51 protein-coding genes (1 of these 51 running past the window's edge) are annotated in these 57,671 nt (G+C 59.9%); 32 read left to right on the top strand and 19 right to left on the bottom strand.

The window, feature by feature from the left end:
- The 6 genes in view from Q1A32_RS23030 to Q1A32_RS23005 are tightly spaced (at most 36 nt apart) and all read left to right on the top strand, a layout consistent with a single transcriptional unit that may run on beyond the window.
- Positions 1-447, top strand: partial view of an FKBP-type peptidyl-prolyl cis-trans isomerase gene (locus Q1A32_RS23030; protein ID WP_299658161.1) — the 3' portion only. 243 nt of this gene lie to the left of the window's left edge; only the last 447 of its 690 coding nucleotides appear in the window; its start codon lies beyond the left edge, outside the window; its stop codon occupies positions 445-447.
- Between the two features lie 36 nt (positions 448-483).
- Complete coding sequence (locus tag Q1A32_RS23025; protein WP_299658159.1) at positions 484-1,689, top strand: formate dehydrogenase subunit gamma; 1,206 nt, start codon at positions 484-486, stop codon at positions 1,687-1,689.
- Positions 1,670-2,968, top strand: coding sequence for a c-type cytochrome (locus Q1A32_RS23020; RefSeq protein ID WP_299658157.1), 1,299 nt, complete (start codon positions 1,670-1,672; stop codon positions 2,966-2,968). The genes Q1A32_RS23025 and Q1A32_RS23020 overlap by 20 nt, the downstream gene beginning before the upstream one ends.
- A gap of 2 nt (positions 2,969-2,970) precedes the next feature.
- On the top strand, positions 2,971-3,096 hold the full coding sequence (locus tag Q1A32_RS23015) for a hypothetical protein (protein ID WP_299616143.1): 126 nt from the start codon (positions 2,971-2,973) through the stop codon (positions 3,094-3,096).
- 4 nt (positions 3,097-3,100) lie between these two features.
- Entirely contained in the window at positions 3,101-4,447 is a 1,347-nt protein-coding gene (locus tag Q1A32_RS23010) for a sigma-54 dependent transcriptional regulator (RefSeq protein WP_299658155.1), read from the top strand.
- Between the two features lie 27 nt (positions 4,448-4,474).
- Positions 4,475-5,707 carry a Tm-1-like ATP-binding domain-containing protein gene (locus tag Q1A32_RS23005; protein WP_299658152.1) on the top strand — a complete coding sequence of 411 codons (1,233 nt, stop codon included), beginning with the start codon at positions 4,475-4,477 and terminating at the stop codon, positions 5,705-5,707.
- On the opposite strand, the gene hpaR is transcribed toward Q1A32_RS23005, so the two are convergent.
- Entirely contained in the window at positions 5,704-6,141 is a 438-nt protein-coding gene (gene hpaR, locus Q1A32_RS23000; protein ID WP_299658150.1) for a homoprotocatechuate degradation operon regulator HpaR, read from the bottom strand. The two genes, Q1A32_RS23005 and hpaR, sit on opposite strands and share 4 nt — an antisense overlap.
- Positions 6,142-6,232: 91 nt before the next feature.
- Between hpaR and hpaE the strand changes: the two genes are divergently transcribed.
- Genes hpaE through hpaH form a run of 4 tightly spaced genes read left to right on the top strand, consistent with a single transcriptional unit; the run spans position 6,233 to position 10,381 of the window.
- Positions 6,233-7,744 (top strand): 5-carboxymethyl-2-hydroxymuconate semialdehyde dehydrogenase, encoded by a 1,512-nt coding sequence (gene hpaE / locus Q1A32_RS22995; RefSeq protein WP_299658148.1) that lies wholly within the window; start codon positions 6,233-6,235, stop codon positions 7,742-7,744.
- On the top strand, positions 7,744-8,727 hold the full coding sequence (gene hpaD, locus Q1A32_RS22990; RefSeq protein WP_299658146.1) for a 3,4-dihydroxyphenylacetate 2,3-dioxygenase: 984 nt from the start codon (positions 7,744-7,746) through the stop codon (positions 8,725-8,727). Before hpaE ends, hpaD begins: the two co-directional genes overlap by 1 nt.
- Positions 8,724-9,584, top strand: a complete 861-nt coding sequence (locus Q1A32_RS22985; protein WP_299658144.1) for a fumarylacetoacetate hydrolase family protein — start codon at positions 8,724-8,726, stop codon at positions 9,582-9,584. Before hpaD ends, Q1A32_RS22985 begins: the two co-directional genes overlap by 4 nt.
- Positions 9,581-10,381 carry a 2-oxo-hept-4-ene-1,7-dioate hydratase gene (hpaH, locus tag Q1A32_RS22980; protein ID WP_299658142.1) on the top strand — a complete coding sequence of 267 codons (801 nt, stop codon included), beginning with the start codon at positions 9,581-9,583 and terminating at the stop codon, positions 10,379-10,381. The genes Q1A32_RS22985 and hpaH overlap by 4 nt, the downstream gene beginning before the upstream one ends.
- A gap of 70 nt (positions 10,382-10,451) precedes the next feature.
- On the opposite strand, the gene Q1A32_RS22975 is transcribed toward hpaH, so the two are convergent.
- The 6 genes from Q1A32_RS22975 to Q1A32_RS22950 form a co-directional block, all read right to left on the bottom strand.
- Positions 10,452-11,234, bottom strand: coding sequence for a hypothetical protein (locus tag Q1A32_RS22975; RefSeq protein WP_299658140.1), 783 nt, complete (start codon positions 11,232-11,234; stop codon positions 10,452-10,454).
- A 107-nt stretch (positions 11,235-11,341) separates the two neighbouring features.
- Positions 11,342-12,010, bottom strand: coding sequence for a helix-turn-helix transcriptional regulator (locus Q1A32_RS22970; RefSeq protein WP_299658137.1), 669 nt, complete (start codon positions 12,008-12,010; stop codon positions 11,342-11,344).
- Positions 12,011-12,058: 48 nt separating this feature from the next.
- A complete protein-coding gene (locus Q1A32_RS22965) occupies positions 12,059-13,198 on the bottom strand; it encodes an aromatic ring-hydroxylating dioxygenase subunit alpha (RefSeq protein ID WP_299658135.1) in 1,140 nt (379 codons plus the stop codon).
- A gap of 85 nt (positions 13,199-13,283) precedes the next feature.
- The gene (locus Q1A32_RS22960; protein ID WP_299658133.1) at positions 13,284-13,649 is read right to left on the bottom strand and encodes a RidA family protein; all 366 of its coding nucleotides are present in this window, start codon (positions 13,647-13,649) and stop codon (positions 13,284-13,286) included.
- A gap of 1 nt (position 13,650) precedes the next feature.
- Entirely contained in the window at positions 13,651-14,736 is a 1,086-nt protein-coding gene (locus tag Q1A32_RS22955; RefSeq protein ID WP_299658131.1) for an aromatic ring-hydroxylating dioxygenase subunit alpha, read from the bottom strand.
- 31 nt (positions 14,737-14,767) lie between these two features.
- Positions 14,768-16,735, bottom strand: coding sequence for an FAD-dependent oxidoreductase (locus Q1A32_RS22950; protein ID WP_299658129.1), 1,968 nt, complete (start codon positions 16,733-16,735; stop codon positions 14,768-14,770).
- A gap of 109 nt (positions 16,736-16,844) precedes the next feature.
- On the opposite strand from Q1A32_RS22950, the gene Q1A32_RS22945 reads away from it, so the two are divergent.
- Genes Q1A32_RS22945 through Q1A32_RS22900 form a run of 10 tightly spaced genes read left to right on the top strand, consistent with a single transcriptional unit; the run spans position 16,845 to position 28,306 of the window.
- Positions 16,845-18,926, top strand: a complete 2,082-nt coding sequence (locus Q1A32_RS22945; protein ID WP_299658127.1) for an FAD-dependent oxidoreductase — start codon at positions 16,845-16,847, stop codon at positions 18,924-18,926.
- Complete coding sequence (locus tag Q1A32_RS22940; protein WP_299658125.1) at positions 18,923-20,059, top strand: CaiB/BaiF CoA-transferase family protein; 1,137 nt, start codon at positions 18,923-18,925, stop codon at positions 20,057-20,059. Before Q1A32_RS22945 ends, Q1A32_RS22940 begins: the two co-directional genes overlap by 4 nt.
- A 5-nt stretch (positions 20,060-20,064) precedes the next feature.
- Entirely contained in the window at positions 20,065-20,859 is a 795-nt protein-coding gene (locus tag Q1A32_RS22935) for an enoyl-CoA hydratase/isomerase family protein (protein ID WP_299658123.1), read from the top strand.
- A gap of 1 nt (position 20,860) precedes the next feature.
- Entirely contained in the window at positions 20,861-21,979 is a 1,119-nt protein-coding gene (locus tag Q1A32_RS22930; protein ID WP_299658121.1) for a mandelate racemase/muconate lactonizing enzyme family protein, read from the top strand.
- A complete protein-coding gene (locus Q1A32_RS22925; protein ID WP_299658119.1) occupies positions 21,976-22,914 on the top strand; it encodes a hydroxymethylglutaryl-CoA lyase in 939 nt (312 codons plus the stop codon). Before Q1A32_RS22930 ends, Q1A32_RS22925 begins: the two co-directional genes overlap by 4 nt.
- 11 nt (positions 22,915-22,925) lie before the next feature.
- Positions 22,926-24,122 carry an acyl-CoA dehydrogenase family protein gene (locus Q1A32_RS22920; protein ID WP_299658117.1) on the top strand — a complete coding sequence of 399 codons (1,197 nt, stop codon included), beginning with the start codon at positions 22,926-22,928 and terminating at the stop codon, positions 24,120-24,122.
- Positions 24,122-25,462: an MmgE/PrpD family protein gene (locus Q1A32_RS22915; protein WP_299658115.1), complete on the top strand. Its 1,341-nt coding sequence runs from the start codon at positions 24,122-24,124 to the stop codon at positions 25,460-25,462. Before Q1A32_RS22920 ends, Q1A32_RS22915 begins: the two co-directional genes overlap by 1 nt.
- A gap of 3 nt (positions 25,463-25,465) precedes the next feature.
- A complete protein-coding gene (locus Q1A32_RS22910; RefSeq protein WP_299658113.1) occupies positions 25,466-26,947 on the top strand; it encodes an aldehyde dehydrogenase in 1,482 nt (493 codons plus the stop codon).
- A gap of 16 nt (positions 26,948-26,963) precedes the next feature.
- The gene (locus Q1A32_RS22905) at positions 26,964-27,332 is read left to right on the top strand and encodes a cupin domain-containing protein (protein ID WP_299658111.1); all 369 of its coding nucleotides are present in this window, start codon (positions 26,964-26,966) and stop codon (positions 27,330-27,332) included.
- Positions 27,329-28,306: a hypothetical protein gene (locus Q1A32_RS22900; RefSeq protein ID WP_299658109.1), complete on the top strand. Its 978-nt coding sequence runs from the start codon at positions 27,329-27,331 to the stop codon at positions 28,304-28,306. Before Q1A32_RS22905 ends, Q1A32_RS22900 begins: the two co-directional genes overlap by 4 nt.
- Before the next feature lie 2 nt (positions 28,307-28,308).
- On the opposite strand, the gene Q1A32_RS22895 is transcribed toward Q1A32_RS22900, so the two are convergent.
- On the bottom strand, positions 28,309-29,145 hold the full coding sequence (locus Q1A32_RS22895) for a hypothetical protein (RefSeq protein WP_299658107.1): 837 nt from the start codon (positions 29,143-29,145) through the stop codon (positions 28,309-28,311).
- A 506-nt stretch (positions 29,146-29,651) separates the two neighbouring features.
- Between Q1A32_RS22895 and Q1A32_RS22890 the strand changes: the two genes are divergently transcribed.
- From Q1A32_RS22890 to Q1A32_RS22860, 7 genes are all read left to right on the top strand, one after another.
- Complete coding sequence (locus tag Q1A32_RS22890) at positions 29,652-30,623, top strand: glycine betaine ABC transporter substrate-binding protein (protein WP_299658105.1); 972 nt, start codon at positions 29,652-29,654, stop codon at positions 30,621-30,623.
- Positions 30,624-30,682: 59 nt separating this feature from the next.
- Positions 30,683-31,711: a proline/glycine betaine ABC transporter permease gene (locus Q1A32_RS22885; RefSeq protein ID WP_299658103.1), complete on the top strand. Its 1,029-nt coding sequence runs from the start codon at positions 30,683-30,685 to the stop codon at positions 31,709-31,711.
- A 10-nt stretch (positions 31,712-31,721) separates the two neighbouring features.
- Positions 31,722-32,771 carry a glycine betaine/L-proline ABC transporter ATP-binding protein gene (locus Q1A32_RS22880; RefSeq protein ID WP_299658101.1) on the top strand — a complete coding sequence of 350 codons (1,050 nt, stop codon included), beginning with the start codon at positions 31,722-31,724 and terminating at the stop codon, positions 32,769-32,771.
- 22 nt (positions 32,772-32,793) lie between these two features.
- On the top strand, positions 32,794-33,006 hold the full coding sequence (locus Q1A32_RS22875) for a 4-oxalocrotonate tautomerase family protein (RefSeq protein WP_299658099.1): 213 nt from the start codon (positions 32,794-32,796) through the stop codon (positions 33,004-33,006).
- A 186-nt stretch (positions 33,007-33,192) separates the two neighbouring features.
- The gene (locus tag Q1A32_RS22870; protein WP_299658097.1) at positions 33,193-34,236 is read left to right on the top strand and encodes a glutathione S-transferase C-terminal domain-containing protein; all 1,044 of its coding nucleotides are present in this window, start codon (positions 33,193-33,195) and stop codon (positions 34,234-34,236) included.
- A 393-nt stretch (positions 34,237-34,629) separates the two neighbouring features.
- On the top strand, positions 34,630-37,836 hold the full coding sequence (locus tag Q1A32_RS22865; RefSeq protein WP_299658095.1) for a glycosyl hydrolase family 28-related protein: 3,207 nt from the start codon (positions 34,630-34,632) through the stop codon (positions 37,834-37,836).
- A gap of 262 nt (positions 37,837-38,098) precedes the next feature.
- Positions 38,099-39,703 carry a right-handed parallel beta-helix repeat-containing protein gene (locus Q1A32_RS22860; RefSeq protein ID WP_299658093.1) on the top strand — a complete coding sequence of 535 codons (1,605 nt, stop codon included), beginning with the start codon at positions 38,099-38,101 and terminating at the stop codon, positions 39,701-39,703.
- A gap of 197 nt (positions 39,704-39,900) precedes the next feature.
- On the opposite strand, the gene Q1A32_RS22855 is transcribed toward Q1A32_RS22860, so the two are convergent.
- The 11 genes from Q1A32_RS22855 to Q1A32_RS22805 form a co-directional block, all read right to left on the bottom strand.
- On the bottom strand, positions 39,901-40,254 hold the full coding sequence (locus tag Q1A32_RS22855) for a type II toxin-antitoxin system RelE/ParE family toxin (RefSeq protein WP_299658091.1): 354 nt from the start codon (positions 40,252-40,254) through the stop codon (positions 39,901-39,903).
- Positions 40,238-40,507: a type II toxin-antitoxin system ParD family antitoxin gene (locus Q1A32_RS22850; protein ID WP_299616113.1), complete on the bottom strand. Its 270-nt coding sequence runs from the start codon at positions 40,505-40,507 to the stop codon at positions 40,238-40,240. The genes Q1A32_RS22855 and Q1A32_RS22850 overlap by 17 nt, the downstream gene beginning before the upstream one ends.
- Before the next feature lie 62 nt (positions 40,508-40,569).
- Positions 40,570-41,979, bottom strand: a complete 1,410-nt coding sequence (locus Q1A32_RS22845) for a PolC-type DNA polymerase III (RefSeq protein WP_299658089.1) — start codon at positions 41,977-41,979, stop codon at positions 40,570-40,572.
- A gap of 1 nt (position 41,980) precedes the next feature.
- Positions 41,981-42,499 carry a hypothetical protein gene (locus tag Q1A32_RS22840; RefSeq protein WP_299658087.1) on the bottom strand — a complete coding sequence of 173 codons (519 nt, stop codon included), beginning with the start codon at positions 42,497-42,499 and terminating at the stop codon, positions 41,981-41,983.
- Between the two features lie 3 nt (positions 42,500-42,502).
- The gene (locus Q1A32_RS22835; RefSeq protein WP_299658085.1) at positions 42,503-43,906 is read right to left on the bottom strand and encodes a DUF294 nucleotidyltransferase-like domain-containing protein; all 1,404 of its coding nucleotides are present in this window, start codon (positions 43,904-43,906) and stop codon (positions 42,503-42,505) included.
- Positions 43,907-43,974: 68 nt separating this feature from the next.
- Positions 43,975-45,759 carry a sodium:solute symporter family protein gene (locus Q1A32_RS22830; RefSeq protein ID WP_299658083.1) on the bottom strand — a complete coding sequence of 595 codons (1,785 nt, stop codon included), beginning with the start codon at positions 45,757-45,759 and terminating at the stop codon, positions 43,975-43,977.
- Between the two features lie 5 nt (positions 45,760-45,764).
- Complete coding sequence (locus Q1A32_RS22825) at positions 45,765-46,049, bottom strand: DUF4212 domain-containing protein (RefSeq protein ID WP_299616103.1); 285 nt, start codon at positions 46,047-46,049, stop codon at positions 45,765-45,767.
- Positions 46,050-46,315: 266 nt separating this feature from the next.
- Complete coding sequence (locus tag Q1A32_RS22820) at positions 46,316-47,002, bottom strand: adenylate kinase (protein ID WP_299658081.1); 687 nt, start codon at positions 47,000-47,002, stop codon at positions 46,316-46,318.
- On the bottom strand, positions 47,002-48,975 hold the full coding sequence (acs, locus tag Q1A32_RS22815) for an acetate--CoA ligase (RefSeq protein ID WP_299658080.1): 1,974 nt from the start codon (positions 48,973-48,975) through the stop codon (positions 47,002-47,004). The genes Q1A32_RS22820 and acs overlap by 1 nt, the downstream gene beginning before the upstream one ends.
- A 369-nt stretch (positions 48,976-49,344) precedes the next feature.
- Complete coding sequence (locus Q1A32_RS22810; protein WP_299658079.1) at positions 49,345-51,285, bottom strand: cache domain-containing protein; 1,941 nt, start codon at positions 51,283-51,285, stop codon at positions 49,345-49,347.
- Positions 51,286-51,294: 9 nt separating this feature from the next.
- Positions 51,295-52,311, bottom strand: coding sequence for a replication initiation protein (locus tag Q1A32_RS22805; protein ID WP_299658077.1), 1,017 nt, complete (start codon positions 52,309-52,311; stop codon positions 51,295-51,297).
- 616 nt (positions 52,312-52,927) lie between these two features.
- Between Q1A32_RS22805 and Q1A32_RS22800 the strand changes: the two genes are divergently transcribed.
- From Q1A32_RS22800 to Q1A32_RS22780, 5 genes are all read left to right on the top strand, one after another.
- Complete coding sequence (locus Q1A32_RS22800; protein WP_299658075.1) at positions 52,928-54,133, top strand: AAA family ATPase; 1,206 nt, start codon at positions 52,928-52,930, stop codon at positions 54,131-54,133.
- Positions 54,130-55,119 carry a ParB/RepB/Spo0J family partition protein gene (locus Q1A32_RS22795; RefSeq protein ID WP_299658073.1) on the top strand — a complete coding sequence of 330 codons (990 nt, stop codon included), beginning with the start codon at positions 54,130-54,132 and terminating at the stop codon, positions 55,117-55,119. The genes Q1A32_RS22800 and Q1A32_RS22795 overlap by 4 nt, the downstream gene beginning before the upstream one ends.
- Before the next feature lie 202 nt (positions 55,120-55,321).
- Positions 55,322-56,026 carry an ABC transporter permease gene (locus Q1A32_RS22790; protein ID WP_299658183.1) on the top strand — a complete coding sequence of 235 codons (705 nt, stop codon included), beginning with the start codon at positions 55,322-55,324 and terminating at the stop codon, positions 56,024-56,026.
- Positions 56,026-56,736, top strand: a complete 711-nt coding sequence (locus Q1A32_RS22785) for an ATP-binding cassette domain-containing protein (protein WP_299658181.1) — start codon at positions 56,026-56,028, stop codon at positions 56,734-56,736. Before Q1A32_RS22790 ends, Q1A32_RS22785 begins: the two co-directional genes overlap by 1 nt.
- Complete coding sequence (locus Q1A32_RS22780) at positions 56,733-57,536, top strand: substrate-binding domain-containing protein (protein ID WP_299658071.1); 804 nt, start codon at positions 56,733-56,735, stop codon at positions 57,534-57,536. The genes Q1A32_RS22785 and Q1A32_RS22780 overlap by 4 nt, the downstream gene beginning before the upstream one ends.
- Positions 57,537-57,671: the final 135 nt, after the last annotated feature.

The raw sequence follows: 57,671 nt of genomic DNA, 5'->3' as shown, positions 1-57,671 counted from the left end.
GCCGCCTTTGCCGCGCTGAGCGCCAAGGCTGAAGAGCAGGCGCAAGCCCGCGGAGAAACAGCGCTGGCAGAGGGGAATACCTTCCTTGACGCCAACCGCGACGAGGATGGCGTGATCACCACCGAAAGCGGCCTGCAGTACAAGGTCATCGAAGAAGGGTCAGGCGAGAGCCCCGCCGCGACAGACTCCGTGACCGTGCACTATGAAGGTCGACTTTTGACGGGCACTGTCTTTGACAGTTCCATTGCCCGTGGCACGCCTGCGTCCTTTCCGGTCAATGGGGTGATCCGTGGCTGGCAGGAAGCGCTGCAACTGATGAAGCCCGGTGCCACGTGGGAGGTCTGGATCCCGTCCGAGGCCGCCTATGGGACCCAAGGGGCCGGGCAATCCATCGGTCCGAATGAAGTCCTGAATTTCACCATCGAGTTGATCAGTATCGACAGCTAACGCCGCACCCGCCCGCGGCAAACGGAGAGACATGACATGCTAAGAGCGTTTCTGGTTTTGGTTCTTTGCCTTGGGCTGCTGCCCGTCTCGGCGCCTATGGTGTCGGCACAGGAGACAGTGACAGATCGGTCTGCCACGGGCGGGGCGCAAACGCTCGAGGACATTCTGGCGCGTCAACGCGGCGAAGAGGTCGCACCCAGAACAGGCGATGCTGCAAGTGCCGCGCGCGATCTGTCGGGGCAGTTGGGCACGCTTGGTGGTGCATCCGATCCCGATCTGTGGCGTGCGTTGCGCTATGGGTCTGCCGACATCACCGTGTCATCGGGGGGCGAGGTTGCGTCGGTCCTGATGCAGGATGGCGGCATGGCGTGGCTGGAGTTCCGCGAGGGTCCGCTCGCCAAATACGGCGGCTATCTGTTGCTGGGGACCATTGCGCTGCTGCTTGTGTTCTTTGTCCTGCGCGGTCGGGTCAAGCTGGATTACGAAAAGACCGGGCGCACCGTCACCCGGTTCAAGACGATGGAGCGGGCGGCGCATTGGCTGCTGGCCGGATCCTTCATTCTGCTGGGCATCACCGGCCTTCTGACCCTGTTCGGGCGCATGTTCATCGCGCCCTACATCTCAAAGGATTTCAACGCCACGCTGCTGCTGGCGTCGAAATACATCCACAACAACGTGGCGTGGGCCTTTATCGTGGCGCTGTTTGCGGTGTTCGTGATGTGGGTCTGGCACAACATCCCGAACCGCACCGACATCACGTGGTTTGCGCAGGCCGGTGGCATTGTCGGGTCCAAGCACCCCCCCGCCAAGAAGTTCAACGGTGGCCAGAAAATCATCTTCTGGTCCGTGATCCTGCTGGGGGGCTCGATTTCCCTGTCCGGGGTGTCGCTGCTGTTCCCGTTCGAGCTGCCGATGTTCATGAAGACCTTTGATCTGATGCGCAGCGTAGGGATCGAAAGTCTGCCGATCTATGGGCCGCTGCCCACGGCCCTCGCCCCGCATGAAGAGATGCAGTACGCCCAAGCGTGGCACGCCATTGTCGCCTTCGTGCTGATGGCGATCATCATCGCGCACATCTATATCGGGTCGGTCGGCATGGAAGGGGCGTATGACGCCATGGGCACGGGCGAGGTGGACGAGGCCTGGGCCAAACAGCACCATTCGCTGTGGCTGGAAGAGTTGCAAAAGAAAGGCGAGGCGGCCCCCAAAGATGCCCCGAAAAATGCGACGCCTGCTGAGTAGCCTGCTTGTGTGCCTCGCGCTGCCCGCCGGCGCGCAGGAGTTCACCACCTACAAGGGACATGGTGGGCCGATCATGGCGCTTGATGTGTCGCCCGATGGGACGCTTGCCTCGGCCAGCTTTGACAATTCGGTTGGGGTCTGGCCCGGCCCGCAATGGTTGGAGGGGCATGACGCCGCGGTGACGGCCCTGAATTATCAGGCGGGGCCGGTGGCCTTTTCCGGCGGGGACGACTTTCGGGTGCTGATGTGGCGCGCGGGGCAGTCCGAGCCGTACGAACTCACCAAAATGAAAGGCAAGATCAGCGGCATCGCCATCTCACCGGATCAGAGCCGTGTTGCCATCGCCAGTTGGGATGGTTCCATCCGCCTTTTGAGCTTTTTCGACGCGCTGGACAGCAATGACGACCCGCCGTCGGTTAAGATTGGCGGAGACCTGCTGGGCCACCGGTCAAATGTCACAGACGTGGCTTTTTCGCCCGATGGCACGCTTTATTCCGCCTCATCCGATGGAACGGTGCGGGTTTGGGAAGGCGACGGGTCCCGTATCATCGCCAATCAGGGCTTTGGCATTAACCGGATTGTTGTTGCGGATGACTGGCTTGCCTATGGCGCTTTGGATGGGGCAACGCGGATCATCGATCTGACAAGCGAAGACGAGCTTGTCGATTTGACCCTTGATCGTCGCCCGATCCTGTCGATGGACCACCACGCGCCCTCTGGACAGCTCGCGGTTGGGGATGGGCAGGGCTTCATCATGATGATCGACACAAAAACGTGGCAGATCACGCGCGACTTTCGCGCCATGCGACAGGGGCCGGTTTGGGCGCTGGCGTTTTCAAACGATGGCACGGTGATCCATGCCGGGGGGATCGACGACGTGATCTATGCCTGGCCTGTTGCCTTGCTTGACACGTACGATCCCGCCGGAGGGGAACAGCGCAGTTTCCTGCGCGATGCCGAGACGATGAGCAATGGCGAGCGGCAGTTCATGCGCAAATGCTCGATCTGCCACAGTCTTGAGAACGGCCCGTCGCGCAAGGCAGGGCCGACGCTGCACAATGTGTTCGGGCGCAGGGCAGGGGTGGTCGATGGTTATCGCTACTCGCCAATCCTTGATGGTTCGGACATTGTGTGGGACGACACCACCATTGATGCGCTCTTTGACCAAGGGCCTGACCATTACATCCCCGGCTCTAAGATGCCGATGCAGGTGATTGCCGAACCGCAGGACCGGGCTGATCTGATTGCGTTTCTGCGCACGGCAACCAAGGAGGACTGAACATGAAAGCCATGATGATGGGCTTTGCCGCGATGATCGCAATCTCGGTCGGCTCGTATTTCGTGCTGCAGGAGATGGGGTTTTCTGCGGATGCCGTGCATTCGGGTGACGCCGTAAGGCTGGACTGAAGCCATGAACGCGCCGCGCTCGACTCCCGACATCTATGGCAAGTCCCTTGCCGGGGCGTCGATCCTTGTGATCGATGACGAGCCGGGCATGCGGCATTTTCTGACCAAGACGCTGGAACCTCGGGTCAAGCGGGTCGAGGCCGTCGGCTCGCCCGCGCAGGCGACCAAGGCGCTGGACGAGGCGCAATACGACTTGGTGATCCTTGATAATTTGATGCCGGGTGGCACGGGCCTTGATTGGCTGACCGAACAGAAGCGCAAGGGGTTCTTTGCCGACGCGATCCTGATCACCGCCTATGCAGATCTGGAAACGGCCATTGCCGCCTTGCGCGCCGGGGTCAGTGACTTTGTGCTTAAACCGTTCCGCGCAAACCAGATTTTGGGCGCTGTGGCCCGCACGCTGGATCGCAAGTACCTGCAACGGGACAACACGCTGCTGCGGCGCGAACTGTCGTCGGGCAACGGACATGGCAAGCTGCTGGGCAATTCCGAACCCATGGAAGACGTGCGTGCGATGCTGGCGCGTCTGGCCCCCTTGCCCACGCCGGTGTTGTTCACCGGGGCCAGTGGAACAGGAAAGGAGATGGCTGCGCGGCATTTGCATGATGCGTCCGACCGGGCGGACGCCCCCTTTGTTCCCGTGAACTGCGCCACAATCCAACCCGACCGTTTTGCCGAAGAGTTGTTTGGCGTGGTCGAGGCCGAAGATCGTCTGAAGCCCGGCCTTTTGCTGTTGGCGGATGGGGGGTCGCTGCTGCTTGATGAGATTGCGCAGATGCCTGAGACGGTTCAGGCCGCCCTGTTGCGCGTTCTGGAGGATAAGAAGGTGCGACCAGTGGGGGCGGAACGGGAGATCCCGCTGAACGTTCGATTCCTGTTCGCAACCAATGATGACATCGAGGCGTCGGTGGCGGCTGGTCGCTTCCGCGCGGACCTGTATCACCGTATTCACGTGGTCAAGATCGACATGCCGCCCCTCAAGGACCGGATGGAGGATATTGTCGAACTGGCCGCGCATTTCATGGCGCAGTTTTCGGCCTCGCTGGCCATGCCCTCGCTTGAGTTGGACGAGGAAACGCTGTTGAAACTGCGCCGCTACGACTGGCCCGGCAATGTGCGCGAGTTGCGCAATCTGATTGAGCGGTCGGTCATTCTTGGGGCCTTCCCCGAAGAGTTCTCGGGCGGCGGTAGTGTCACGGGCGCGCAGGCCATCGAGAACCTTGATCTTGTCGTGCAGCGTCACATCCTGCGCATGCTTGACCTATGCGATGGCAACCGGGCCGAGGCGGCGCGCCGGCTGGGTGTGTCGCGCAAAACCATCGACCGGAAGATGGCTGTGTGGTCTGAATAGGCGCGCAGCAGACGTCAGGAGCGCCCCATGACCGACAAGACCATTCTGGTGATCGGCACCTATGACACCAAGGATGACGAGCTGAGCTTTCTTGCCGGTGTGATCCGGGATCAGGGCGGGCGGGTTGTCACAATGGATGTGTCCGTGCTGGGCGACCCGTCTGCGCCCACCGATTATTCCAAGCATGATGTTGCGGGTGAGGGTGGCAGTTCCATTCAGGCTGCCATCGACAGTGGCGACGAAAACCACGCAATGCAGATCATGGCGAAGGGTGCGAGCCTGCTGGCTGCGCGCCTCTATGCGGAGGGAGCGTTTGACGGGATGATCGTACTGGGCGGCACGATGGGCACCGATCTGGCGCTTGATGTTGCGTCGGCCCTGCCGCTTGGGGTGCCCAAATACATTGTATCCACCGTTTCCTTTTCCCCGCTTATTCCTGCCGAACGGCTGCCTGCGGATGCGCAGATGATCCTGTGGGCTGGCGGGCTGTATGGCTTGAATGCGGTATGTAAGGCGTCGCTGTCTCAGGCCGCGGGGGCTGTGCTGGGGGCCGCCCGGGCGGTGCAGATGCCCGACCCTGACAAGCCACTGATCGGGATGATGTCACTGGGTACGTCGGCCCTGAAATACGTGGTCCCGTTAAAGCCTGCGCTTGAGGCGCGCGGTTTTGAAGTCGCTGTGTTCCATGCCACGGGCATGGGGGGGCGCGCGTTCGAAAGCCTTGCCGGGCAGGGGGCCTTTGCCTGCGTCTTTGACTTCTGCACGCAAGAGCTGGGCAATCATATTCACGGTTCCAACATCTCGGCCGGGGCGGATCGGCTGACGAATGCGGGCGCGCGTGGCACGCCACAGATTGTGGCCCCGGGGTGCTATGATCTGGTCGATGTGGTGGGCTGGCAGCCGATTGCGGACAAGTGGGCGGACCACATGCAGCACGCCCACAACCGCTTGTTGTCGTCCGTTGTTCTGGACATGGACGAACGCAAAAAGGTGGCTCACGCCCATGCCCGGCAATTGGCAGGGGCCACCGGGCCGGTTGCGATGATCCTGCCGGAGCATGGTCTGGGCGAATGGGACCGGGACGGGGCGGATTTGCACAATGCCGAAGGGTTGGCTGTGTTTCTGGCCGCGTTGGAGCGCGCTTTGCCCGCGCATGTGCAGCAACACCGCATCGGCTGTCACATCAATGATCCGGAATTTGCCGATAAGGCGTTGGAGATTTTCGATGCGTGGTGTGCGGACGGTACAGTCAAACGCTAGCCATCAGCCCCCGGATCAAGGCGGGCGAGCAGATCAAGCAATGTTTCATACTCCCGCGCGCCGAGCGTGGATTTGAACCCTGCCACGATCTGTGCCGCCTGACCTGCGCGGTCGTCGATGATCTTTTGCCCGGCCTGCGTGATCTGGATAAACTGGCGGCGGCGGTCCTTGTCATCGCGGGTTTGCGTCACCAACCCTTTGTCCCGCAAGGTCGCCGCTATGCGGGTCAGGCTGGGAAACAGCAGGCTGGACCGATCAGCGAGCGTCTTGGCATCCATCACGCCGAACTCCGCCAGTACTCGCAGTACGCGCCATTGCTGTTCCGTGATCCCGGTCTCGGCCAGCATTTCGCGGATTGGGGCCATCACCCCTTCGCGCGCGCGGATCAGCGCGATGGGCAGGGAGCGGGACGTGGAGGGGAGCGTTTTCGTCATGCAGCCTCGGGGTTGGTCGGTCTTGACAGTTCAACACAGATTTACTTAACTTCGCAACAATTAACATGTTAATGAAATGATCGGAGGCGCCATGTCCGTGCTGGACGACAACATCGCCAAACTGAACGGCTATCTTGAGCGGTTCCAGAACACGGGCATCCAAAACCGGATCGCAGGGGAGGATGAGGCCGGGGCGGGGGGCGTGTTCCAGACGATCTCTCCGGTCGACAAGAGCGTGATTTGCGATGTTGCGCGCGGCACGACGGCGGATATTGATGCGGCAGCGAAGGCGGCCCACGATGCCTTTGCAGACTGGCGCGACCTGCCAGCGACCGAGCGGCGCAAGATCCTGATCCGCATAGCCGAAGGGATCGAGGCGCGGGCGGAAGAGATTGCACTATGCGAGTGTTGGGACACGGGGCAGGCCTACAAGTTCATGTCCAAGGCCGCGTTGCGCGGAGCCGAGAATTTCCGCTATTTCGCAGATCAGGTCGTACAGGCAAGGGACGGTCAGCACCTGAAATCGCCCACGTTGATGAACATCACCACCCGTGTGCCGATTGGCCCGGTGGGCGTGATCACGCCGTGGAATACGCCCTTCATGCTGTCCACTTGGAAGATCGCGCCTGCGCTTGCCGCGGGTTGCACCGTCGTTCACAAACCGGCTGAGGCGTCGCCCCTGACAGCCCGTCTGCTGGTCGAGATTGCGGAGGAAGCGGGCCTGCCGCCGGGCGTTCTGAACACCGTGAACGGGTTTGGAGAGGACGCGGGCAAGGCGCTCTGCGAACACCCCAAGATCCGCGCCATCGCCTTTGTGGGCGAAAGCCGAACGGGGTCGCTGATCACCAAACAGGGTGCCGATACGCTCAAGCGGAACCATCTGGAGCTGGGTGGCAAGAACCCGGTCATTGTCTTTGACGATGCCGATCTGGACCGCGCGCTCGATGCCGTGATCTTCATGATCTATTCGATCAACGGGGAACGCTGCACGTCCTCGTCCCGGCTGTTGATACAGGACACAATCCGGGCGGAATTCGAGGCCAAGCTGGTGGCGCGGGTCAACAATATCAAGGTCGGGCATCCGCTTGACCCTGCGACCGAGATTGGCCCACTTGTGAGCGAGGAGCATTTCAACAAGGTCACCAGTTATTTCGATATTGCGAGGACGGATGGTGCCACCATCGCGGCAGGTGGGGAGGCCATGGGCGATGAGGGATATTTCATCAAACCCACGCTCTTTACCGATGCCAGCAATGACATGACCATCGCGCAGGAGGAAATCTTTGGCCCCGTTCTGACCTCAATCCCCTTCGGCTCCGAGGAGGAGGCGTTGCAGATGGCCAACGATACGCCCTACGGTCTGACAGGGTATGTCTGGACCAACGATCTGACCCGCGCCCTGCGCTTTACGGACAAGCTGGAGGCGGGGATGATCTGGGTGAATTCCGAGAATGTGCGCCACCTGCCCACCCCCTTCGGCGGGGTCAAAGCGAGCGGCATTGGACGCGACGGCGGCGACTGGTCCTTCGAGTTTTACATGGAGCAAAAGCATATCGGCTTTGCCACCGGCCAGCACAAGATCACCAAATTGGGAGCGCTCTGATGCCTGTGCCTGCACCGAACCTTTACCCGGATTTCAACACCATCCGCCTGAGCCATGTCTGCCTGAACGTCGCTGATTTGGCGGCGTCCAAGGCCTTTTACTGTGACACGCTGGGCCTGCAAATCACGGATGAAGACGACAGCCACGTCTACCTGCGCGCGATGGAGGAACGTGGCCACCACTGTATCATCCTGCAGAAATCCGATGAGCCGGGCACGGTCGAGGTGATGGGATTCAAGACCCTTGATGAAGATGATCTGGACCGGGCAGAGGCGTTTTTTCAAGGCAAGGGCCGCCCCACCGAATGGGTGGATCGTCCGTATCAGGGGCGCACGCTGCTGACCTCGGACAACCATGGTATCCCGCTGGAATTTTATCACAAGATGGATCGGCTTGCGCCCATCCACCAGAAATACGCGCTGTACCGCGGGGTGAAGCCGCTGCGCATTGATCACTTCAACTGTTTCAGCCCGGATGTGGACGCGTCTGTCGCATTCTATTCCGACATGGGCTTTCGCGTGACCGAATATACAGAGGATGACGAGAGTAAACGGCTTTGGGCCGCGTGGATGCACCGCAAGGGCGGCGTGCATGACATGGCGTTTACCAACGGAACCGGCCCCCGATTGCACCATGTCGCGTTTTGGGTGCCGACACCGTTGAACATCATCGATCTGCTCGATCTGATGGCGACCACGGGGTATGTCAGCAACATCGAACGCGGGCCGGGCCGGCATGGGATTTCCAACGCGTTCTTCCTGTATATCCTCGACCCTGACGGCCACCGGATCGAGATTTATTGTTCGGATTATCAGACTGTTGATCCGGACCTTGAGCCGATCAAATGGGACTTGAAGGACCCGCAGCGCCAGACGCTGTGGGGCGCACCCGCGCCGCGCAGCTGGTTTGAACATGGCACGATCTTTGGAGGCGTGGAAACACAGGAGTCGGACATGCAGGCCACCCCGATCATCGCGCCATGAGTGCGCGTTTGGCAAGCTACTCCGCTGGCGGCGACAGCTTCTATGGCGCGGTCACCGATGCCGGTATGATTGCCCTGAACGACGCATTTCCGCAGTGGCCGACGCTGTTCGATGCGGTTGTGGCGGGTGGTTTGGAGCAACTGGTGCAAGCCGCCGTCGGGCAATCTGTGACGCATGCGCAAGTCAGCTACGACATGGTCCTGCCGGGTGCGCGACGTATCCTGTGCGTTGGCGTGAACTTCCCGGATCGCAATGCCGAGTACAAGGACGGCAGCGAACAGCCCAAGTTCATGTCGCTGTTTCCGCGCTTTGCCAGTGGGTTCACCGGGCATGATCGCCCACTGATCCGCCCCCCGGAAAGTCACCAACTGGATTACGAAGGCGAGGTGGCAATTGTCATTGGCAAGGCGGGTCGTCGGATCGCGCAAGCCGATGCCTATGACCACATCGCGGCGCTGACCATTTGCAACGAAGGGACCATTCGCGACTGGGTGCGGCACGCGAAGTTCAACGTCACCCAAGGCAAGAACTGGGATCGCTCCGCAGCCCTTGGCCCATGGCTGGTGCCATTTACGGATGCGTCTCAGCTGGATGATGCCCGCATCATCACCCGCGTGAATGGTGAGGTGAGACAGGACGATGTGCTGTCTCGCATGATGCATCCGATCCGGCGGGAGATCGAATATATCTCGACCTTCATGGAATTGCTGCCGGGTGACATCATCGTCACCGGCACACCCACAGGGTCCGGTGCGCGGCTGGACCCACCGCAATTTCTGAAGCCCGGCGACGTGGTCGAGGTGGAGGTGAACACCATTGGAACCCTGCGCAATACGGTAGAGGACGAGGTGGTATGACCCCCGAAGATCACGCACAGGCCGCCGCCGATTTGCTGGAGGCCGAGGCGTCAGGCACGCAGATTGGCTTGCTCACGAAACGCCATCCGGAGATGGGGATGGACGACGCCTATGCCATCCAGAACGCTATTTACCAGGCCAAGCTGAAACAGGGCCGGTCCGTCGTGGGCTGGAAGATCGGACTGACGTCCAAGGCGATGCAATACGCGCTGAACATCGACATCCCCGACAGCGGGATTTTGTTTAACGACATGGTGTTCGAGCATGGCGCTGCGGTGCCCAACGGTCGGTTCATCCAACCCCGGATCGAGGCGGAGATTGCCTTTGTGATGAAAGCGCCTCTTGCAGGTGCAGAGGTGACCCGCGCGGACGTGCTGGCGGCCACGGATTACGTGGCCCCATCCATCGAAATCCTCGACACGCGGATTACGCGGGTGGATGCGGAGACGGGCAAGACGCGCACCGTCTTTGACACGATCAGCGACAACGCGGCCAATGCGGGCGTTGTGCTGGGTCCGCAAAGGCACGCAGTGGATGCGTTCGACCTGCGCTGGGTCGGGGCGATCACGTCGAAGAATGGTGAGGTCGAGGAAACCGGTCTGGGCGCGGGTGTGCTGAACGACCCGGTGGAAAGTGTTGTGTGGCTCGCCCGCCGCATGGCGGGCTACGGCCAAAGCATTGAACCGGGTCAGATCATCCTGTCAGGCAGTTTCATTCGGCCGGTCGAATGCCCTTCTGGGAGCGATATCACGGCAGATTTCGGCGCGTTTGGGTCTGTTGATATTTCTTTTGCGTAGCGCCTGTGGCGGTCGGCATTTTGCTTACGCTTCCTGAAGGTTCACCTTTTCTGGCGTGACATGATCAATGTCACGCGGACGGGCTGGGCATCGGCGCGTTGGTCACTTGTCCAAGGCAGCCGTAGGCAAGCTCAATATCCATTGCCCGGGCGAGGCCCCAAAGAATGGCCCCATCCGCGCCGATCACCGGTATTCCGAACTCCCGTTCCATGTCGTTGATCAATCCGTATGTGCTGGCACCCGCACCGGTGATCAGCATACCGTCTGCATCCGGATCGGCCCGTCGAACGGCACGGGCCGAGGCGACAATATCGTCGGCGGAGAGTGTCCAACCCTGTTCAGAAACCGCATTTATGGTTGGCACCATGTCAAGCTGATCCATCGACAGCACAACATTCGGGCCCAACCCGCAATCGCGCAAAAAGCCCGCCCAGCCATCGCGCCAGTCCGCGGGGTAGTACGTTGTGCAGCACGCAGGACGCTTGATCCCCAGCGACCGGCAGGCGTCGACAATGGCGAGGCCCGGAAACACAAAGGGAATGTGGCCTGCAGCCCGCGACAACCTTGCCTGCAAGGCGCGTGCGCCCGCTTCGGTCGGATCATGTGCCCAGGTAAAGGGCGTCCCGCTGAGAACAATGGCCTTGCAGCCCGTGCGCCCGAGGGACCGGGCAGCAACCTGCATCTCAGGTTCGCTGGCGGCGATGCTGTCGAGGCTGAAATCGAAGCTGACCGCAGGCATCAGGGTCTGTTGCACACGGACCGGTGTTGTCGCCAAGTCCCGAAACCGCTCCGGTGTCGGATCATACCAGTCGGGCGGGGTAATGATCCCTGCGATGGGCGGGCTGTTGGACATCGTCACGCCTTTCTCAAATGAGATACGGCAATCAAGGACGGAGTGTCACAGATGCCATATTAACAAATACGACATCTTATTTCCTGCAAGTCAATTACAGATAGGGGCTAGCGCAGCCCGGGGTCGTACCGAGACGACACGGCCACCGACAAAAGGGTCGACGGCAGTTCCTTCAATTCGGCCGGGCCATGGGGGGCCATGGCGTCAAAGATCAACGAGTCGCCCGCATGCAGCGGGAAATACCGAGCCCCGTGACGGTAAACGATGTGACCCGACACCATGTAGATGAACTTGTAGCCCTCTTCCTGAAATGTGGAAAACGGCTCTGAGTCCTGATCATAGGTGACGAAAAATGGCTCTATCGCGATGGATTGGCCGGTGTTGTGACCCAGCATTTCATACAGATGCCCCGCACGCGTGCCGCGCTTGTCGACCTGCATCCGTTTGTCCGCGGGCACGAAAGACACGTATCTGCTTTTCTCGATGCGATGAAAGAACATCGAGATCGGGACGTTCAAAGCATTGGAAATCGACAGCAAGGTCTGGATGGATGGCGCAACCTTGCCCTGTTCAATCTTGGTCAGCATGCCTGGCGTGATGTCCGACAGCTTGGCAAGCTTCGATCCGGTCAGGCTGCGTTCCTTGCGCCAGAACCGGACTTCGTTGCCGATCAGGCTTTTGTCATCATCACCGCGTTCTGTGGACGGCTCCAGCACGGAAAGCACTTCGCGTTCGGCCAAGGCACCGGGAACTGGATCTGTGGAACGGTCTGTCATCCGACAGAGTTTACGACAAATGGGTGACGCGCAACAACCCGCTAACGGTCAGGACACCGCGTCCAGCACAAGTTGCGCAAGGTGCAGTGTGCCCTTGTCCCAGTAGGGGGCAAACCGCCCGCCATCATATCCGTCGGCGCGTCGTCCGCGCTGCATCAGGCGGCACACTTCGTCGTCTTCGCCATTCAGGCCGGTGTAATACTCAACGCGGTCATCCAGATGTTTCTGAACAGCCGGGTTCGTGGCGGCATCGCCCGCCGCGTAAATGTGCAGCTTCACTTTGGTCCGGTCATGCGCCAGCGGCTTGTAGTCCCACAACAGGAAGGCCGCAGGATGAAAGCTGATGCACAGGGCGGGAAACAGGTGCCCCATGAACGAGGTATTGCGCGCTTGCCCTTGCAGCCCTTGCGCGATGGGCAAAACCTCGCGCGCCAACGTGTCTGCGTCATAGCCCCAGCGGCAGTAGATCAGGTTCCGGTCCGTCTCCATCCCGGTGCGGGCGTCGGCGTCCATGATCTTGTTCAATGTCGGGTGAACGGCAAAGACGTGATAAACGTCAGACCAGTTCTCGACCGTGAGTTTCCAGTTGGAGTCGAATTCCCCTTCGACGGTGCGGGTATACTGAAATTGGCTGATGTCGAACCCTTCGGCCTGGCGGAGCACCGGGTCCAGATGATCCTTCAGGGGGCCAGCATTCCCATCGAGGTTGACGAAGATGGCGTCGTACCATGTGTCGCTGACCACCGGATACAGGCTGGGACAGTTCGGGTCACTCGCATCCGCCTTGGCATGTTTGTTCGGGCCATTGAAATGCGCCCGGGCCCGCAGCGGTCCCTCCAGTTCGAAGGTCCACGCGTGGTATTTGCAGGCAATGACCCGCGCGCCCGTCCGATCCTCCGTCACGATCTGAGCACCCCTGTGCGGGCAGACGTTGTAGAAGGCGCGCACCGCATTGTCCTTGCCCCGCACCAGCAAAAGGGGCTGGTCAGCAATGTCGACCATCTTGATGTCACCGGGGTTTGGTATCTCGCTTTGTCTGCCTGCAAAAACCCAGTGTCGCCGGAACAGAGTTTCGTTCTCCAATTGCAAAAAGGCAGGGTCGATGAAGGCGTTGTTCGGCAAACCTCGGGCCTCTTCGATGGGCTTTGAAATGTTGTCGAGAACGCTATGCGGAAACGGATGCGACATGAGACCTCTCCGGCTGTATCGTTTGATTATTGATAAAAATAATTTCTTACTTGTCAATAATTGACTTTGTACACGATCTGCCCTGTCAGGCGCGCACGGCCGTAAATGACATCTCGACCAGCAGGCCGCCCTGCAACACTGCACCGACACAGCAGCGCGCCGGTGCGTGACCTGCAAAGACGCGTTGCCACACGGTGTTGAAGGTGTTTGCGTCGCGGTGCACGTCGGCAAGGTAGACCGTGACGGCGCAGACATCGCAGAGGTCGAACCACGCCTCGTGCAACACCGTCTGCATGCGTTCGAATGCGCCATATGCGTGGTCTGTGATGTCGCCGGGTCGATCCAGGTCGTCAAATCCGCGGGACGCGGCCACGCCAAAAAGCATACCATTGGCCGCCACATAGCCGCGCGATTGGCAGCGGTCCGACATGGCAAAGACCGGCCCGATCATGTCACGACGTCTGTGCCCCAAGCGCATCCAGAACCCAGCGGTTGATGTTCTGTGGCACCGGTTCGCGGCTGTTCATGTACCGATTGGCGGTAAAGGTTTGGGCGTTTACGTTGGCATGAACGGCTTCCACGGCCAGCTTGTCTTCCACAAGCGTATCTTCCCAGATCTTGCACCACGCCTTGACCCGCGCGGGATCAGCACCCTTTTCAGCAAGGATGTCCCAGTAGACATGGGTGGTGTCCGCGTCGATTACCCGCATCTGGTGCACCAGCATGATGTCGTCCTGCTGCGTGACGAAAAAGCCGGGGAACAGATGCAGGTGCTTGTTCCATGTGACTTGCAGCTGGTTGGCATTGCGCTGCGGTTTCGGCGGGAAGTGGTAGCTGACGACACGATCTTCGATCAGGCACTCGTAATCTGCGGCGTCCACGGCATAGGCATCGTTGAAGGAACTGCCGTGCACATGGGGGCAGTGAAAGCATTCGAGGCTGTTGTCATACCAGATCTTCCAATTCGCCTTGGCCGTCGCTTGGTAGCGGCGGTGGTATGTGTAGGCGTCGGGATCCAAGTTGAAATCGCGCTGCGCGGCGACATCTGGGAAGGCGGGGTAATGTTCGATCAGGGGGCGTGCGTCCGGGTCGGCAGAGACAAAGATCATCGGCCCCCACGTGTCGATGCTCAGTTTCCTAAGTCCAAACTCGGCTTTGTCGAAATCGGCCTCATCCTCGCTGCCCGGCGCGCCGCGCAGGCGGCCATCAAGCCCGTATGTCCAGCCGTGATAGGGGCAGCTTAGCACCCGATGCTGCCCCGGTTTGAGGCAGACGGGGTGGCCGCGATGCCTGCACACGTTGGCCATGGCGTGCAGCGTGCCGGATTGATCACGCGAAACGATGACGGGGATGCGTCCGGCATGTCCCAGCATCACATCGCCCGGCGCGGGGATCGTTTGCGACATACCGATGTAATACCAAGACTTGTCAAAGATGGCGGCGCGTTCGCGGCACAGCCAGTCCTGATCCGAGTAGCTTGTCACTGGCAGACCCCAGCCGCGTTCAACATCGTGGCGCAGAGCCTTCAGATCGGTCAAAGCAGCATCCAACGTCTTACCTCTTCCTGTCTCAGGGCGCGGCCCCGGCTTCCAATCCCTCCAGCACCGCCTCTTCCGCGGTGCGCGCAGCCAAGGCGTCGCCAATCACATGTACTTTGCCCGTCCAGTCCGAAAGGCTCTCTTCCAACTGCGTCACCGGGCGATGCCCTTGGGCAAGAACCACGGTATCGACATCCTCACAGATGACGGGTTCATGGCTTGCGATGTGCTGGAAATAGACGCTGTCGTCATCCACTCCGAACAGGCGGGCCATCGGGATCAGGTCCACACCCAGCTTGTGCATTTCGCCCAGCCACAGGTCGCGCATGTATTTCGGGATCATCTCGCCCGCGACATGACCGGTGGAGACAAGGCGCACCGAACATCCGTCCTTGGCCAGCTTTTCGGCTAACCCCAGACCGATCCAGTCACAGCGCCAGTCCGCGATGACGACGCGCCCGCCTATGTTGGCACGGCTCTCCAGGACCTCCCACGCATCAAGGACATGCGCCTCATCAATCCCGTCCAGCTCGGGACGGAATGTCTTCGCGCCTGTTGCAATGATGACGGCGTCCGGGTTTGCCGCTTCGATCATGGCGCGGTCGACTTTTGTGTTCAGCTTGATGTCGGCACCGGCGGCGCGCGCTTCGCGTTCCAGATTGCCGATGATGCCGCCGAACTCTGCGCGTCGGGGCAGCAGCTGTGCGATCTGCGCCTGCCCACCAAGCCGCCCTGACGCTTCGTATAATGTAACCTTGTGCCCACGCGCTGCCGCGGCCGCAGCCGCCTTGAGCCCACCGGGACCGCCCCCTGCGATCAGAACGGTCTTGGGCTGAGGGGCCGTCGTAACGGTGCCGAATTTCAATTCGCGACCCGTTTCAGGATGCTGAATGCACGACACGCCATAGCCCCGGTGCATGCGATCAATGCAGGCTTGGTTGCATCCGATACACACCCGGACGTCATTGGCCTGACCGGCCATCAGTTTGTTGGGGAACTCGGGGTCCGTGATCAGCGCCCGTGTCATCCCGCAGAAATCAGCCTGATCCGAGGACAGCACATCTTCGGCAGTGCCAGCGTGATTGATCCGACCCACTGCCATGACGGGCGCGGACACCCGTTTCTTGATCTCCGCGGCATATCCGGCGGTCAGGGCCATATCCGTGCTCATGGGCGGCACGATATGGATCGCCGAACCAGCCTGACGGGACGAGCCGGACGTGACGTTGAAATAGGCCACACCGCCCTGCGCCTCCAGCCTGTCGCACACGCCCAAAACCTCGTCCGGCGTCAGACCATCACTTGCCAGTTCATCCCCGGATATCCGCACGCCGATGGGCATGTCGGGGCCGACTTGCGCACGTATCTCGGCCAGCACCTCAAGCAGGAAGCGCAGCCGGTTTTCGTCCGAGCCGCCGTATTCGTCGGTGCGTTGATTGATCTGTGGCGACAGGAATTGCGCAATCAGATAGCCGTGGCTGGCGGCCACTTCGATCCCGTCGAACCCTGCTGTTCTCATGCGCGCCGCGGCAGTGCCGAATTTCTGGATCAGTTGCTTGATCTTAGCCTTGGGCATCACGCGCCCCGACACGTGATAGCGTTCGGACATGCCGCCAGATGGCCCAAGTGCCGCCGCGCGGCGCCCGTCCAGTTCCGACATCTGTTCAAGCCCCAGATGAAAGACCTGACCAAAAAGCTTGGCCCCATGAGCGTGCACGGCATCCGCAAGACGTGCCAGCGACGGGATCACCTTGTCGGTGTCCACGACCAGATGGCTTTCGGAATAGACCCCTTCCTCGTCGATCATCGCGGCTTCGGTGATGATCAGCCCGGCACCGCCTTTGGCCCGCGCCTCGTGATACGCAATGAGTGCCTCGCTTGCGATCCGGCCCGAGGCCAGCCGCGTGCCGTGTCCCGTCGATACGATCCGGTTGCGCAAGGTGACCGACCCGACTTGCAAGGGCGACAAAAGATGAGGGTACTGGGCGGTGTCGGTCAAGGGGGTGCCTTTCCTTGAGTCGCAGTCGGTGGAACTCCCTGTCGTTTTACGTTGACATTGACCCCAGTTCAATAAATTTTACCTAGTATCAATCGATGGGAGGCGCGCGGTGCGAGATCCCCGCTACGACATACTGTTTGAACCGGTTCAGATTGGGCCTGTCACCAGCCGCAACCGATTTTACCAGACACCGCAATGCAACGGTATGGGCCGCACCTATCCCACGTCCATGGCCGTGATGCGCGGGGTCAAGGCGGAAGGCGGCTGGGGTGTCGTCTTTGCCGAGCAGTGCGATTTCCACTACACCTCAGACAACACGCGCAATGTCCGGCTCTGGGACGAACAGGACATCCCGATCCTGGCCCGCATGACGGACATGGTTCACGAACATGGCAGTCTGGCCGGGCTGATGCTGGCTCATAATGGCTATATCACGCCAAACATCATCAGCCGCGAATTGCCCTTTTCCCCATCGGGCGGGGCCGCCTTTGGCAATTTCCCCACCCACACCCGCGCCATCGACAAGGCCGATATCAAGGCGTTGCACCGCTGGACGCGGGCGGCGGCGCTGAACGCGGTGAAGGCCGGGTTTGATATCGTGAACATTTACGCCGCGCACGATCTGGCGCTGCCATTCCACTTCATCTCGCGCAAGCACAACACGCGTGGCGACGAATATGGTGGATCGCTGGAAAACCGGGTGCGTCTGCTGCGCGAGTTGATCGAGGTGGCGAAGGAGGCCATCGGGGATCGCTGCGCGGTCGGCGTTCGGTTCTCCGTCGATGAGTTGATCGGACCTGCGGGCATATGCGCGGACGGCGAAGGGCGCGAGGTGGTCGAGATGTTGGCCGAGTTGCCCGACATCTGGGACGTGAATGTGAGCGGCTGGGCGCAGGATTCCATCACCTCGCGCTTTGGCGAGGAGGGGCGGCAGGAAGCCTATGTTGATTTCGTCAAACGGGTGACGACCAAACCCGTTGTGGGCGTGGGCCGTTTTACCTCGCCCGACACGATGGTGGGGCAGATCAGGCGGGGCGTGCTGGATATGATTGGCGCTGCCCGTCCGTCCATCGCCGATCCGTTCCTGCCCGAGAAAATCCGTACCGGCGCGCTTGAGGACATACGCGAGTGTATTGGCTGCAACATGTGTGTGACCAACAACTATCTGGGCGCGCCGATCCGCTGCACGCAAAACCCCACGATGAGCGAGGAATGGCGGCGCGGTTGGCATCCCGAATACATCGCGCACAAATCCACGGACGATACGGTTCTGATCGTGGGCGCGGGGCCAGCGGGGCTGGAGGCAGCGCGGGCCATGGGGCAGCGCGGCTATCAGGTGCTGTTGGCCGAGGCGCGCACCGAACTCGGTGGACGTGTGACATTGGAAAGCCGCCTGCCGGGGCTAAGCGCCTGGGCTCGCGTGCGCGATCACCGGGTCCAGCAGATCCAGAAGATGACCAATGTGGACGTGTTCCTCGACAGTCAGATGGGCCAGGATGAGGTGGCCGAGACCGAATGCAGCCTTGTCGCCGTGGCCACCGGATCGCGCTGGCGACGCGACGGTGTTGGCCGCCATCTGCGCACGCCTGTTGCGACGACGGCTGATGCCAATGTGTTGACACCGGACGATATCATGGCCGGTGTTCAGGTCTCGGGGCATATCGTCATCTATGATGACGATCACTTCTATATGGGCTCGGTCGTGGCAGAGGCGCTGGTCAAGCAGGGCTGTACGGTCACGATCCTGACACCTGCGGCGCAGTTCGCGGGCTTCTCGCAAATGTCACTTGAGATTGCGCATATTCAGCGCCGCATGGCGGAACTGGGGGTGCAGATTGTGCCACTGACGACGGTGACGGCTTTGGGCGCAGGCTATGTCAGCGCTGTTGGTGTCTTTGGCACCGACGCACGGGATATCGCCTGTGACGCCGTGATCATGGTCGCCGGTCAGACGCCAAACGATACGCTGTTCCGATCGCTCAGCGCAGGCCAAAGCACGCAACGCATCGTCGCAATCGGTGATTGCCAGGCCCCCGCCACCATCGCATCGGCCATTTTTGCGGGGCACAAATTTGCCCGCGATCTGGGGCTCGGGGACCCTGACGTGGTGCCGTTCCTGCGGGAAGATGTGGAGTTGTCGCCAAACCTGAGCGGCTGGGGTGCGGAACCACTGCGCGGGGCCGCCGAATGACCGACGCCACACGCCCTTTGTACGGGATCACCGTTGTCGAAATCGGCACCAGTGTCGCGGCGCCTTACGGGTCGTGGATTCTGGGTTGTCTGGGCGCGCGTGTGATCAAGGTGGAAAGTGCGCGCGGTGACGACGCGCGGCAATGGGGGCGGCTGTTTTCCGATGGTCGATCCTCGTTCTTCGAAGCGCTGAACGCCAACAAGGAAAGCGTGGTGGTAGATCTACGCAACACGGCTGAGCGCGATTGGCTCAAGGCGTTTTGCGCAGAACGGGCCGACGTGGTGATCCAGAACATGCGCCCTGGCAAGATCGCGGAACTCGGGCTGGACGGCGTGGCCTTGCAGCTGGAGAACCCGCGCCTGATCTATTTCAATCTTGGGGCCTTTGGTGCGCAGGGGCCACGGGCACAGGAACCGGGCTATGATCCACTGATGCAGGCCGCCGCAGGTATCATGTCCGTGACCGGAGAGCCTGACCGCCCGCCCGTACGCGTGGGCGTCAGCATCGTGGATATGGGGTCCGGCATGTGGGGGGCCATTGGTGTTCTTGCTGCGCTTTACCGGCGGCAGGCCACAGGGCAGGGCTGTGTTCTGGACGGCTCACTTTACGAAACGGCGGTGGCTTGGGTCGCAAATCAGGCAGCGATGGTGCAGGTCGATGGCAAGAATCCAGAAAAGGTCGGGTCAGGCGCGCGCGGCATGGCGCCCTATCAGGCCTATGAATGCAATGACGGGCATCTGGTGATTTCGGCCCCCAATGACCGGCTGTTTGAAAAATTGTGCGAGGCGTTGGAGCAGCCTGACCTGTTGGAGGATGCGCGTTTTGACACCAACCAGAATCGTTATGCCAATCTGGCCGCGTTGAACACGATCTTGGTGCCCCTGATTGCACGCCAATCCCGCGATCATTGGGGCGCACTTTTGAACACTGCCGGGGTGCCCTGCGCCAAAGTGTGCACGATCACCGAGATGTTGGACGACCCGCAAACCAAGGCGCTTGGCATAATGCAATCGGTCGAGGGCGGGGCCGCCGATCTGGTCAGTCTGCCCATCAGTTTCGACGGCGCGCGCCCGGCGCTGCGCAGCACCCCCCCGGCCATCGGCGCACAGACCGCCCGGCTGAAAGGAGCCTGACGCCCATGCGTATGGACTACGAGACCCTGCATGTTGAGCGCACCGATGATCATGTGTTGATGGTGATGTTCGACCGGCCCGAAGTGCGCAATGCGCGCAACACCCAGATGGCGCTGGACCAGATGGAAGTGATGCGGTCGCTCTATGTCGATCAGGAGGACATCCGTGTCGTGATCCTGACGGCGCGCGGCGACAAGGCGTTTAGTGCAGGGGGCGATCTGAAAGAGCGCAAGACCATGTCCGAAGCGGATTGGCACAAGCAGCACGCCGTCTTCGAGCAGAACATGATGGCCCTACGCGACTGCCCCGTGCCCGTGATCGCCGCTGTGAACGGTGTGGCCTATGCAGGCGGGTTGGAGACCGCGCTCAACTGCGATTTCATCTATGCGGCTGACCATGCCCGCTTTGCCCTGACCGAGGTCAAGCTGGGCATCATGCCGGGCTGCACCGGAACCCAGAACCTGCCCCGCGCCTTGGGCGAACGCCGCGCCAAGGAGTTGATCCTGACGGGCGAGCCGTTCTCGGCCCAGGACGCGCTGGATTGGGGGCTGGTCAATAAAGTTGTGCCCTACGCCGATCTGTTGGACGAGACTCGCGCCACAGCCCGCAAGATCGCCGCCAATGCGCCGCTGTCGACCCTGCGGGCCAAACGGGCGATGTCCGTGGCGCAGAACATGGACCCGCACACCGGCTTTCAGTTTGAACTTGAGGCCTACAACCGCCTTGTCGGCACCGAAGACCGGGTCGAGGCGATCAACGCGTTCAACGAGAAGCGCGCCCCGGTATTTAAGGGCAAGTGACATGAAGATCACGCGCATCACCTGCTGGGCGGTTCCAATCCCGCTGACCGACCCGTATTTCCTGCGGGGCGGGCGGCTCAAGGTGACATCGATCGACAGCACCCTGATCCGCATCGACACCGATGAAGGTGTCAGCGGCTGGGGCGAGGCGTGCCCTTGGGGGTCGCGCTATCTGCCTGCGCATGGACCAGGCGTGCGGGCCGGTCTGGAAACAGTGGCACCGGACCTAATCGGTGAAAACCCGTTGGGGCTGGAGCATATCAACCGGGTGATGGATGCGGCCTTGCCCGGCCATCCTTATGTGAAATCGGGGCTGGATATCGCTTGTTGGGATATCTTGGGCAAAGTTTCTGGCCTGCCGTTATGGCAATTGTTTGGCGGCGATGGGCCGGACGCGGTTGAAATGACTGGTTCCGTGTCTGCGGGTGATCCCGACGACATGGTCGCTAGAATGAAGATTTGCAGTGCTCGTGGTGTGCGCGCCCATTCCATCAAACTTGGTGATCTCAACCCGGCCCTTGATATCGAACGCATTCGTGCCGTGGACGCAGCCTTGCCCGCGGGCGAGTGTATCACGTGGGATGCAAATCGGGGATGGACGCCAGGCGTAGCGATGCAGGTGTTGAATGCGACGCAGACCACGCATTGGGTCGAACAGCCCTGCGACGGCATCTCGGAATGTGCGTTGGTGGCGGGTCGTGTGGCCAACCCCATCATGCTGGATGAATGCCTATTTACCTTCGACGATCATTTGCGGGCGTGGTCTTTGGGCGCGGCACAGGGTGTCAAAGTCAAACCGGGACGCGCAGGCGGTCTGACCCGCGCAAGACAGATCCGAGACTTTGGTGTCAGTGTCGGCTGGCAGATGCATATTGAGGGCCTTGGCGGCTGTGGATTGGAAGACATGGCGGTGTTGCATCTGGCCAGCTCCACGCCCACCGCAAATCGTTTGTCGTCGTGGTCGGTCGAAGATCTGGTCGATATCGACATCTGCAACGGCACCGCACCGCGCAACCAAAACGGGTTCCTGTCCCCGCATTCCACGCCCGGCCACGGCACCACACCTGATCTGGACGCTTTGGGCGATCCTGCTGCCATCTATGAAATGGAAGCGGCATGACACCGGACCGAGATATCACCGTGCAAGAGGTCGGGCCCCGCGACGGGTTGCAAGCCACCGACATCATCATGCCGACGCAGGCCAAGATCGCATGGATCAAGGCGCTGGCCGCAGCGGGCATGCCCCAAATTCAGGTGGGCAGCTTCGTGCCGCCCAAGCTGATGCCGCAACTGGCGGACACGGCCGAGTTGGTAGCCGAAGCCAAAAAGATCGGCGGCTTTTCGATCAGCGTGCTGGTCCCAAACCTGCGCGGCGCGCAAAACGCCATCGCCGCCGGGGCCGATCAGATCAACTTTGTGATGTCGGCGTCGGAGCCGCACAACCTCAACAATGTACGCAAGACGCGCGAGCAATCGCTGGAAGAATTCGCCGGTATTGTGGCCGCACGCAATGACACCCCTGGCGCCGAACACATCCGCGTCTCAGGCGGGCTCGCGACCTGCTTTGGCTGCACGATACAGGGCACTGTGCCCGAGGCCGATGTGTTCCACTATGCCGAACAGCTCAAGGCGCTGGGGGCGGACAAGATCGGCCTTGCCGATACGGTGGGATATGGAAATCCAGCGCAAGTCAAACGGGTCTATCGCCACGTCGTCGATATGGCGGATGACTTGCCCGTCGGCGCGCATTTCCACGACACACGCGGGCTTGGCCTTGCCAATTGCTTTGCCGCGTTCGAGGCGGGGGCCACCACGCTGGACGGCGCGCAAGGGGGCTTGGGCGGCTGTCCCTATGCCCCCGGCGCCACGGGAAATGTTGTGACCGAGGACCTTGTGTTCATGCTGGAATCCATGGGCGTGCGCACGGGCATCAACCTTGATCTGCTGCTGGAAGCGCGCGCTGTCATGGCCTCCCATCTGGGCGATGAGCCGACCCATGGCACTTTTGTCAAAGCTGGTGTGCCCAAAGGGTTCACCCCTGCAACTGCAATCTGAAAGACGATATCATGACCTCCGCACCCGCCTCAGAAATCAATGTCGATCTCGGCAATGACTACGCCGATATCCGCGATCAGGTCGCCAAGCTGTGCGAGGGGTTTCCCGGCGAATACTGGCAAAACCTCGAAGACCAGCCGGTCGACGGCAGCTATCCCACGGCCTTTATCGACGCGCTGACCGAAGCGGGATATCTGGCCGCACTGATCCCCGAAGAATATGGCGGCGCGGGCCTGCCGCTGCGCGGCGGTGCTGTGATCCTAGAGACGATCAACGCCATGGGATGCTCTGCGGCAGCAGGGCACGCGCAGATGTACACGATGGGCACGATCCTGCGCCACGGCACGCCGGAACAGAAGCAGAAATTCCTGCCCAAGATCGCCAGCGGTGAATTGCGTTTGCAAGCCTTTGGCGTCACCGAACCAACCTCCGGCTCTGACACCACGCAGATCAAGACGCGGGCGGACCGTACCAATGATGGCTATGTCATCAACGGACAAAAGGTCTGGACCAGCCGCGCGCTGCATTCCGACCTCATGCTGCTGATCGCGCGCACCACACCGCTCGATAAAGTCGAAAAGCGCCATCACGGGATCTCGACCTTCCTGATTGATCTGCAAGAGGCCAAGCAGAACGGCTGCACGATCAAGCCCATAGACGCGATGATCAACCACAACACCTGCGAGGTGTTCTTTGACAACGTGCCCATCCCCGCCGATGCACTGATCGGGGAAGAGGGCAAGGGCTTTCGATACATCCTTGACGGCATGAACGCCGAACGCTGCCTGACCGCCTCCGAAGGCATCGGCAACGGGCGCTACTTCATCGGCAAGGCAAGCGACTACGCCCGTGAACGGGTCGTCTTCAACCGCCCCATCGGCCAGAACCAGGGCATCCAGTTCCCTCTGGCCCAGGCCCATGCTGAATTGGAGGCCGCCGACCTGATGGTGCGCAAGGCCACGGCCATGTTCGAAGCCGGACTGCCGTGCGGGGCGGAGGCCAACATGGCGCGCCTGCTGTCGGCCGAGTCTGCCTGGAAAGCTGCAGAGGCGTGTTTCACCACGTTCGGAGGTTTTGCCTTTGCCCGCGAATATGACATCGAACGCAAGTGGCGCGATGCGCGGCTGAGTAGGATTGCACCCATTTCACCCAACCTGATCCTGAGTTTCGTGGCGCAGCACGTGCTTGGGCTGCCAAAGTCCTATTGATGATTGCGAATTCGGTCACAGCAGAACTGGCGCGATGGATCGCGCGGCGGGATGATCCGCCGTCACCTCGCGCACGGCGCGCCGCGCAGCAGGCACTGTTGGATTGGACCGGGGTCGCCTTGGCGGGCGCGGATGAGCCGTTGGTTGCGCATTTGATCGCAGACGCACAGTCAGACGGGTGCCGCGGGCACCACCCGATCATTGGTCACGAAATGCGTGTTACGGCACCACAGGCCGCACGGATCAACGGGGCATCCTCGCATGCTCTGGACTTTGATGACATCAACAAGCGGATGCGCGGCCATCCCAGCGTGGCGATCGTCCCTGCCATATTGGCCGGAGCGCAGGAACACGCCGACGCCGACATTGTCGACGCGTTTGTCACAGGCACCGAAGTGGCCTGCATGCTAGGCGAGATGATGGGCGAAGCGCATTACGCGCGCGGGTTTCACGCAACAGCTACAATCGGGACTGTTGCTGCTGCGGCTGGGGTCTGTCGGGTAATCAACGCCGATGCGGATACATCCGGACGGGCCCTGTCGCTGGCGGCAACGCAAGCGTCCGGTCTGCGCGCCATGTTCGGCACAATGGCCAAGCCCCTGCATGCCGGACTTGCCGCCGAACGCGGTCTGATGGCCGCGCGGTGGGCAGCACGGGGGATGTCCGCTGCTGCCGACGGCATTGGTGACGATGTCGGGTTTGGTCCGGCCTTGTCCGAGGATTTTGCCCCGCTTCCAATCAGGCCGGACATGTCCGCATCCTTTGGCATCGAAGGCAACGTCTTTAAGTATCATGCGGCCTGTTACTACACCCATTCAGCAATTGAAGCGGTTGCACAACTGCGCCGCAAATTCGAACTCCGGACAGCTGACATCGACCGGGTGCTGATCCAACTGAAACCCGGACTGGAAGGCGTATGTGACATTGTTGAGCCGACAACCGGATTAGAGGTCAAATTCTCCGTACGTCACCTGGTCGCCATGGTCTTGGCCGGGCGGGACACTACTGATCCCACGACCTTTAAAGACGCGCTGGCAGCAGATGGTGTGCTTTGTGCCTTGCGTGAGAAAGTCGATGTCGCGCCACTGCACACCGACAACAGAATGGAAGCAGCAACCCGGATTACCCTGCGTGATGGCACCACGCATGAACAGCGTTTAGATGTCAGCGCGCCCGCCAGCGATCTGGATGAACAGGAAACACGACTGCGGCAAAAGTTCGTGCGCTTGGCTCACCCTCGACTTGGAAATCGCGCAAGGGACGTCGCAGATCAAATACTTGCAATTGAGAGCGCCGGCGAGCTGACGTCGCTGCTGTCCGCACTCGCACCGGAGACCTGACCCATGGACCCCATCCAAGATGTCCCAATGCTGATCAATGCGGAGGCCCATAGTCCCAAGGGCGGCGCATGGATCGACAGCACCTTTCCTTACACTCAAAAAACGTGGTGCCGCATTCCGCGCGGCACGGCCGCCGATGCCGACACGGCGGTATCCGCCGCTGTGGCTGCGTTTGAAGATCCCCGTTGGGCCGGGTTGACGCCAACGGCCCGGGGCAAGTTGCTCTATCGGCTCGCAGATCTGTTCGAGGCCAAGGCCGAAGAATTTGCCCGTCTTGAAGTGATGGACAACGGAAAGCGGATCACTGAAATGCTGGGCCAGATGCGGCGCATCCCGGACTGGTATCGCTATTTCGCAGGTCTTGCGGACAAGGTTGAGGGTGCTGTGCTGCCCAATGAAAACCAGGCGGTGCTGAACATCACGCGGCCGGGCCCCTTGGGCGTCATCGTGTGCATCACACCATGGAATTCTCCGCTTTTGCTGGCCGCCTACAAACTCGCCCCGGCTTTGGCGGCGGGGAACACGATCATTCTGAAACCGTCAGAGTTCACCTCAGCCTCGTCTCTGGCCTTTGGGCAGCTTTTTGACGAAGCCGGTTTTCCACCCGGTGTTGTCAATGTTGTCACCGGATACGGGCAAGAAATCGGTGAGGCGCTGGTCACAGACAAACGCATTGCCAAAGTGTCCTTTACGGGCGGCGAGGCCGGTGGGCGCGCAGTCTATCGGGCGGCGACGGAGCATTTTCATGAGGTCGCGCTAGAGCTTGGCGGCAAGTCACCCAACATCGTCTTCCCGGATGCAGATTTGGAAAACGCATCCAATGGTGTGCTGGCCGGGATTTTCGCCGCAACGGGTCAGACCTGTATCGCGGGGTCGCGCCTTTTGGTGCACCGGAACATCTACGACGATCTGGTCGAACGACTGATTGAAAAGTCCAAAAATCTGAAGATGGGCGACCCGCTCGATCCGGCCACCCAAGTGGCTCCGGTTGCGACCGCGGCGCAACACGCCAAAATACTGGAGTACATGGAGATCGCTAGATCCGAAGGGGCGACCTGTGTGCTGGGCGGCGGGGCGGGGCAGGGGGCCTCTTGCGGGGACGGCCTGTTTGTCCAACCCACCATTTTCACAGGCGTGACCAATTCCATGCGCATTGCGCGTGAAGAGGTGTTCGGGCCGGTGCTGTCGGTCATCTCTTTCGAGGATGAGGACGACGCCATCGCGATCGCCAATGACACCGATTTCGGTCTGGCCGCAGGGCTTTGGACGCAGGACCTGTCGAGTGCCGTGCGCCTGTCTGACCGTCTGCGTGCGGGCACTGTCTGGGTCAACACCTACCGGGCGGTCAGCTATACGTCACCGTTTGGAGGGGTCAAGCAAAGTGGCATCGGACGCGAAAACGGCATGAAAGCGATTGAAGAATTCATGTCCACCAAAAGCATCTGGTTCAACACCGCGCCCGTCGTGCCGAACCCATTCGCGTGAACCAAGGAGTGTTCCCATGCCCGCCAGCCTTCTCGATATAGATGATGCCACCGGTGTAACCCGTCATCCTGATCCTGCAATTGTCAGATCCGGCGATGGATCATCTACGCTGTGGAACCGTGTTGATCTGGGCAGTGGTGTTCTGATGTGTGGACAATGGGTGGGCCAACCCGGTGAACTCGACGTGCGTCCGCGCGCGCATCACGAGATGTTCACGGTGATCCGGGGTCTTGTCGAGCTGATAGAAGAGGATGGGTCCGTCGTGCGCGTCGGGCCGGGACAAGCCGGTTTCATACCGATGGGTTGGACCGGGATTTGGCGAACCGTAGAGGAGACGCAAAAGTCCTACATGCTGCTGAAAGTTGTGTTGGATGCCGGACCATGATCTCGATCCTGACCGATGCTGATCTGTGCGATATTGGACTGTCGAACGACGCTATCCGCAATGCCGTAGAAGCAGGCCTGATCGCGCAGGCGGATGGCTCTGCGCTGGCAGAACCAACTTCTGTTTTCAATCCGACACCCGGCGCCGATGATCTGATCGCGGTGATCCGGGGCGCGCTTCCGGAACAACGCCTGGCGCTGGTCAAAACGGTCGGGGGCTTTTCAGGCAATGCTGCGAAAGGGCTAGCAACCAACCCGGGTCTGTTGACCTTGATCGAAACGGACACCGGGCAAACCACCGGACTGTTGCCTGCGTCCCGCATTACGTCGGAACGCACGGCCATGGTGACGGCAATCGGTGCCACGCGGCTTGCACACCCCGAAGCGCGGGTTTTGGGGTGCATCGGGACCGGTGGTATCTCGGTCCTGTCGACGCGCTACATTGCGGCGGCGCTGCCCTTGGACGAAATCCGACTGCACGGTCGTGATCCATCACGCACACAGGCCGCGGCAGAGCAGTTGCAAAAAGACATCGGCGTTCCTGTTGTCGCAACGCCGGATTGGGAAAGCTGCATGAGCCGGGCAGACATTATGATCGACGGATCAGCCCTGCCGAACAACCGCGCTCTGTTCCCGGCGGACGTGATGGCGCCGGGCTGCCTGTTAATCGTGTTCGGCGCTTACAGTTCGCTGCCCGTTGGGATCACCGCCCATATTGACCGGTTGGTAATGGATCGTTGGGTCCCGGATGGCCGCGGCGGGCTGGGGCCGCATACAACCAGCGGCGAAATCAGCGAGGCCACACTTTCTGCTTTGATCGGAGATGTGATTGCCGGCAAGGCAACGGGTCGCCATTCGCCTTCAGACCGTGTCCTGTTTTGCCATCGCGGAGTGGCAGCCTGTGATCTCATGCTGGCACAGGCATATCTTTCCGCAGCGGCCCATAAAGGGTTGGGAACCCGGCTGGCGCTGTGACGTCAGCTTTTCAAACTGGACAAAAGGGCTCCTTGTTCGGTTGCTGGCCCAATGCCCAATGTCTTGAAAATCCGCCAATATAGGGCGCTGTCATGGCTGACGATCGGTTTGCCCAGTGCCTGCTCCAGACCGACTTCAAGGTCGACAAGCCGCTCTGCAAGACCATCCGAAGCCCGACGAAAATTCGGCAGGCCATTTGCAAGGTAGGCGTCGGCATTTGGGGCCTTGTCGGCCACATATTCGAATGACTTTTTCGCCAATTCACCATCGAAACACCAGATACAGTCGTTCAGATCATCCTGCACATCGAACCAGCCCTGATCGACAAAATTTCCCGCCCAAACAACGTCGAAACCAGCCTCTTTCAAAAACCCAACCGTGCCCTGCCACCATTCAGGCCAGTGATAACTTGCGTTCAGGGCAACCTTTTCCACATTCATGTCGCGCAGCGCTTCGACCATGCAATATCCGGCCATGTGGAACGGCGTTTCGTAGCGGTCACTGATCTCGTCACAATACTGGCGCACCCCGTCCACGCCCAGCCCGCTGGCATGCACCCAGTTCGATCCGATTTGCCCGCAAACGTCAGCACCGGTGTTTGCCATACACTCCACGTACTCTTCCAGCTGGCCGAACATCGCCTTTCGCTGGCTCAGCTCATGGCCGTAATCCCGATTGAACAACATGCGCGCATGCACACCAACCGAACGCGGAGAAATGCGCAGAAAATCCGACGGCGACGGATCAAAATCATTTGGCGGACAGGTGAACGCGACCTGATATGGGAAAAGTTTGACGGACGGGTCATTCCAAGTTGTTGGTTTTAAGTAATCTTTCATGACACCTCCGGCTTGGTTCAATAGGGCGCAGTCATGCGTCCGCTGGAAGCCGCCTATATCCATTTGGCGGAATCCAAATTGAAAGCCCTTCCAAAGTCTCCAACATTTTTTGACTTTCAGTCAACTATTTTTCTTATGAAGCAAGTGCGACGAAAAGAAATTTGGCTCCACGGCTCGGCATTTGAACACCGCTGAACTGTGGCAACCCATGCGCTTCCCATTGGCCCGAAATGGACCATCACCAAGAAATAAGTTGACCAATAAGAAAAAACATTAACAATTGGGAAATATGATGTGCCGCTGCTCGAACGTGTGTCTGCCCAGCAAATCAGGGGGCAACACCCGAAAACCAAGGTGTCGATACGCCTGCAACAGCACCGTGCATGTCAACGAAAAGCCGGAACATAGCGGCCAAAGATCATCCAAAACCGGCTCCGCCTAGGCCGGAAAATATAAGCGCTTACAGCGCGCGTCTGGAAACCGACAGAACCTTCAGGGAGAAAGCCATGAACAAATTCACACTCGCCGCTGCCGGGGCAATGACGGCCACGATCCTATCGGTGAATGCAGCCCATGCAGAATGCGGCGACGTCACGATCACGGATATGGACTGGGCGTCATCTCAGGTGGTCACGGCTGTGTCCAAGTTCCTGATGGAGCAAGGTCTGGGATGCAACGTGACCGCCGTGCCATCTGCCACCAATACCGCCATGGTGTCACTGGCCGAAAACGGCACGCCCGACATCGTGACTGAAATCTGGGGCAACAGTGTGCCTGCGGTCGAAAAGCTGCAGGACGAAGGCAAGGCCCTGTTCCATAGCATCGTTCTGACGGATGGCGGACAACAGGGGTGGTGGGTGCCGCAATACATGGTGGATGAGAACCCGGAACTTGCCACGCTCGACGGTATTCTCGCCAACGCAGACCTTTTTGACGGCCGCCTGTTCACCTGCCCGGATGGCTGGGTGTGCAAGAACATCAATGCCAACATCGCCAAGGCTGCAGGTCTTGAGGAGGCCGGGATTGATGTATTTGACCCCGGATCGGGCGAGGCATTGTCGAGCTCCCTTGCCGCGGCTTACGCCGAGGAGGAACCGTGGCTTGGATATTACTGGGCCCCGACCGCCTTGTTGGGCAAAAATCCGATGGTGATGGTGGATATGGGCTCGTTCGACAAGGCCGGACATGAATGCAACATCGAGGAAGACTGCGCGAACCCGGTTGTCTCCCCCTATCCCCGCGATGAGGTCTGGACGATCATCACGCCGGCTTTCAAGGAACGCGAACCCGCCGCTGCGGAGTTGATGGGCAACGTCGCCTTTACCAACCCGCAAATGGGTCAACTGCTGGCATGGCGCGAAGAAAACAACGCCTCCGCGGATGAAACAGCAGCTTACTTCCTGCTCAACTACCAGGACGTCTGGGCAGAATGGTTATCGGACGAAGCCAAGGCAAACCTTTCTGAACTGCTGAAGTAACAACACAGCGCTTCCGCGCGGCACTTGCGCTGCGCGGACGACGATCTGGAGGGTTGGGTGTGTCCGTATACGATCGCTTGGTTGAGACTTTGGGCCTTGGTGGCTGGTGTGGTGAAGACGAAGGCGGCGGCCTGATCTCACTGAACCAATTGACGGCCAGAAACACCGGCGTGGAAACCGAAGGTGAGGCGTTTCCTTTCCCATCCATGGATGTCCTGCACGATGCCTGCGCCAAGATCCCTCAGGCCCGCGATCTGACCACCGGGCTGGAAAACGGCTTTCTGAACGTCAAAGACGAGCTCAAGATCGTTCTGGATCCGTTGACCCAACCGCTGAGCTGGATGTTGGACGGATCGTTGACCCTGTTTTCGGCCATGCCGTGGTGGCTGCTGCTGCCTCTGCTGATCGGGTGCGCGTACTGGGTGTCCCGATCCCTGCGCGTCACAATCTTTGTTGCCCTGTCCTTTTTCTTTTTGGGTTTCATCGACCATCTCGAACCGGCGATCCAAACCCTGTCCATCGTGTTTGTCTGCACGTTCATCAGTGTGCTGCTGGGTGTCCCCATAGGAATCCTGATGTCCAAAAGCGATGCCGTGCAGCGGATATCCTTGCCGATTCTGGACTTGCTGCAGACATTGCCGTCGTTCGTTTACCTGATCCCCCTGATCTTCCTGTTCAGCGTCACAGAGCCGAAACTGTACGGGATCGCCATTATTCTCTATGCGATTGTGCCGATCATCCGATTGACGGATCTCGGCATCCGCCTCGTGGACCGCAGTGTGATCGAAGCCGCAGACGCCTACGGGCTAAGCAGCAAGCAAAAGCTGTTCGGCATCCAATTGCCGCTTGCATTGCCGAACATCATGGCCGGGCTGAACCAGACCATCATGATGTCGCTGGCTATGGTGGTGATTGCATCGCTTGTCTCCGCTCCGGGCCTTGGTGTTCTGGTGCTGCGTGGCATCCGTAATCTGGAACTGGGCGTGGGTCTGGTCGCCGGTCTTGGGATCGTCCTGTTGGCCGTCATTCTGGATCGCACGAGCAAAGCCGCCCTCGACCGCATCAACACCGGTCGCGCGCAGCAATAGGGGGCTTGTCATGTCCAAGAACGCCAAGATCGAAGTCTCGGGCCTGTACAAGGTGTTCGGCGCAAAGCCTGCGGCGGCACTTGAACATGTCTATGCCGGTGCAAGCAAAACGCAGCTTTTGGCGGATCATGGGCATGTTCTGGGGCTGCAGGACATCAACATAAAGATGAACGAGGGCGACATTACCGTCGTCATGGGCTTGTCGGGGTCAGGAAAGTCTACGCTGATCCGCCACATCAATTACCTTATCGAACCAACGGCCGGGTCCATTGTCATCGACGGCAAGGACATCACCAAAATGGAAGCAGCGGGCATACGCCGGATGCGTCAGTCCAAAATGTCGATGGTGTTTCAGAACTTCGCGCTACTGCCGCACAGAACCGTTTTGCAGAATGCCGCGCTTGCGCCCATATCCCGCGGTGATGACAAGGCCGAAAGCCTTGAAAAGGCGCTCTATTGGCTCAACCGTGTGGGGTTGGCTGGGATCGAGGACCAATACCCGTATCAGCTGTCAGGCGGCATGCAGCAAAGGGTCGGCATTGCGCGCGCGCTGACATCGGATTCCGACATCATGTTGATGGACGAAGCCTTTTCCGCGCTCGATCCCCTGATCCGCACTGATATGCAGGGCCTGCTTTTGGAACTTCAGGCGGAACTGCGGAAGACCGTGGTGTTCATCACCCATGATCTGGACGAGGCACTGCGGCTCGCAGATCATCTTGTGATCCTGAAGGATGGGGCCGTCGTTCAACAGGGCGAACCCCAGCACATTCTTCTACATCCCGCCGACGCCTACATCGAAGAGTTCGTGAACGACATCAACCGCGCGCGGGTTTTGCGCGCCCGGTCGGTCATGTCGCCGCCCGATGCAGGATATGACAGGATCAAGGGGACCGTGGATCATCAGGCGACGCTCGAGTCAGTGATCGCCATGTCGCATGGCGACACGACCATCAAGTTCCGCGTTCAGAAAGAAGGCGAGGATGTCGGCGTGCTTGATATGAAGGACTTGGTGCGGGCCCTCGTTCCGAAACAAGCCAACGACGCCAACCACCCCTAGGATCACTGCAAAAGGACAAGCCATGCCCCTCGTGAAAATCGAATTGTTCGAAGGCCGGACGCAGGCACAGAAAAAGGCCATTGCCGAAGGGATTGCAGAAGTCTTCCACGACGTGCTTGGCAGTCATCCCGAACACAATTGGATCATCTTTCAAGACCGCGCACGGAGCGATTGGTTTACCGGCGGGAACAGCCAGACCGAGATAGACGAAAGCCGCAAGTCCGCAGACACATAGGCAGTATGTCCACATCACGCCCTTCCAGCCGTTCAAGCACTTGTCGCCCCCGACAGGACGGTTACTAAGTACTCCTTGATACGTCAAAATACTTGAGGGCCGCATCTGATCCACGAACGAGGGCTGACCGCGGCGGTTATCCTGCATCACGGCACACGCGATTGATCAGGACGCAAGGAGAAGTTTGTGACCGATCAGACCGATGCCTCGACACAGGAAGATCAGGCGAATGCGGCACAGCGTCGTCAAAAGGGTGAGTTTGTGCGCGGTGTCAGCCGGTTTCGTAATGTGATCGGGGACACGCCGGACTTCCCGGCAGAGCCGAGTCGGTACCACCTTCATGTCGCACTGAATTGCCCTTGGTGCCACCGTGTGACGTTGGCCCGGGGCATTCTTGGATTGCAGACCTCGATCTCGATGGACGTGGCATTCCCGAACCGGACCGATGACACCGATCCGGCAGGGGCAAATTTCTGGCATTTCACCCCCGACCGCATTTCACCGCTGACTGGTGCGCCGTTGCCGGAATGCACCGAAGAGACGGCAAGCGGCAGCGGATATCGTCTGGCCAAAGACCTCTATGCTGCCGAAGGGTCCGAGGAACGGTCGGTGCCGATCCTGTATGACAAGAAGACAAAGCGCATCGTATCAAACGAAAGCGCCGAGATTGTGCGGATGCTGGGCGCGCATGCCAACGCCCTTGGCAGCACTCTGGCCCCGGACCTTTTGCTGGACATGTACCCAGCAGACGACACCGCTGCGGACTTGCGGCGTGACATCGATGAGTTGAACGAATTTATCTACGTGAACATCAACAACGGGTCCTACAAGGCCGGGTTTTCCAGCGACCAAAGCGTCTATGACGCGGCCTTTGCCAACTACTTTTCCGCGCTTGCAACGCTGGAGCAGCGACTGGCCGATGGCCGGCCCTTTCTGACCGGCGATCGTTTCACCGAAGCCGACCTGCGTTTGTTCCCGACACTCTACCGACATGATCCCGTGTATTATGTGCGGATGAAACTGAACGGGGGGCGCATTCTCGACTATCCCCATCTGTGGCGATGGTTGTGCCGGGTCTATGGGCTGGACGGCGTGGCAGACAGCGGGTCATTGATCCATTGCCGTCAGGGGTATTTTGGGCGGAGCTGGAACAATGTCGTGCCGCTTGGACCGGTCAAGCCAATGACATACCCGGAGGCCTATCGGCATCCAGCACTGGCCCGCGATTGATCGGAATTCCATGACACGGCTAGGCCAGAAGGAAGTTCGCGGTCCTGTCAAAGCCATCTGCGCCCGATTGCAATGAACAAATTTAAGGCTGTTGGCCTCCATGTCGGCGCCTCAGGGCGTCACAGAAAACGCTGATGTCCGCCAATACGTCAGCGCATGGAACCCCGGGCATGTTCTATTTGGCAGATTTTCGCCCGCATTTCACAGCGGGCTTTTGCCCTTAATACTCTGTAATTCGCCGCCGGTTTTGTGCATCGAAACGAGCTATACGTCCCATTCCCTTCGGCGGTTTTTCGCATTCATGCGAAACGTGAAAACCACTGGCAAACGAACCTCCTAATGTCGCCGAGTCGGACGGCAAGTGTCTGACGCAGTGCACAAAAGGACAGATACATGCCGACACCGACGCCAAGCCAAACACCGCTGAACAATGACCCCTTGCCAACAGATCCCATGCCCGGAAACGATAGAATACTGGGCGATGATACGGATGAGATCTTGCGCGGCTATGGCGGCAATGACCGGATCGAAGGGCGCGGCGGTGATGACACACTGCAAGGCGACGACGGCAACGACCGGTTGTTCGGAAATGACGGGGCTGATGCCCTTCTGGGCGGGGCCGGTGACGACAGCCTTTACGTGGACAGTGAGGATACGCTGATTGATGGCGGAGACGGGTTGGATCGCGTCATCGTCAAAAGCACGGTCGGCATTGTCCTCAACCAGTTCGACACCAGCGTGGAGTGGGCGACGGGCGGTGTTGGAAACGACGCGTTCGATGCCAGTGGTCTGAGGGTCAGCACAAACCAGGACGGCAACGCAGGTGATGACATCCTGACCGGAGGGGACGGAAACGACAGGCAACGCGGCGGGGCTGACAATGACCTGCTCGTTGGGGGTGCGGGCGATGACAAACAGTACGGTGGGTCGGGTGATGACATACTTGAGGGTGGCGCGGGCAGCGACAACCTGCGCGGTGACGGAGGCAACGACAGTCTGAACGGTTGCGATGGGCGCGATCAGTTGCGCGGTGGCAGCGGCGATGACAGCCTGAGCGGTGGGGCAGGCAACGACCGCCTTGATGGCGGCGATGGCGATGACCGGCTGGATGGTGGCACCGGGCGCAACGTGTTGGACGGCGGGGCCGGTGCCGACCTGTTTGTGTTTGGCCCTGATCCGGTATCGGGCGACGTGCGCGATTTCGAACTGGGTGTCGATCTGGTGATGTTCGAGGGCACTGGCGCCGACTTCGAAGACTTGACCCTGACCGACACGCGGCGCGGCGTGCGCGTGACACTGGACGAGGCTGAGGTTCTTCTGCGCAACGTAACTGCCGATGAACTGGATGCAGGAGACTTTGTTTTTGAAGGGGATGCGACCTCGGATTATCCGTTCCCGGTGGACTTCGGCGTGATCAACGTCGCCGACTTCGGGATCATTGCAGACGATGGGATCGACGACACCGCCGCCATTCAGGAGTTGCTCGACACCTTCCAGACCCGTGTGACCTACTATTTCGAGGACGGCGTTTATGACATTTCGGACACGCTGATGCCGCCCAACGGGGTTGGCGTGCCGGTGCCCAACTTCATCACCATCCAGGGCGAAAGCGAGGATGGCACAATCTTCAAACTGGCGGACGGGCTGGATCATCAGGGCGCGATCCTTGATTTCGGCGCAGGTGTGGCGCAGGGCTTCAACAACCGTGTGCTCGACATGACCTTTGACATCGGCACGGGCAACACGGCGGCCACCGGCCTGTCCTTCAACGGCAACAACCAGTCCACCATCAGCGATGTGACCATCCGGTCGGGCGAAGGCGGAGCCATTGGGCTTGACGTGAACAACGGCGAAACCGGCCCCACCCTGATCGAGGATGTCACCATCGAAGGGTTCGAAATCGGCATCGACAATCGCAATCAGGGCAACAGCATCACGCTTGAGAACGTCACGCTGGTTGGACAGGACGTTGGCATTCACAACGGGCGGGCCGACGCGTTCTTTGGACGCGAGATTGACTATACCGGGCCCGGCATTGGTGTCGTCAACGCCGACAATTCATCTCGTGCGGTGATCGTGGACAGCACGTTCACCTCCACCGCCGAGGCGGGGGATCAGGCCGCCATCCTGAACACGCGGTTTCTGTATGCCGAGAATATCGAGACCAACGGCTTTGCACAGGCCATCGACGCGCAGACCTTGCAGAATGTGGGCAATGGCGATGTGAATGGCGATGTCGTCGACGAGTATATCGGCATCGGTATCAGCGGCCCGCGCCGTGGTGGCGCATCGAGCCTGTTTGAAAGCCCGGACACACGGATCGGGTTGGAGTTCGAGGACACGCCTGAACCACCGCTTGATCCTGATCTGTCCAACTGGGCCAGCCTTCTGGATTTCGGCGGGGTGGAGGGGCAGGATGCCTCCGCCGCGTTGCAGGCGGCCATCGATTCAGGGGCCACAACCATATACATCCCGCCCGCCGAAGGGCGCTGGCAATTCGAAGAAGAGATCCTTGTGCGGGGCAATGTCGAACGCATCATCGGATCGGATGCCGGTCGCCTTGAGGGCGGCGCGCAGTTCCGCATCGTTGATGGCACCGCCGACACCGTGATCATCGAAGGCGTCAGCGCTGTATTCACCGGATCTCAAACGCAGTTCCTGCATGACAGCGACCGTACCCTTGTGCTGCGGGATCTATCGGCAGCCAGCTATGACGCGGTGGCAGAGACAGATCAGGGCGATGTATTTTTTGCCAATTTCGTTGGGGGCCCGATCAACCTGCATGACCAGAACGCCTATGGCCGCCACATCAACATTGAAGGCGACAATGCCGAGCGTGGGATCGAGGCCAAGATCGTTAACGACGGCGCGAACTTCCTCGCCCTCGGGATCAAGACCGAAGACGAAGGCACCGTTCTGAAGACCATCAACGGCGGTGTCAGCGAGGTTTTGGGCGCTTGGCACAATGGCCCCTTCGACGGCTCAATCCCGCGCTATGTCACCGAAGATGCCAGCTTGTTCGCGGCCGGCACCACATCGGCCACTGCCGCTTCCGGGTTCAATCTGGCGCAAGAAACGCGTGACGGTGAGACGCGCATCGGTGAGATCAGCATCGACGCCTACAGCGCCTATGACGCGTCGCTGATCGCGGACCGGTTGATCATTGTGGACAATGACGCGGCGACCACCACAGGCGACTTTACCAGCACGGCGGGCATCGGCGGGTTCCTTGGCCTTGATTTCCTTTGGGCCGCGGCAGGATCGGATGCGTCGATCCGGTATGAAGCAGAGGCCGTGACCACAGGGCAATACACCGTGTCGATCCGCAATCTGAATGACGAGGGCAGCACGGCCCTGCGCAACCAAGCAACGGATGTCGATATCACCTTTGGGGCCGGGGAGGATGCGTTTGTCTTTGAAGGATTGAACATGGACGCGACCGAGGATCAGTACACCACCCTTGGCACTGTGGACGTGACCGCAGGCCAAACGCTGTTTGTCGATTTCGGCGCGCAGGAGGCTGACGGCACCATCATTGCCGACGCGGTTCGGTTCGAGCTGATCACAGAGCCGGCGGATTTACTGGACCTGTTTGTCTGACAGGCACCAGACTCAAGGTCGCTGAAACGATCCAGCGGCCATTCAAGCACGGTCCCCGGCCATCGCGCGCCGAGGACCGTTTCGTCGTGCGTAAAGCAACCTGATACAGTCCAATCATATTGGCGATTTCTTGCTATATATCAGCAGGTTATCGCCCCTGCGGCGCGCATCGAAAGATTACGCTGACACCCTTGATGCATGATGTGTCAGGCCGGTGCACGACCACCCCAAAAGCCAACACATCGATGCAAGGAACCCGAACATGGCAGTCTACTATGTGTCTCCGACTGGAACCGATACGAACAGCGGAACCTCTCTGGATCAACCGCTGTCCACCATTGCCGCCGCGCATGAGCTCGTGAACCCCGGCGACACGATCTATCTTCGAGGCGGCACCTACGACCTGCCTCTGGACACGACAACAACCCTCAGCAAAAGCGGGACGGCGGATGCGCCGATCTGGCTGATGGCCTATGAGGACGAGGTGCCCATTCTGGATGGCAGCGCGTGGACCAAGTACGACGACCGCAATTCCAACAGCATCCTGATCACACAGACCGGCGACTACTGGCATGTCGAAGGGTTGGAAATCACCGGCGGCCCTCGGAACGGATATCTGGCGTTCTCGGTTGAGGGCAGCGTGTTCAAGGACCTCAATATCCACCACAACGACAACACAGGGCTTCAGCTCTACGGCGACAACTCGAACAACCTGATCCTGGGCGGCGAATTCCACCACAATTTCGATGCAGCCAACAACGGTCAGGACGCAGACGGCATCGGGATCAAGTTTGGGTCCGGCGAAGGCAATGTGGTCGATGGTGTGCGCATGTACAACAATTCCGACGACGGGATCGACATGTGGGATTTTGACGGATCAGTCACCATTCGCAATTCCGAAGCCTTCGGCCATGGCGTGGACCGGTGGGATCACGGGCCGCTGTTTGAAGGAAATGGAAACGGGTTTAAACTGTCCGGGGGCGACGCATCCTCGGTCACAGAGACACAGCACGTGCTGCACAACAACATTGCCTGGGGCAATACCACCCGCGGGTTCGACTACAACAACAGCGCGGGCAGCTTTGAGGTCTACAACAACACCGCCTATGACAATGGCTATGCAGGTTTCAACTTTGCCAGCGGCACGCATGAGCTGCGCAACAACCTGAGCTTCGACAATGGTGTGAATCAGTTGATCGGGGACTCTGTCGTCGACACCGCCAACAGCTGGTCATCAGATGTCGATGTGACCGCCGATGATTTTGTGAGCCTCGACCCGACAAGCCCCGATTTCCTGCGCCTTGCCGAAGACAGTGATCTGGTGGATGCCGGTGTGCCTGCGGGCACATCCTTCAACGGGTCGGCCCCCGATCTGGGTGCGTTTGAGTTGGGTCCTGACCCCGACCAGACCGGCACGGTTGAGGGGCGCTTTTTCATAGATACGAATGGCAACAACAAATTCGACGAGGGTGATCGCGCCGTGTCCGATCATCGCGTGCAGCTAAGGCGCGATGGGGAAAAGGTTGCTGTGACGCGCACCGATGCCGACGGAAACTATGACTTCCAGGATGTGCTGGCACAGGACGGGTATCGCATCAGGTTCTTCCAGGAAGATGTCGATTTGGAGTTCTCCAATCAGAGAAATCAATACGTCGGCAATGCAGGGAACCTCAATAGCGCCAAGTTGACGGTAGAGGCCGGGGAAACCGCCTTGCAAGACGGCTTCTTTCTTGACTGGGCGGAGGCGTGTGTGATGCCCGATGCATCACGCAATGCCTTGCAAGGGCAAGTCGAACACCCCGAAATCGACACCAGCGGCGGATACGACATCTTTCAGGACATGGAGGCCGCAGACTTCATCATGTGAGGATATGCGCAAAGCACATGAACCGGACGCCCGCGCTCAATGAGCAAAGGTATTCCCAACGACTGGTCGGTCGCTGTTGCGCCGATCCGTCGTTACCTGTCCTTGCGGGCGTGACGAAGCGTGTGCAGAAGGTCCCAATGTCTCGCCAGCTATCGAAAGTAATATTTTTCACATAAGACAGATTACAAGTACATTCCTCATCGACCCAGAATCCGGCGCAGGATATGCCGTTTGTGATCCTGCCCGCGGAAAAACACGGCGAGAACCCGCAGTTCCGCCCGCGCCTCGTCCGCTATGAAATAGAAAACCGCATTGTCCTTTGTCACGTGGCGCAATCCGTCCAAAATGTGCGGCATAAGCGTGCCTTGGAATGGAACCTCTCCGAGACCGGCCAAACTATCCTCGATCCCTCGCACCCGTACTGCAGCGCGGTTCAGCGCATCCTCGACGGGATCGCCAAGATCGCAATAGGATTGGAACAGATGGTCGAAAATCGCCTCGATATCCGCATCGCAAGCACTGCTGCGGAAGACATTATATCCCTTGGGCACGCGCTTTGGCCGCAATCATGTCTTCGGTCCGGCGGCGACCTTCATCCGCAGCAACAAAGCGTCCATTTGCGCGCTCGGTAAAGAACGCTTGCAACGCGGCCAACTCTGCCGCCTCCCGCTCCTCCTCGGACCGAACCAGCTCAAGTCCGCGCTGCACCACGGCACTGATGCTCGAATACTGCCCGTCTGCCACCAGTTGGCGGGCAAACTCATCTTGCCGATCAGTGATGGAAATAGAGGCTTTGACAGACATGACCGACTCCAATTGCTACTCAGTAGTATATGGAGATGAACCCACAAGGCGCAAGAGGCGCGTCAATTCAGGTCTTGCAGCAGCCGGCCATGCTTTTTGCTCTCGGCAATCGCATCTGAAAGCGTTCCCAGCCCTTTTCCCTCAAGCAGAGGGATCAGTTTGACAAGCGCCTGTGCCGTCACCTGCGCATCACCAAGCGCGGTGTGCCGCAACGCGGGTGGGATCGTGATGCTCAACCGATCACAGAGCGCATCCAACGTGTGTTCCTCGGTGGTGCCGAACACGATGGCCGACAACAGGACCGTGTCCAAAACCGGATGATCCCAGGAGATATCGTTTTGCCCTTCAACCCGGCGCAGAAAGGCGATGTCGAAGGGTGCATTGTGCGCCACCAAAACAGCGTCACGACAAAAGCCATGCAGGTCCTGTGCAACAGTCCCAAAATCGGGGGCCCCTTTCACGTTGTCGTCACTGACTTGGTGCACCGCAGTTGACGCCGGAGGGATTGGGCGACCCGGATCGACAAAGGTGTTGATCACTTCACCCTCAACGATACGCCCGTTCAGGACCCGCACCGCACCCAATTGCACAACGTCATCCGTCTGGGTCGACAGGCCCGTCGTTTCGGAATCAAACGCGACGAAGCACAGTTCGGACAGTGGCGTCGCATGCAGGTCAGTCACTACGCCTGCATTCAGCAAATCAAAATCGTAGACAAGCGGGCGCGGCTCATGGGGCATCAAATCAACGTCGGGTATGTCGATCAGCAGCATGAAGCCTGCATCTTCCAAGGGCTTGAGGCGGGCGGAAAATACCTGCTCCGCTTTCTTGTCGCGCAATTCAAAGGCCACCTCGGCCCCAGTCCTGTTCAGTTCTGACTTTGCTCGGCCCAGATCAGCGGCATAGAAGTAGTCGATCAACGGCGCTTTCAGCCTCGGCGGCGCAATCCCCGACAACACCTGCGCCGCCTGCCCGTCATACAGTACAATGCACAAGTGATCGTTCACCATGATCGTGGCCACCGGAATCTCGGTCAAAAGAGCGGTCAGCCGTTCCGCCTCGGATTGCAGCTGCGCCGTCTTGCGGGCCACCTCCGATGCTGCGTCGACAACACCAGAACTGAGGGTCGTAGACACCGCCTGTGCCGCGTGGGCGAGGTCGCCCAGATAGCGCGCGGTATTGGTGTTCAATTCCGCTTCCACGCCCGAATGCGCGCGCAAACGCAGATCGGCAGCAAGGGCGTTGATGGGCTTGGCAACGTTCTCGTCAAACAGCAGCCAGACCACCAGCGCCAGCCCTGTATTGAGGAACGCAAACATGACAAAAGCGGTGATGAAAGGCCCGCCGGGCAATGCCGTCTCTGCCCGCGACCACCCGAACCACAGCGCCCCCGCCGCCAGCGCCGCCCCAGCTGCCGCCACAAGGCAGAAGAACAGGAAAATGCGCAGGCGCAGGGGCAGATGGGTCAACATGTCAGGTCTCGCACACCATGGTCAGAATGGGGTCGTCATTGGGCACATTTTGCCAATCGGCATCGCTGATGGAGCCGTCGGCGGCGAACTCTGCCCCGTCGACCAGTACGGCAGAGCGCGCTCCGGCGCAGTCCATCAGCATGGGCAACTGGTTCACGGGTGCCCACCGTCCGAAGAAATACAGGTCCACCAAACGCTGATCTGGCTGCGCGTCGTTCCGGCGCAGCGTCGCGACATCCACCGCCACAAACCGCTTGGTATAGGGACGCAACTGGGTCCACGGGCGCAGCCAGCTTTGCTCGTCCACGGTCATCGCAATCACAACGCCCTCGGGCAGCCGTTCGGCGGTGCGCCCGAACCACGTGTATTCGTTCGAGATGGTCATGCCGATCATCCCCGCCCCTGCCGCAACAGGCATCAGCCACTTGGGCAAGCGTTTGCCCGTCAGCATGTTCAACACCATGACGATGCCAGCACAGCCGATCCCGGCAAAGATGGTCGCGATCAATTCAACAAACATGGCCTATCCCAATGCTCCCTTGCCCGAGCCTATGGCCGATTGCATGGTTTTGACGACAACAAACGCATCGCGCAAATGGCTGCGCTCAAACCCAGAAAGCGTCGCAGGCAACAAATCATTGTCCGGCCCCTGCCCCACCCGTATCTGGCGGGCCTGGTGCCGCAACCGTGTGGTTGCGATCAGGTCATAAGCGTCCAACAGGTCGGCCCCGCCCGTCTTGGACAAGGCCCCCGTCGCAATCGCTGCTTCGATGCGGGCGCGCGTGTTGACCGGCAACACCTGCCCCTGCAACGCATATAACCGCCCCAGATCGACCACAGGCACAACGCCGTTGTGCTTCATGTCCAGCGGTCCGCGCGGCAGGCGGTTGAACACTCCAAGGGGCGGCGCGTGCTTCAGTGAATTGGCCGTCATATGCGCCACAAAGATCGAATTACGGGCGGCCTTGGCCAGCGTATCGGCCTGCAGATCGGCAAATAGGTCCTCGTCCCCGCCGATGGGTCGCAGATCAAACATGACCGACGCAAGCATCTGCGCCTCTGGGCTGGGCTTCGCAATCCAGCCGTCGAAATAGCCGCGCCACACGCGCAGCGGCTGACACCACCGGGTGTTTGTCGCCATCATGTCACCGGGGCAATAAACATAGCCGCACGCATGCAGACCATCGCTCACGATCTGCGCCAGCTTGGCGAAGTACGGCATGTCGGCATCCGTCACATCATCGGACAGGATCAGGCAATTGTCCTGATCCGAAACACCGGTCTGTTCCTGCCGCCCCTGCGACCCGCAGGCCAACCAGAGGTACGGCACGGGCGGCGCGCCCAGCTCGTCTTCCGCCCGCTTCAACAAACAGCGGGTAACGGTGTCGGCGATATCGGTGATAAGCCGTGTGATCACCTCGTGCCGCGTGCCCGTTCCAACCAATTGCGCCAACAGCGTCGGTATCTCTGCCGTCACGCGCGCCATGGCTGGCACGTCGCTGGCCTCCACCACACGGCGCACCAGATCGGCCGAGGACAGGGCCTGAAACCGGGTCAGATCGGTCTGGGTCACGATGCCCACCAATCGGCCTGCATCCACAATCGGCACATGGCCGATGCGACGTTCCATCATCATGTGCAGCACATCCAGACCCAAGGCGGACGGCGGCAAAGTTGTCCGATCAACGGTCATGACGGCAGACACCGGCCCAGCCGGATCAACGCCATGCGCGATCACCTTGGCATTCATGTCGCGCACCGTGACGAGGCCGCGAAAGCCGTCTGGATCAACCACACAAATGGATGAAATCTGGTGGTCCGCCATCAGCTCAGCCGCGCTTTGAATGGGCGTATCAGGCGAACATGTCACAGGGTCGCGTGTCATCAACTGGCCCACTGGCAAAACGGTCAGATCAGTGGGTGACATCGGAAACCTCAGAGACAAAGAAATGGTCTGCCCACACAAGGCGGGCAGACCGGTCTTTCAGGGACAGATCAGTGGTCTGCCGCTGCGGCACCCGCCCCACGGGGGATGCGCACGCTTTCCACAAGGTCCTTGATCTCTTGCGGGGTTTCCTTGGTCATGCCCGACACCACATAGGCTGTGCCGAAGTTGACCATGGCCCCGATCGCACCGAACGATGTCGACTTGATTGGCCCAAGCAAGGGGTCTGCATCCGTGAACAGGTTGGTGTCAGGGATAAAGAACCAGCCCTTGTGCAGGAAGATATACAGCAAGGTCACGACCAGACCGGCCAGCATGCCCGCCACAGCGCCCACGTTGTTGATGCGGGTCGAGAAGATGCCCATCATCAGCGCAGGGAAGATCGAAGCCGCCGCCAGACCAAAGGCCAACGCCACCGTCTGGGCCGCAAAGCCCGGTGGGTTCAGACCCAGGATCACAGCCACCACAATCGCTGCTGCCATCGAAATTCGGGCTGCCATCAGCTCGGATTTCTCGGACATGTTCGGGGTCAGCTGACCCTTCAGCAAGTCGTGGGACACCGCCGACGAAATCGCCAGAAGCAGACCCGCCGCCGTGGACAGAGCCGCCGCTAGGCCACCCGCCGCCACAAGGCCGATCACCCAGCCCGGAAGGGACGCGATCTCGGGGTTCGCCAGCACAAGGATGTCACGGTTGAACTTGGTCAACTCGTTGCCTTCCCAGCCATTCGCCGCGGCTTTTTCCTGCAACTCGGCATTCGCGTCGTTGTAGTACTGGATCTGGCCGTCGCCGTTCTTGTCTTCCCAATCCAGAAGACCGGTCTTCTGCCACGTCGCCATCCAGCCGTATTCGGGATCGTTTTCGATCGCCTCGACAGTAACAGCAGCGGCTTCCGTCCCATTGGGCCACATCAGCTCAGAGATGTTCAGGCGCGCCATGGCACCCACCGCAGGGGCGGTCAGATAGAGCAGCGCAATGAACACCAACGTCCAACCCGCGGACCAGCGCGCATCAGACACGCGGGGCACGGTGAAGAAACGCATGATGACGTGGGGCAGACCCGCCGTCCCGATCATCAGGGACAGAGTGAAGAGCACCATGTTGATGGTCGACCCATGTGCTGCCGTATACTCGGCAAAGCCCAAGTCAGTGACGATCTGGTCGAGCTTGGCCAGAAGCGGCTCACCACTTTCAACAGACCCAAACAGACCAAGTGCGGGGATCGGATTGCCCGTCAGCTGCAACGAGATGAAGACCGCCGGGATCGTGTAGGCGGTGATCAGAACGCAGTACTGCGCCACTTGGGTATAGGTCACACCCTTCATGCCCCCGAACACGGCATAGGCAAACACCACGCAGGACCCGATCAGCAGACCCCATGTCGTGTCGATCTCAAGAAAGCGACCAAAGGCGATGCCAACACCCTGCATCTGACCGATCACGTAAGTGATGGAGGCCGTCAGCAGACAGATCACAGCCACAAGGCGCGCGGTCTTGGAGTAGAAGCGGTCGCCGATGAACTCAGACACTGTGAACTTGCCGAACTTGCGCAGGTAAGGGGCAAGCAGCAGCGCGAGCAGCACATAGCCACCTGTCCACCCCATCAGGAAGGACGAGTTGTCGTAGCCGGTGAAGGCGATCAGACCCGCCATCGAAATGAACGAGGCCGCCGACATCCAGTCGGCTGCCGTGGCCATCCCGTTGGTGACAGGGTGCACGCCGCGACCGGCGGCGTAGAACTCGCTTGTCGAACCCGCACGGGCCCAGACAGCGATGCCGATATAGAGCGCAAAGGACGCGCCCACAAACAGCAGGTTAAGGGTAAACTGGTCCATCGTTCCTATTCCTCTTCCACGCCGAATTGCTTATCGAGCTTGTTCATCCGCCAGGCGTAGAAAAAGATCAGCGCCAGAAAGACCAGGATCGATCCCTGCTGGGCAAACCAGAAGCCCAGGTCAGTGCCGCCCACGGCAATGCCGCTCAATGCCGGGCGCAGGATGATGCCAAAGCCAAAGGACACAACGGCCCAGATCACCAGCGAAATTAAGATCATGCGGACATTGGCAGCCCAATACCCTTTGTCCTGTTCGGACACTTGAGCGATGTTTGTCGTATCCTCCGACATTACGGCTCCTCCTTTGGTTTCAGTGCGGGGCCGCGCGGGGTCCCGGGGGGTTTTGGTGCCGGGGTGAAGGCCCCGGCCTTTGGTAAATTTCACCCACTCTGGGGGGCCTTGCGGTCGTTTGCGTTGACGCAGATCAAGGCCCCGAAGGTGGGGTTTTACGCGGCCCCGGACACACCGGGACCATCCCGTGCCACGCAAGCCGCGCGGCACGAGCGCGACCACACACACAGTCGCGTTTCACAGGGTCTGTTAAAGGCGTCTGGCGCTCAGGCCGTCGCACCCTTCACCATCCCCGAAAGCTCTGAGGCGATCACATTGATCGACCCCATCGCATCCAGAGATTGCAGCACGCCCTTGCCATCGTAGTAGGCAATCAGCGGTGCCGTTTGTTTGTGATATTCGGTCAGGCGTTGGCCCACCGTTTCGGCATTGTCATCGGCGCGGCGCTTCATATGGCTGCTGCCGCACTTGTCACAGGTGCCCAGAACGGCGGTGGGTTTGTGCACATCGTGATACCCCTCGCCACACCCGCCACAGGTGAAACGGCCAGAGATGCGGGCGACCATCGCGGCGTCATCCACCTCAAGGCTGATGGCGGCATTGATGTGCTGCCCACTGCTTGCCAGCAGATCATCCAGTGCTTCGGCCTGACCTGTCGTCCGCGGAAAGCCGTCCAGAATCACACCATGGGCACAATCATCATCGGCCAGACGGTCCTTGAGGATGGCGATGACAATGTCATCACTCACCAGCCCGCCCGCTTCCATCACGGCCTGGGCCGCTTTGCCGGCCTCTGTTCCGGCGGCAACCGCTGCGCGCAACAGATCACCGGTGGACAGCTGGATGAACCCATGTTCCTCTTCCAGCATCCGCGCCTGTGTGCCCTTGCCTGCCCCCGGAGGGCCAAGCAGGATAAAGACGGGCGCTGTGGCAGTCACTTGTGTTCCATCCATCAGTCATCACTCCGGTTCATGCGGTTCTCGATCAGGTCGTCCACAACGGACGGATCGGCCAAGGTCGAAGTGTCACCCAGCGCGCCAAAATCGTCTTCTGCAATTTTGCGAAGGATGCGGCGCATGATCTTGCCCGAACGGGTTTTAGGCAGGCCGGGGGCCCATTGGATCAGGTCGGGCTTGGCAATCGGGCCAATCTCGGTCCGGACCCACACTTCCAGCTCTTTGCGCAGCTCATCGCTGGGCTCTTCGCCGTTCATCAAAGTGACATAGGCATAGATGCCCTGCCCTTTCACCTCGTGCGGGTATCCAACGACGGCGCTTTCCGCGACCTTGGCATGGGCGACCAGCGCGCTTTCCACTTCGGCTGTACCCATCCGATGGCCTGACACGTTGATCACGTCATCGACGCGGCCCGTGATCCAGTAATCGCCATCGTCATCGCGGCGGCAGCCATCGCCCGAGAAATAGTAGCCTTTGTAATCCCCGAAATAGGTTTTCTCGAACCGCTCATGGTCGCCCCATACGGTGCGCATCTGACCGGGCCAGCTGTCCGCGATGCACAAGACACCCTCGACACTATTGCCCTCAATCTCCACCCCGCTTTGTGGGTCCAGAACGACAGGCTGCACACCAAAGAATGGCTGTTGGGCCGATCCCGGTTTCAGATCCGTGGCACCGGGCAGCGGGGTCAGCATGTGACCGCCGGTCTCGGTCTGCCAGAACGTGTCTACGATGGGGCAATTCCCCTTGCCAACAACCTCGTGATACCAGGTCCACGCTTCCGGGTTGATCGGCTCACCCACCGAGCCCAGCAGGCGCAGCGACGACAGGTCGTACTTTTCGACCCACTCGTTCCCGGCCCCCATCAAGGCGCGGATGGCCGTGGGCGCGGTGTAGAACTGCGTGACCTTGTGGCGCTCGCACACGTCCCAGAAGCGACCCGCATCGGGGAAGGTTGGCACACCTTCGAACATGATGGTCGTCGCCCCATTGGCGAGCGGACCATAGACGATATAGCTGTGGCCCGTGACCCAGCCGACGTCCGCCGTACACCAGAACACATCACCTTCGTGATAGTCGAATACATACTGATGGGTCATCGCCGCGTAGGTCAGATAACCACCCGACGTGTGCACAACACCTTTGGGCTGACCAGTGGAGCCCGAAGTATAAAGGATGAACAGCGGATCTTCGGCGCTCATCTCTGCGGGCGCGGAATAGTCCGACGCTTCCAGCGCCATCTCGTTGTAGTCATAGTCGCGGTCGGTCCAGGTTGTCTGGCCTCCGGTCCGCTTGACCACCAGACATTTCACGCTGTCCTTGCAGTGCAGCAGGGCCGCGTCCGTGTTCGACTTCAACGGCGTCGCACGGCCGCCCCGAGGGGCGTGGTCGGCGGTGATCACCACCTTGGCGTCACACCCATTGACCCGCGCGCCCAGTGCATCGGGCGAGAACCCGGCAAAGACGATGGAATGGATGGCGCCGATGCGGGCACAGGCCAGCATCGCATAAGCGGCTTCCGGGATCATGGGGAGGTAAATGACGACCCGGTCGCCTTTGCGAACCCCCAACTCTTCGAGGATGTTTGCCATTTTGCAAACAGAGCTATGGAGGTCGCGATACGTAATGTGTTTGGGGGCATCCGTGGACGTATCATCAGGTTCCCAGATGATCGCCGTCTGGTCGCCGCGCGTCTCAAGATGCCGGTCGATGCAGTTGGCCGCCACGTTCAGCGTGCCATCTTCATACCAGCGAATGTCGATATTGCCCGGTTCAAACGAAGTGTTCTTGACCGATGTATAAGGCTTGATCCAGTCCAGCCGCTTGCCCTGTTCACCCCAGAACGCTTCGGGGTCGGCCACGGACGCGGCATACATCTTGGCATAGCCGTCGGCGTCCAGATGGGCGCGGGCTTTGGTCTCTTCGGATGGTGGGAACGTGGCCGAATTCGGCGTCTTTTGAATATTCATGTGTCTCCTCCGGTATGGGTCCTGTGCCGCTCTGCATCGGCTTGCTGACCCGGGGCGTGCATCACTCGCCTGTTGAGGAGGACCATACACGGTTTTGTAAAATTACGCTTTGGATGCTGGTCTTGCTCGATTTTTTTGTAAATTTTTGTTCTTCCGTTGGGGCATTTTTGTAAATCACTTTATTTTCGTCTCATTTTTCCCATGTTTTTCTGCACCGTAGCATTTTCCATTCACGGTAGAACGGTATCCGTTTGCATACTGTTAGCGGACAACACGTGCGGGGTGCCCCGTGTGACAAATTGTCAACCAACGGTGACGTATTGGGCGTCTACCCAGAATCACGGATGAAATTGGTGGCTGAGTCGCGGGTCAGGCGGTGCGCGATACTGGCGGGTCTTCCTGCTCGGCGGCGGGCAGCCAGATCTCGAAACACGCGCCATCTGCGGCGCGGTTGCGTGCGCGGATCAACCCCCCTGCCCCCTGGATCAAGGTTTGCGAGATCGACAGGCCCAGCCCGGTCCCCTCGGCCTGTTTGGTGGTGTAGAACGGCGCAAATACATCGTCGATCCGATCCGGTGCGATCCCCGGACCTGTGTCCAGCACGGTGACGCACACGCCCGGCACCCCGTCCCGCTCCAGATCTTCTGTCTTCAGCTTCAGCACGCCGCGCGGTCCCATCGCCTGCACCGCATTCAGGATCAGGTTGATCAGCACCTGCTGCAACTCGCCGGGGTCAATGCGCACTTCGTTCAGCGCCTCCAGTTCCGTTTCAACCTGAATATCCGACTGCGCCACCACATGGTTCACCAGCACCAGACAATCCGTGATCACCGGACCCAGCGGCACCGTCCGTTCGAGATCTGCAAATTCGCCGGGCCGGGCAAACTGCAAGAGCTTGCCCACGATGGTCTGGATGCGCCCGATCTGGCGGTCCACCAGTCCCAACTCGGTTTGGATCGCGTCCCCCTGATCCCCAAGGCTCTCGCGGATCACGTCCATATTGCCCTGAATGACGGCGACAGGGTTGTTGATCTCATGCGCAACACCCGCCGTAATTTCGCCGATAGAGGCGAGCTTTTCGCTCATCACCAATTGCCGAAACGTCTCTTCCAGCTTTTCGTTTGCCTGCTGCAGTTCCGCGGTGCGCTGCGCCACGCGCACATTCAGTTCCTCATCCCGCTCCTGCACCTGATCCAGCAGATCATCGAGGTGCCCTGCCACTTCGCCAATCTCACCGGTGCCCCCCTCGGCCCCGTTGCGCGCCGACAGATTGCCGCGCTGCACCAGAAACATGGTGTGGGTCATCCGCTCAAGCGGGGAAAAGATGCCCTTGGCCACAAGCAGGAACACCGGCGCAGACAGCAGCAGCACAGCAAGGAATGCCCCAAGGATGGCAAGGAACGCGTTGCGCTTGGCAACCGTAAACGGCCCTTCCAGAAAGCCGACATAAAGCATGCCGACATACTTCCCAAAGCTGTCGGTCAGCGGCAGATAACCCGAGATGTACCAATCGTTCACCACAAAGGCCCGGTCGAGCCACGTCCGACCCTCACCCAGCACCTTGCCGCGCACCGCCGCCGACACACGGGTGCCAAGGGCGCGCACATCTTCGAACAGGCGCACATTGGTGGACACCCGCACATCTTCCAGAAAAAGCGTTGCCGTCCCCTGCCGTGACCCGCCGGCAGCCCCCTCCTGATAGACCAGCGCGTTGATCGTATCGATGAAGCCCAGATTGCGGTTCAGCAGAATGCCCCCGACCAGCACCCCATCGCGGCCCGGCAAAGTCACGGGGATCGCCGAATGAATGACCATGCCGCGATCCTCGACCTCTCGATCCGTGGGCACCGCCGCTTCGGTTTCGATCAGCGGCAGAAGCGCCCGCACAGCAAGGTCAGGCGATATCGCCGCAAGCGCGTCGCCCGAGAAGATATCGATCTCCGTCCTCCCCTGCCCCGCCGCTGCACTCTGAATCACAGGCCACGTGTCCGTTACAGCACCGCGCGGCACGTAGTACATGAAGTCCAATTCGAGGGCGGCGCGCTTGTCTTCAAAGAACGCGTCGAACCCGGCAGGCGCCGTCTGCGCAAATTCGACCGACCCGGCCACGGCCTGCAAATCATCCCCCGTTTCGACCATCAGGCGCGAGAGGTATTGCTCCGCGATCCGCAGATCGCTTTCCACATTCGCAATCAGAACCTCGTCATAATCGGCCGTCCACCGCGTCATGCCCAGAAACAGCAGCAGCGGCATCAGCACGACCATCGGCGCAAGGGCCAGGATCAACAGACGGAAACGGACGGAGTTCATGGGACCACGCTAGCGCAGCGGGTTGTTTTCCGCAAAGCTGCGAAAGAAAGCGAGATAAGCACGGTCCGCATCCCGCGGCGGTTCTTTCCCCGCGGCCCAGGCGCGCCACTCTTTTTCGACGTGGTAAATGTCATAGCCCGGATGACGCAGCCGCGCGGTCTCGTAGGTTTCGGTACGCAGCGCAGGGCCGCTGGCCTCCAACCACGCCGGCCGGGGTTTGAGGTCTTCGGTGGTGTTCGTCATCCGCGCCTTGCGCCCGACCTTCGAGAATGACAACTCCCGCTCCGTCTCCGCCGTCCCTGCCCCGTCCTTGCGCCACCATTTCAACTCGATATGCGTCACCCGGCGGCCCGTCTTCACCGGCTCGATCTCGACCACATAATCCGACAGCATGTTCACCTCGGCCACCGCCGGTTCAATCGCCCGCAGCTTCAGGTTCGACCAAGATGTCAGCTTGCCCTTGGGCACCCCCAGCACACCGCGCAGATCGTCCAGCGCAAACTTTTCGGACGACCGATAGCGCAGGTTCCCCCGCTTCTGAATCATCTCGTAGAGGGTCAGCGCATATTTTGAACTCAGCGCAAACATCACCTCACGTTGCAGGCGTGCAAACACGGTCGAATCCTTGATGATCTTGCGCAGCCGCTGCGGGATCTCGTATTCCAGCACCCCGTCTCGCCGCGTCGTCTCTATGTTACCGCCCAGAAGCTGCACGCGTTCGATGGCATCCTCACCCTCATGCGTGACCTTCACCTTGACGATGGCCGACATCAGCCGCTCAACGGACTCGCCCACCCTGTCATTGGAATTATGCGACCCGCGCAAATCGGATTTGGAAATCACATGCGTGACCGGCTTCTCAATCGCGTCCCACGCATTCTCCAGTAATTGGTTGTAGATACGCCGGTCCGCCAGCGTCAGCGGTGTAACCTCGACCAGATCCACCAACTCGCCCGGCTTCACCAGGCTTTGCGCATTTGGCCGGGCGTCAATGGTCCGGTAGGATTGGGTTGGGCGATCTGCCATGCTGCTCTTCTCTTACCTCTGACGGGCAATGTGACGTAAGAATAACGGCGCGGGACCTGTGCGTCTACTAAAACGGAGGCACCCAATTTGTAAGGTTAAAGGAACGGGAGGGAATCAGGGCGTCGTCCAAGTGATTCGAATAACACCCAAAAATCAAAGGGCTGAGTCGAGACAGAGACTCACCCAAAACGTAAGGATTGAAGCCCACCCGATACGTAAGTTTAGCCGCCCCTGGACGTAGGCGTAGCGGTCCCGAGACGTAAGCGAAGCAGCCCCAAGATGTAAGCCAAACCACCTCTTTCTCTATGAAATTCAGTGCTTTGCCGCATGGGAACAAAGAACACTATGAAATAGGAATAGGAGGGTGTTTTTGTTTGGATTTTTTAAGGTGTTAATGGCAATCGACCACTCGACTGACCCCAGCCCATACAAAACGGGTTCTGTCGCATGCAAACTGCGCTAGACTTCCAGACAGGCAGCAATGGCGACCCAATTTCCGCCAATTGACGACACACCCTCAAATTTCCGCTTTTTTCGTGTCTCCCCTCGAAAGTTTACACTTGAGGCGGACGCCTGCACCCGTCATGATTCGGCGCAAAGCCCCCATAAGAGGTCCATGATGGAGCAGTCCGCCCTTCCCCCCGTCTCCCTTGAGGAGCTGGACAAGCTTGCCACCCGCGCCTCGACCGTGATCGACCGGCTGCGCGACAGGCTCTATGCACCCGGGGCTCAGAAGACGCTCGACCTGCGCTTTAACGTGAAGCGCGCCGCCGATATGGTGGGCCGCAGTGACAAACTGATCCGCGATGCCGAAGCGGACGGGCGGCTGCCGATGCCGGAAAAAGACCCTAACACAGGGCGACGCACTGGCTATTCACTGGCAGACGTCAACCGGATGCGGCAGGTGTTCGGCACCCTGCCCCACCGCGCCGACAGCGATCCGGCGATGGTTCTGGCCATCCAGAACTTCAAAGGCGGCGTCGGCAAATCCACAATGGTCTGCCACTTTGCCCAACATCTCGCCCTGCAAGGCTACCGCGTCTGCGTCGTGGATTGCGACAGCCAGGCCAGCACCACGTCCGTCTTTGGCCTGAACCCAGACGTGGATGTCGACGAGGAGGAAGATACGCTTTACCCCTTCTTCCGTCACGGCGGGCCACAGGACCTCAGCTACGCCCTGCGCGCCACCTACTGGCCCAATATCGCGCTGATCCCCGCGAACCTCGGTCTCTATGACGCCGAATACGAATTTGCCGCCCGCATGGCGCGCGAACAGGTGTTCGTCCTCGATCGACTTCGCATCGGGTTGGAGACCATAAAAGACCGCTTCGACGTCATCCTGCTCGACCCGCCCCCTGCCCTTGGGATGTTGTCCCTTTCGGTGCTGCGCGCGGCGGACGCGTTGGTGATCCCTGCCCCGCCCAACAACATTGATTTCGGCTCTACTGCGCACTTTTTGAAGATGCTGGGTGCCACGCTCAATGAGCTCGCCCGCCACGGGGGTACGCGCGATTATGCTTTCGTTAAGATCCTCGCCACCAAAATGAACGACTCGAAATCGGCGCATATGGCGATCAAACGAATGATGGACGCGGTCTTTCCCCTCGACATGTTGCAATCGGTGCTCAAGGACAGCGCCGAGATCGACAATGCCGCGGCGAACCTATCCACCGTGTACGAGCTGACTGGCCCGGCCACCCGGACCGAGACGCACAAACGCTGCCGCGCCTATCTGGATGCCGTGAATCGCGAGATCGAAGTGCTGATCCGCAAGACATGGCCAAGCCATCACGCGCGCTTACGCAAGGAGGGACTGCTATGACCCGCAAACACGACGCGATATTTGACGATGTTCTGAGCGATCTGGAGGCCGCACCCGATGCCTCCGACCGCGCCGGTGCCCGGTTTTTGAAACGGACCACCGCAATAAGTGACCGTTTGGCCGGAGAAGTCGAAGAAAAGACCCTGCGCTGGATCGACCCCGCCCGCTGCCGCATGTGGGAGCGGCACAATCGTGACTATGCGCTGCTGACCGAAGACAATTGCCGCGACCTGATCGATGGGATTCGCAGTCAGGGGCAGCAGGAATTTCCGGCCATTGTGCGGCCCGTCGATGACGAAGATTATGACTTCGAAGTGATCTGCGGCGCCCGTCGTCATTTCGCCGTATCGTGGCTGCGAGCCAACAACTACACCCAGTTCAAATACCTGGTCGAAGCGCGGCAGATGTCGGACGAGGAAGCGTTCAGGCTTGCGGATATCGAGAACCGGGACCGCGAGGATATCTCGGATTATGAGCGCGCTTTGGATTATGCGGATGCGGTCGCGCGCTACTATGGCGGCAAACAAAAGGCGATGGCAGAGCGTTTGGAGGTCAGCCAGCCGTGGCTGTCGCGTTACTTGCAACTGGCGAAACTGCCGCAAGCGATTGTCGAAGCCTTTCCCAACATCCGCGAAATCCGTGAGCGCAACGCGCGTGAGTTGAAGCCGCTTTTGTCGCAAGCCGACACATCCCGGGCCGTGCTGGAAGAAGCCAATGCAATCTGTCGAGAGCAGGCGCGGGCCAAGGCGGGGCGTGGGTCTTTTGTCGATGCAGCGACCGTGATGCGACGGTTGACGCGGGCGGGCAAACCCGTGCAGCCCAAGGCTCAACCCGAAGGCCAGATCTTTCGTCGCAGCATTCATGACAAGGGGATCGCCGTTGTCCAGAAGGGCCGGAAAGTGCAGATCGAGTTCGAAGCAGGCATGACCAAAGCGCAGCTTGCAGGCGCGTTTGATGCCTATCTGAAAGCCGAATTCGACACTTGATTTCGCATAATTGCCCATGGGCAATTCCGTTCCTGCCCGCGGAAATTGCCCGCGGGCAATTTTTTCTCAACGGACAACCTGACCCGATAAACATCCGCACGGCGCATCGTCAGAGACAGACTGGCACCAAGTCACAACAGGGCTGGTATCCCCCCGCAAAACCGTCCAATTTCAGGAAAAACAAATAACGGGAGGATCGGCCATCGTCGATCTGTGGGAGGGTCTGCGCCACGCCTTTTGGCTGGTTGTCACGTTCGATGCCGAACTGGCAGAGATCGCGCTGCGCTCGCTCCGCGTCACCCTCACGGCGTTGATCATTGCCTGTCTGATCGCCCTGCCCCTCGCAGCCCTTCTGGCTGTCCGCCGTTTCCGCTGGCGTCGTGCGACCATTGCCATGTTGAATGCTTTGATGGGTTTGCCGCCGGTCGTCGTCGGCCTCATTGTGTACATCTTCCTGTCGCGCTCCGGCCCCTTCGGCGCTTTGGGTCTGCTGTTCACACCCACGGCCATGATCATCGCGCAGGTGATCATCATCGTGCCCCTCATCGCCTCCATCGCGCACCAGTCGCTGCGCGAGCTTTGGGCGGAATACCACGACCTTCTGATCTCAATGAATGTGACGCAGATGCAAAAGATGCGCACGCTCCTGTGGGATGCGCGCCGGGCGCTTCTGACGGCTGCTCTGGCGGGTTTTGGTCGCGGGATCGGAGAGGTTGGCGCGATCATGATTGTTGGCGGCAATATCGACAATGCCACGCGCGTGCTGACCACAGCCATTGCACTCGAAACCGGCAAAGGCGAGTTCGCCTTGGCCCTCGCCCTCGGCTTCATCCTCATCGCGCTGGCGCTTGGCGTGAACCTTCTGATCCATTGGATCGGTCAGACCGAAAGGGACAGCCGATGGTGATGGAATTGTTCCCGCTGACGCTCACGCGGGCCGAAACGTCCCGGCGCGGCAAGCGTCTGGTCGGGCCCGTTGACCTGCATCTTGATGGACAGGGGTTGTGCGTTGTGATGGGGCCGAACGGGGCCGGTAAGACCACACTTCTGCGCCTGATGCACGGCACTGCAAGGCTTACCGGAGGGTCGGTGAAATGGGCCTGTGATACGGATGAGGCGCGCCATCATCAGGCCTTTGTTTTCCAACGGCCCGTTGTTCTGCGGCGCACAGTGGAGGAGAACCTGACCTATCCGTTGCGGTTGCGCGGCGTGGCGCGGAAGGCAGCAAAATCAGCGGCGCACAAGTGGGCGGAACGTGTCGGATTGCAGCCCCACCTGACGCGCCGCGCGATGGTTCTGTCCGGAGGGGAACAGCAGAAACTGGCCATTGCGCGGGCCTTGATCACGGAACCGGCGCTTGTGTTTCTGGACGAGCCCACCGCGTCGCTTGATGGCCGGGCCATGCGCGAGATCGAGGCCATCCTGTTGCAGGCCAAGGCCGATGGCACGCGGTTGATCCTGTCGACACATGACATGGGTCAAGCCCGGCGCATTGCAGATGATGTAGTCTTTATTCTTGGGGGGATGGTTCACGAAACCGGGCCAGCCAAATCCTTCTTTGATGCGCCTCAGACGCCCGAAGCGCGGGCCTTTCTGAAAGGAGATATTGTGGAATGAAACAGGCTCTTACGCTCACACTTTTGGCTTTTGTCGCAGGCGGTGCCGCACATGCAGCAGACCAGATGCGGATGGCTGTGACCACATCCTTTCACAATTCAGGACTGGCGGACGTATTGCTGCCCGAGATCGAAAAGGATCTGGACCTTGAAGTTCAGTTGCTTGTGGTCGGCACCGGGCAGGCGCTCAAGCTCGGACTGGCAGGGGACGTCGACGCGATCCTCGTGCACTCCCGCGCGGCAGAAGAGGCATTTGTATCCGAAGGTTACGGCACGCACCGGCGCGAGATCATGTACAACGATTTCGTCTTCATCGGCCCCGCAAACGACCCGGCGCGGATTGGCACTGCAGAGACGGCGACCACAGCCCTACAGAACATTGCAACATCCGAAGCACCCTTCGTAAGCCGCGGCGACGACAGTGGGACGCACAAAAAGGAACTCAGTCTCTGGTCTGAGGCCGAGATCACCGTGGATACATTCGGGACATGGTACAATGCCGTTGGCGCAGGGATGGGGGCCGCACTGAACACTGCGTCCGGTCTCAATGCTTACGTGTTGGCCGACCGCGCGAGTTGGCTGAACTTTGGTAACAAGGGTGACTTGGCGCTGCTCTTTGCCGGTGATCCGGTTCTGTTCAATCAATATGCCTATCTGCCCGTTAACCCTGCACGGCACAGCCACGTCAAATCAGATCTTGCCGCAAAGCTGGAAGCCTGGCTGACATCCGATCAGGCACAGGCATTGATTGATGGCTACACAATCGACGGTGAGACGTTGTTTGTGTTTAACGCAGAATAGACCCAAACAGGGGCTTTTGGCTTCTTCTGACTGAAAATACCACGGGGGTGCGGGGGCTGGCCCCCGCGTTGGTCGGATTGGCAAAGCCAATTCGAAATCCAGATGTCAGTGACCGTGATCCATATCGCCGTGGAT

The sequence above is a fragment of the uncultured Tateyamaria sp. genome (genome assembly GCF_947503415.1).
GTDB lineage: Bacteria > Pseudomonadota > Alphaproteobacteria > Rhodobacterales > Rhodobacteraceae > Tateyamaria.
Note: the sequence above shows the minus strand (reverse complement) of the source record. Positions and strands in the feature narration are given on the sequence as shown.

Excerpts from the sequence above, each read along its gene's own strand:
- Q1A32_RS22840 (WP_299658087.1), bottom strand. The coding sequence starts at position 42,499 with ATGTTTGTTGAATTGATCGCGACCATCTTTGCCGGGATCGGCTGTGCT.
- Q1A32_RS22985 (WP_299658144.1), top strand. The coding sequence starts at position 8,724 with ATGAGTGCGCGTTTGGCAAGCTACTCCGCTGGCGGCGACAGCTTCTAT.
- hpaH (WP_299658142.1), top strand. The coding sequence starts at position 9,581 with ATGACCCCCGAAGATCACGCACAGGCCGCCGCCGATTTGCTGGAGGCC.
- Q1A32_RS22940 (WP_299658125.1), top strand. The coding sequence starts at position 18,923 with ATGACCGACGCCACACGCCCTTTGTACGGGATCACCGTTGTCGAAATC.
- Q1A32_RS22910 (WP_299658113.1), top strand. The coding sequence starts at position 25,466 with ATGGACCCCATCCAAGATGTCCCAATGCTGATCAATGCGGAGGCCCAT.
- Q1A32_RS22835 (WP_299658085.1), bottom strand. The coding sequence starts at position 43,906 with ATGTCACCCACTGATCTGACCGTTTTGCCAGTGGGCCAGTTGATGACA.
- Q1A32_RS23015 (WP_299616143.1), top strand. The coding sequence starts at position 2,971 with ATGAAAGCCATGATGATGGGCTTTGCCGCGATGATCGCAATCTCGGTC.
- hpaR (WP_299658150.1), bottom strand. The coding sequence starts at position 6,141 with ATGACGAAAACGCTCCCCTCCACGTCCCGCTCCCTGCCCATCGCGCTG.
- Q1A32_RS22825 (WP_299616103.1), bottom strand. The coding sequence starts at position 46,049 with ATGTCGGAGGATACGACAAACATCGCTCAAGTGTCCGAACAGGACAAA.
- Q1A32_RS22865 (WP_299658095.1), top strand. The coding sequence starts at position 34,630 with ATGCCGACACCGACGCCAAGCCAAACACCGCTGAACAATGACCCCTTG.
- hpaE (WP_299658148.1), top strand. The coding sequence starts at position 6,233 with ATGTCCGTGCTGGACGACAACATCGCCAAACTGAACGGCTATCTTGAG.
- Q1A32_RS22960 (WP_299658133.1), bottom strand. The coding sequence starts at position 13,649 with ATGATCGGGCCGGTCTTTGCCATGTCGGACCGCTGCCAATCGCGCGGC.
- hpaD (WP_299658146.1), top strand. The coding sequence starts at position 7,744 with ATGCCTGTGCCTGCACCGAACCTTTACCCGGATTTCAACACCATCCGC.
- Q1A32_RS22860 (WP_299658093.1), top strand. The coding sequence starts at position 38,099 with ATGGCAGTCTACTATGTGTCTCCGACTGGAACCGATACGAACAGCGGA.
- Q1A32_RS22930 (WP_299658121.1), top strand. The coding sequence starts at position 20,861 with ATGAAGATCACGCGCATCACCTGCTGGGCGGTTCCAATCCCGCTGACC.
- Q1A32_RS22895 (WP_299658107.1), bottom strand. The coding sequence starts at position 29,145 with ATGAAAGATTACTTAAAACCAACAACTTGGAATGACCCGTCCGTCAAA.
- Q1A32_RS22905 (WP_299658111.1), top strand. The coding sequence starts at position 26,964 with ATGCCCGCCAGCCTTCTCGATATAGATGATGCCACCGGTGTAACCCGT.
- Q1A32_RS22805 (WP_299658077.1), bottom strand. The coding sequence starts at position 52,311 with ATGGCAGATCGCCCAACCCAATCCTACCGGACCATTGACGCCCGGCCA.
- Q1A32_RS22970 (WP_299658137.1), bottom strand. The coding sequence starts at position 12,010 with ATGACAGACCGTTCCACAGATCCAGTTCCCGGTGCCTTGGCCGAACGC.
- Q1A32_RS22820 (WP_299658081.1), bottom strand. The coding sequence starts at position 47,002 with ATGGATGGAACACAAGTGACTGCCACAGCGCCCGTCTTTATCCTGCTT.
- Q1A32_RS23025 (WP_299658159.1), top strand. The coding sequence starts at position 484 with ATGCTAAGAGCGTTTCTGGTTTTGGTTCTTTGCCTTGGGCTGCTGCCC.
- Q1A32_RS22880 (WP_299658101.1), top strand. The coding sequence starts at position 31,722 with ATGTCCAAGAACGCCAAGATCGAAGTCTCGGGCCTGTACAAGGTGTTC.
- acs (WP_299658080.1), bottom strand. The coding sequence starts at position 48,975 with ATGAATATTCAAAAGACGCCGAATTCGGCCACGTTCCCACCATCCGAA.
- Q1A32_RS23005 (WP_299658152.1), top strand. The coding sequence starts at position 4,475 with ATGACCGACAAGACCATTCTGGTGATCGGCACCTATGACACCAAGGAT.
- Q1A32_RS22875 (WP_299658099.1), top strand. The coding sequence starts at position 32,794 with ATGCCCCTCGTGAAAATCGAATTGTTCGAAGGCCGGACGCAGGCACAG.
- Q1A32_RS22810 (WP_299658079.1), bottom strand. The coding sequence starts at position 51,285 with ATGAACTCCGTCCGTTTCCGTCTGTTGATCCTGGCCCTTGCGCCGATG.
- Q1A32_RS22795 (WP_299658073.1), top strand. The coding sequence starts at position 54,130 with ATGACCCGCAAACACGACGCGATATTTGACGATGTTCTGAGCGATCTG.
- Q1A32_RS22920 (WP_299658117.1), top strand. The coding sequence starts at position 22,926 with ATGACCTCCGCACCCGCCTCAGAAATCAATGTCGATCTCGGCAATGAC.
- Q1A32_RS22925 (WP_299658119.1), top strand. The coding sequence starts at position 21,976 with ATGACACCGGACCGAGATATCACCGTGCAAGAGGTCGGGCCCCGCGAC.
- Q1A32_RS22935 (WP_299658123.1), top strand. The coding sequence starts at position 20,065 with ATGCGTATGGACTACGAGACCCTGCATGTTGAGCGCACCGATGATCAT.
- Q1A32_RS22850 (WP_299616113.1), bottom strand. The coding sequence starts at position 40,507 with ATGTCTGTCAAAGCCTCTATTTCCATCACTGATCGGCAAGATGAGTTT.
- Q1A32_RS23010 (WP_299658155.1), top strand. The coding sequence starts at position 3,101 with ATGAACGCGCCGCGCTCGACTCCCGACATCTATGGCAAGTCCCTTGCC.
- Q1A32_RS22900 (WP_299658109.1), top strand. The coding sequence starts at position 27,329 with ATGATCTCGATCCTGACCGATGCTGATCTGTGCGATATTGGACTGTCG.
- Q1A32_RS22780 (WP_299658071.1), top strand. The coding sequence starts at position 56,733 with ATGAAACAGGCTCTTACGCTCACACTTTTGGCTTTTGTCGCAGGCGGT.
- Q1A32_RS22965 (WP_299658135.1), bottom strand. The coding sequence starts at position 13,198 with ATGTCGCATCCGTTTCCGCATAGCGTTCTCGACAACATTTCAAAGCCC.
- Q1A32_RS22845 (WP_299658089.1), bottom strand. The coding sequence starts at position 41,979 with ATGTTGACCCATCTGCCCCTGCGCCTGCGCATTTTCCTGTTCTTCTGC.
- Q1A32_RS22975 (WP_299658140.1), bottom strand. The coding sequence starts at position 11,234 with ATGTCCAACAGCCCGCCCATCGCAGGGATCATTACCCCGCCCGACTGG.
- Q1A32_RS22800 (WP_299658075.1), top strand. The coding sequence starts at position 52,928 with ATGATGGAGCAGTCCGCCCTTCCCCCCGTCTCCCTTGAGGAGCTGGAC.
- Q1A32_RS22830 (WP_299658083.1), bottom strand. The coding sequence starts at position 45,759 with ATGGACCAGTTTACCCTTAACCTGCTGTTTGTGGGCGCGTCCTTTGCG.
- Q1A32_RS22890 (WP_299658105.1), top strand. The coding sequence starts at position 29,652 with ATGAACAAATTCACACTCGCCGCTGCCGGGGCAATGACGGCCACGATC.
- Q1A32_RS23020 (WP_299658157.1), top strand. The coding sequence starts at position 1,670 with ATGCGACGCCTGCTGAGTAGCCTGCTTGTGTGCCTCGCGCTGCCCGCC.
- Q1A32_RS22785 (WP_299658181.1), top strand. The coding sequence starts at position 56,026 with ATGGAATTGTTCCCGCTGACGCTCACGCGGGCCGAAACGTCCCGGCGC.
- Q1A32_RS22915 (WP_299658115.1), top strand. The coding sequence starts at position 24,122 with ATGATTGCGAATTCGGTCACAGCAGAACTGGCGCGATGGATCGCGCGG.